Annotated in this window: 50 protein-coding genes and 1 tRNA gene (2 of these 51 only partly in view); 31 read left to right on the top strand and 20 right to left on the bottom strand. The window is 56.4% G+C overall.

The genetic code is table 11. The annotated features are described in order from the left end of the window. Together paaG and paaF are read right to left on the bottom strand one after the other, a co-directional pair. On the bottom strand, nucleotides 1–188 hold the beginning of the coding sequence (gene paaG / locus KFJ24_RS12240) for a 2-(1,2-epoxy-1,2-dihydrophenyl)acetyl-CoA isomerase PaaG (protein ID WP_250831380.1). The gene continues 604 nt to the left of window position 1, outside the view; 188 of the gene's 792 nt are visible here — the first part of the coding sequence; the start codon lies at nucleotides 186–188; its stop codon lies off the left edge, out of view. A 45-nt stretch (nucleotides 189–233) separates the two neighbouring features. Then, nucleotides 234–1007: a 2,3-dehydroadipyl-CoA hydratase PaaF gene (paaF, locus tag KFJ24_RS12235; RefSeq protein ID WP_250831379.1), complete on the bottom strand. Its 774-nt coding sequence runs from the start codon at nucleotides 1005–1007 to the stop codon at nucleotides 234–236. 379 nt (nucleotides 1008–1386) lie between these two features. On the opposite strand from paaF, the gene paaY reads away from it, so the two are divergent. Continuing rightward, nucleotides 1387–1983: a phenylacetic acid degradation protein PaaY gene (gene paaY / locus KFJ24_RS12230; RefSeq protein WP_250831378.1), complete on the top strand. Its 597-nt coding sequence runs from the start codon at nucleotides 1387–1389 to the stop codon at nucleotides 1981–1983. 52 nt (nucleotides 1984–2035) lie between these two features. Here the strand turns inward: paaY and KFJ24_RS12225 are convergent, their stop codons facing one another. Then, nucleotides 2036–3400 (bottom strand): KamA family radical SAM protein, encoded by a 1365-nt coding sequence (locus KFJ24_RS12225; RefSeq protein WP_250831377.1) that lies wholly within the window; start codon nucleotides 3398–3400, stop codon nucleotides 2036–2038. Between the two features lie 660 nt (nucleotides 3401–4060). Between KFJ24_RS12225 and aceE the strand changes: the two genes are divergently transcribed. Together aceE and aceF are read left to right on the top strand one after the other, a co-directional pair. Next, nucleotides 4061–6724, top strand: coding sequence for a pyruvate dehydrogenase (acetyl-transferring), homodimeric type (gene aceE, locus KFJ24_RS12220; protein WP_250831376.1), 2664 nt, complete (start codon nucleotides 4061–4063; stop codon nucleotides 6722–6724). Nucleotides 6725–6734: 10 nt separating this feature from the next. Further along, nucleotides 6735–8405 carry a dihydrolipoyllysine-residue acetyltransferase gene (gene aceF, locus KFJ24_RS12215; protein ID WP_250831375.1) on the top strand — a complete coding sequence of 557 codons (1671 nt, stop codon included), beginning with the start codon at nucleotides 6735–6737 and terminating at the stop codon, nucleotides 8403–8405. A gap of 741 nt (nucleotides 8406–9146) precedes the next feature. Here aceF and KFJ24_RS12210 read toward each other — a convergent pair. Next, nucleotides 9147–10277, bottom strand: a complete 1131-nt coding sequence (locus KFJ24_RS12210) for a DcaP family trimeric outer membrane transporter (RefSeq protein ID WP_250831374.1) — start codon at nucleotides 10275–10277, stop codon at nucleotides 9147–9149. Between the two features lie 162 nt (nucleotides 10278–10439). On the opposite strand from KFJ24_RS12210, the gene KFJ24_RS12205 reads away from it, so the two are divergent. The 6 genes from KFJ24_RS12205 (at nucleotide 10440) to astB (ending at nucleotide 18290) form a co-directional block, all read left to right on the top strand. Further along, the gene (locus KFJ24_RS12205; protein WP_250831373.1) at nucleotides 10440–11891 is read left to right on the top strand and encodes an exonuclease domain-containing protein; all 1452 of its coding nucleotides are present in this window, start codon (nucleotides 10440–10442) and stop codon (nucleotides 11889–11891) included. 101 nt (nucleotides 11892–11992) lie between these two features. After that, a complete protein-coding gene (locus KFJ24_RS12200) occupies nucleotides 11993–13207 on the top strand; it encodes an aspartate aminotransferase family protein (RefSeq protein WP_250831372.1) in 1215 nt (404 codons plus the stop codon). Between the two features lie 9 nt (nucleotides 13208–13216). Further along, nucleotides 13217–14233, top strand: a complete 1017-nt coding sequence (locus KFJ24_RS12195) for an arginine N-succinyltransferase (RefSeq protein WP_250831371.1) — start codon at nucleotides 13217–13219, stop codon at nucleotides 14231–14233. 28 nt (nucleotides 14234–14261) lie between these two features. Then, a complete protein-coding gene (astA, locus tag KFJ24_RS12190) occupies nucleotides 14262–15395 on the top strand; it encodes an arginine N-succinyltransferase (RefSeq protein ID WP_250831370.1) in 1134 nt (377 codons plus the stop codon). A gap of 60 nt (nucleotides 15396–15455) precedes the next feature. Then, on the top strand, nucleotides 15456–16931 hold the full coding sequence (gene astD, locus KFJ24_RS12185) for a succinylglutamate-semialdehyde dehydrogenase (RefSeq protein WP_250831369.1): 1476 nt from the start codon (nucleotides 15456–15458) through the stop codon (nucleotides 16929–16931). An 18-nt stretch (nucleotides 16932–16949) separates the two neighbouring features. Beyond that, the gene (astB, locus tag KFJ24_RS12180) at nucleotides 16950–18290 is read left to right on the top strand and encodes an N-succinylarginine dihydrolase (protein WP_250831368.1); all 1341 of its coding nucleotides are present in this window, start codon (nucleotides 16950–16952) and stop codon (nucleotides 18288–18290) included. Here the strand turns inward: astB and KFJ24_RS12175 are convergent. After that, nucleotides 18287–18934 (bottom strand): TetR/AcrR family transcriptional regulator, encoded by a 648-nt coding sequence (locus KFJ24_RS12175; protein ID WP_250831367.1) that lies wholly within the window; start codon nucleotides 18932–18934, stop codon nucleotides 18287–18289. The genes astB and KFJ24_RS12175 overlap by 4 nt on opposite strands. A 159-nt stretch (nucleotides 18935–19093) precedes the next feature. Here KFJ24_RS12175 and KFJ24_RS12170 point away from each other — a divergent pair, with 159 nt between their 5' ends. Both KFJ24_RS12170 and KFJ24_RS12165 read left to right on the top strand, forming a co-directional pair. After that, nucleotides 19094–20179, top strand: a complete 1086-nt coding sequence (locus tag KFJ24_RS12170; RefSeq protein ID WP_250831366.1) for an efflux RND transporter periplasmic adaptor subunit — start codon at nucleotides 19094–19096, stop codon at nucleotides 20177–20179. Continuing rightward, nucleotides 20179–23205: an efflux RND transporter permease subunit gene (locus tag KFJ24_RS12165; protein WP_250831365.1), complete on the top strand. Its 3027-nt coding sequence runs from the start codon at nucleotides 20179–20181 to the stop codon at nucleotides 23203–23205. Before KFJ24_RS12170 ends, KFJ24_RS12165 begins: the two co-directional genes overlap by 1 nt. Before the next feature lie 12 nt (nucleotides 23206–23217). On the opposite strand, the gene astE is transcribed toward KFJ24_RS12165, so the two are convergent. The 6 genes from astE to KFJ24_RS12135 all read right to left on the bottom strand — a co-directional run bounded on the left by astE (nucleotide 23218) and on the right by KFJ24_RS12135 (nucleotide 28420). Then, the gene (gene astE, locus KFJ24_RS12160) at nucleotides 23218–24264 is read right to left on the bottom strand and encodes a succinylglutamate desuccinylase (RefSeq protein WP_250831364.1); all 1047 of its coding nucleotides are present in this window, start codon (nucleotides 24262–24264) and stop codon (nucleotides 23218–23220) included. Between the two features lie 147 nt (nucleotides 24265–24411). Next, entirely contained in the window at nucleotides 24412–25134 is a 723-nt protein-coding gene (locus KFJ24_RS12155; protein ID WP_250831363.1) for an ABC transporter permease, read from the bottom strand. A gap of 3 nt (nucleotides 25135–25137) precedes the next feature. Further along, nucleotides 25138–25842 carry an ABC transporter permease gene (locus tag KFJ24_RS12150; RefSeq protein WP_250831362.1) on the bottom strand — a complete coding sequence of 235 codons (705 nt, stop codon included), beginning with the start codon at nucleotides 25840–25842 and terminating at the stop codon, nucleotides 25138–25140. 49 nt (nucleotides 25843–25891) lie between these two features. Continuing rightward, complete coding sequence (locus KFJ24_RS12145; protein WP_250831361.1) at nucleotides 25892–26653, bottom strand: transporter substrate-binding domain-containing protein; 762 nt, start codon at nucleotides 26651–26653, stop codon at nucleotides 25892–25894. An 85-nt stretch (nucleotides 26654–26738) separates the two neighbouring features. Next, complete coding sequence (locus tag KFJ24_RS12140; RefSeq protein ID WP_250831360.1) at nucleotides 26739–27509, bottom strand: ABC transporter ATP-binding protein; 771 nt, start codon at nucleotides 27507–27509, stop codon at nucleotides 26739–26741. 152 nt (nucleotides 27510–27661) lie between these two features. Further along, nucleotides 27662–28420 carry an FCD domain-containing protein gene (locus KFJ24_RS12135; protein ID WP_250831359.1) on the bottom strand — a complete coding sequence of 253 codons (759 nt, stop codon included), beginning with the start codon at nucleotides 28418–28420 and terminating at the stop codon, nucleotides 27662–27664. A gap of 273 nt (nucleotides 28421–28693) precedes the next feature. On the opposite strand from KFJ24_RS12135, the gene dctP reads away from it, so the two are divergent. The 11 genes from dctP (at nucleotide 28694) to KFJ24_RS12080 (ending at nucleotide 39034) form a co-directional block, all read left to right on the top strand. Beyond that, a complete protein-coding gene (gene dctP, locus KFJ24_RS12130) occupies nucleotides 28694–29830 on the top strand; it encodes a TRAP transporter substrate-binding protein DctP (protein WP_250831358.1) in 1137 nt (378 codons plus the stop codon). A gap of 100 nt (nucleotides 29831–29930) precedes the next feature. Next, nucleotides 29931–30635: a TRAP transporter small permease subunit gene (locus tag KFJ24_RS12125; RefSeq protein WP_250831357.1), complete on the top strand. Its 705-nt coding sequence runs from the start codon at nucleotides 29931–29933 to the stop codon at nucleotides 30633–30635. Beyond that, nucleotides 30632–32167 (top strand): TRAP transporter large permease, encoded by a 1536-nt coding sequence (locus tag KFJ24_RS12120; protein WP_250831355.1) that lies wholly within the window; start codon nucleotides 30632–30634, stop codon nucleotides 32165–32167. The genes KFJ24_RS12125 and KFJ24_RS12120 overlap by 4 nt, the downstream gene beginning before the upstream one ends. A gap of 22 nt (nucleotides 32168–32189) precedes the next feature. Next, nucleotides 32190–32615: a GlcG/HbpS family heme-binding protein gene (locus tag KFJ24_RS12115; protein WP_250831354.1), complete on the top strand. Its 426-nt coding sequence runs from the start codon at nucleotides 32190–32192 to the stop codon at nucleotides 32613–32615. Nucleotides 32616–32707: 92 nt separating this feature from the next. Further along, entirely contained in the window at nucleotides 32708–34180 is a 1473-nt protein-coding gene (locus tag KFJ24_RS12110) for an FAD-linked oxidase C-terminal domain-containing protein (RefSeq protein WP_250831352.1), read from the top strand. Next, the gene (glcE, locus tag KFJ24_RS12105; protein ID WP_250831351.1) at nucleotides 34173–35240 is read left to right on the top strand and encodes a glycolate oxidase subunit GlcE; all 1068 of its coding nucleotides are present in this window, start codon (nucleotides 34173–34175) and stop codon (nucleotides 35238–35240) included. The genes KFJ24_RS12110 and glcE overlap by 8 nt, the downstream gene beginning before the upstream one ends. Before the next feature lie 13 nt (nucleotides 35241–35253). Continuing rightward, a complete protein-coding gene (glcF, locus tag KFJ24_RS12100) occupies nucleotides 35254–36462 on the top strand; it encodes a glycolate oxidase subunit GlcF (RefSeq protein WP_250831350.1) in 1209 nt (402 codons plus the stop codon). An 81-nt stretch (nucleotides 36463–36543) separates the two neighbouring features. Continuing rightward, nucleotides 36544–36987, top strand: coding sequence for a DUF4124 domain-containing protein (locus KFJ24_RS12095; RefSeq protein WP_250831349.1), 444 nt, complete (start codon nucleotides 36544–36546; stop codon nucleotides 36985–36987). Between the two features lie 155 nt (nucleotides 36988–37142). Beyond that, complete coding sequence (locus tag KFJ24_RS12090; protein ID WP_250831348.1) at nucleotides 37143–37298, top strand: hypothetical protein; 156 nt, start codon at nucleotides 37143–37145, stop codon at nucleotides 37296–37298. A gap of 184 nt (nucleotides 37299–37482) precedes the next feature. Then, on the top strand, nucleotides 37483–37656 hold the full coding sequence (locus KFJ24_RS12085; protein WP_250831347.1) for a hypothetical protein: 174 nt from the start codon (nucleotides 37483–37485) through the stop codon (nucleotides 37654–37656). 127 nt (nucleotides 37657–37783) lie between these two features. Continuing rightward, a complete protein-coding gene (locus KFJ24_RS12080; protein WP_250831346.1) occupies nucleotides 37784–39034 on the top strand; it encodes an ABC transporter substrate-binding protein in 1251 nt (416 codons plus the stop codon). A 110-nt stretch (nucleotides 39035–39144) separates the two neighbouring features. On the opposite strand, the gene KFJ24_RS12075 is transcribed toward KFJ24_RS12080, so the two are convergent. The 4 genes from KFJ24_RS12075 to KFJ24_RS12060 form a co-directional block, all read right to left on the bottom strand. After that, nucleotides 39145–40446: a TRAP transporter large permease gene (locus tag KFJ24_RS12075; RefSeq protein WP_250831345.1), complete on the bottom strand. Its 1302-nt coding sequence runs from the start codon at nucleotides 40444–40446 to the stop codon at nucleotides 39145–39147. Beyond that, entirely contained in the window at nucleotides 40443–40928 is a 486-nt protein-coding gene (locus KFJ24_RS12070; RefSeq protein ID WP_250831344.1) for a TRAP transporter small permease, read from the bottom strand. Before KFJ24_RS12070 ends, KFJ24_RS12075 begins: the two co-directional genes overlap by 4 nt. Nucleotides 40929–40989: 61 nt before the next feature. Continuing rightward, a complete protein-coding gene (locus KFJ24_RS12065) occupies nucleotides 40990–42006 on the bottom strand; it encodes a TRAP transporter substrate-binding protein (protein WP_250831343.1) in 1017 nt (338 codons plus the stop codon). A gap of 110 nt (nucleotides 42007–42116) precedes the next feature. Then, entirely contained in the window at nucleotides 42117–44453 is a 2337-nt protein-coding gene (locus KFJ24_RS12060) for a cytochrome P450/oxidoreductase (protein ID WP_250831342.1), read from the bottom strand. A 461-nt stretch (nucleotides 44454–44914) separates the two neighbouring features. Here KFJ24_RS12060 and maiA point away from each other — a divergent pair, with 461 nt between their 5' ends. The 4 genes from maiA (at nucleotide 44915) to fahA (ending at nucleotide 49504) form a co-directional block, all read left to right on the top strand. Next, complete coding sequence (gene maiA / locus KFJ24_RS12055) at nucleotides 44915–45547, top strand: maleylacetoacetate isomerase (RefSeq protein ID WP_250831341.1); 633 nt, start codon at nucleotides 44915–44917, stop codon at nucleotides 45545–45547. Between the two features lie 154 nt (nucleotides 45548–45701). Then, a complete protein-coding gene (hppD, locus tag KFJ24_RS12050; RefSeq protein WP_250831340.1) occupies nucleotides 45702–46778 on the top strand; it encodes a 4-hydroxyphenylpyruvate dioxygenase in 1077 nt (358 codons plus the stop codon). Between the two features lie 116 nt (nucleotides 46779–46894). Further along, complete coding sequence (hmgA, locus tag KFJ24_RS12045) at nucleotides 46895–48199, top strand: homogentisate 1,2-dioxygenase (RefSeq protein WP_250831339.1); 1305 nt, start codon at nucleotides 46895–46897, stop codon at nucleotides 48197–48199. 3 nt (nucleotides 48200–48202) lie between these two features. Continuing rightward, nucleotides 48203–49504, top strand: a complete 1302-nt coding sequence (fahA, locus tag KFJ24_RS12040; protein WP_250831338.1) for a fumarylacetoacetase — start codon at nucleotides 48203–48205, stop codon at nucleotides 49502–49504. Nucleotides 49505–49620: 116 nt separating this feature from the next. On the opposite strand, the gene KFJ24_RS12035 is transcribed toward fahA, so the two are convergent. From KFJ24_RS12035 to KFJ24_RS12020, 4 genes are all read right to left on the bottom strand, one after another. Then, nucleotides 49621–49696 (bottom strand) — tRNA-Phe (locus KFJ24_RS12035). A 121-nt stretch (nucleotides 49697–49817) separates the two neighbouring features. Further along, nucleotides 49818–50090: an oxidative damage protection protein gene (locus tag KFJ24_RS12030; RefSeq protein WP_250831337.1), complete on the bottom strand. Its 273-nt coding sequence runs from the start codon at nucleotides 50088–50090 to the stop codon at nucleotides 49818–49820. Between the two features lie 72 nt (nucleotides 50091–50162). Next, on the bottom strand, nucleotides 50163–51227 hold the full coding sequence (gene mutY, locus KFJ24_RS12025) for an A/G-specific adenine glycosylase (protein ID WP_250831336.1): 1065 nt from the start codon (nucleotides 51225–51227) through the stop codon (nucleotides 50163–50165). Beyond that, entirely contained in the window at nucleotides 51227–53401 is a 2175-nt protein-coding gene (locus KFJ24_RS12020; RefSeq protein WP_250831335.1) for an AsmA family protein, read from the bottom strand. Before KFJ24_RS12020 ends, mutY begins: the two co-directional genes overlap by 1 nt. 187 nt (nucleotides 53402–53588) lie before the next feature. Here KFJ24_RS12020 and KFJ24_RS12015 point away from each other — a divergent pair, with 187 nt between their 5' ends. The 5 genes from KFJ24_RS12015 (at nucleotide 53589) to hisF (ending at nucleotide 56991) form a co-directional block, all read left to right on the top strand. Then, nucleotides 53589–54050, top strand: a complete 462-nt coding sequence (locus tag KFJ24_RS12015; protein ID WP_250831334.1) for an SRPBCC family protein — start codon at nucleotides 53589–53591, stop codon at nucleotides 54048–54050. 117 nt (nucleotides 54051–54167) lie between these two features. Continuing rightward, entirely contained in the window at nucleotides 54168–54761 is a 594-nt protein-coding gene (gene hisB / locus KFJ24_RS12010) for an imidazoleglycerol-phosphate dehydratase HisB (RefSeq protein WP_250831333.1), read from the top strand. A gap of 31 nt (nucleotides 54762–54792) precedes the next feature. Continuing rightward, the gene (hisH, locus tag KFJ24_RS12005) at nucleotides 54793–55431 is read left to right on the top strand and encodes an imidazole glycerol phosphate synthase subunit HisH (protein ID WP_250831331.1); all 639 of its coding nucleotides are present in this window, start codon (nucleotides 54793–54795) and stop codon (nucleotides 55429–55431) included. A 38-nt stretch (nucleotides 55432–55469) separates the two neighbouring features. Further along, nucleotides 55470–56207: a 1-(5-phosphoribosyl)-5-[(5-phosphoribosylamino)methylideneamino]imidazole-4-carboxamide isomerase gene (hisA, locus tag KFJ24_RS12000; protein WP_250831329.1), complete on the top strand. Its 738-nt coding sequence runs from the start codon at nucleotides 55470–55472 to the stop codon at nucleotides 56205–56207. Nucleotides 56208–56217: 10 nt separating this feature from the next. Then, a complete protein-coding gene (hisF, locus tag KFJ24_RS11995) occupies nucleotides 56218–56991 on the top strand; it encodes an imidazole glycerol phosphate synthase subunit HisF (RefSeq protein ID WP_250831328.1) in 774 nt (257 codons plus the stop codon). On the opposite strand, the gene KFJ24_RS11990 is transcribed toward hisF, so the two are convergent. Beyond that, a protein-coding gene (locus tag KFJ24_RS11990; RefSeq protein ID WP_250831327.1) for a divergent polysaccharide deacetylase family protein crosses the window boundary here: on the bottom strand, nucleotides 56988–57484 show its 3' portion. 331 nt of this gene lie beyond the right edge of the window; 497 of the gene's 828 nt are visible here — the last part of the coding sequence; its start codon lies off the right edge, out of view — the gene reads right to left on this strand; the stop codon is at nucleotides 56988–56990. The genes hisF and KFJ24_RS11990 overlap by 4 nt on opposite strands.

Raw genomic sequence — 57484 nt, 5'->3', positions numbered from 1 at the left:
GCGCAGAAGCCCCGACCGGCACCGGTAATCACCAGTACCCGAACAGAGCTGTCTTTGCGGACCTTGCTGACAGCATCCCGCATCTGCTCATGCATCTCGACATTGAAACTGTTGAGGTTGTCGGGGCGGTTGAGGGTAAGCATAGCCACACCCTGATCGATTTCGAGAAGAATGCTCGGCTGAGTCATGGCGTTGTCCTATAGGTAAAATTAAGGGTGGCTTCAGGGCGCGATTTATCGACCCGTGAAATTGGGTTTGCGCTTCTCCCGAAACGCATCGAGACCTTCCTGGCGGTCTGCCGTGCCGGCAAGCACCGTGAAGGCGTGTCGTTCAAAGCGAAGGCCCTCAGCAAGGTTCATGTCATTGGCCTTGCGCACGGATTCCTTGGTGAGCTTGACGGCAATAGGGGCTTTTCGGGCAATGGAGCGTGCAATCTGGATGGCCTTTTCAACCGTCAGTTCGGGCTGACAGATTTCGCTGATAAGCCCGGCCTGAAGGGCGCGGTTTGCGTCGATAGGCTCGCCGGTCAGTGCCATGTGCATGGCCAGTGCTTCACCCACTTTGCGTACCAGTCGCTGAGTGCCACCGGCCCCAGGCATGATGCCGAGATTTATTTCCGGCTGGCCGAAGCGGGCGTTTGCCCCGGCAATCATAATGTCTGCGTGCATGGCGAGTTCGCAGCCGCCGCCAAGCGCAAAGCCGTTGACCGCTGCAATGATAGGTTTCGGGAATCGATCAATGCGCTGCCAGTGCGCAACTCTGGGATCTTCGAGAATACCGACCAGGTCGCGTGAGGCCATTTCATTGATATCCGCGCCGGCCGCGAATGCCTTCTGGCTCCCGGTGATCACCACGGCGCGGGTTTCGGGGTCGGCCTCCGCATCATCCAGAGCTCTGGACAAGTTGCCCAGCAGCTCAGTATTCAGGGCGTTCAGTGCATCGGGACGATTCAGGGTAAAAATGCGAACCCCGTCCGCGGGCCCGTCGACGAGCAGGTTGTTTGGCATAAGCAATCCGATGTGACTTTGTTTTTGTTGGTAGTAGATCTGAACTACTCGGAATCAGAGTTACCACCAGGCGATGTTCGAAAAATGAACTTGCCGATTGGGAAAATAAGTATATCTTTTAATTGATACTCGTCAAGGAGTCTAAAGTCTGACTTTTGTATCACATTTGCCTGCCCGGCGCGGAAATTTCTTTAGTATCTGATAGTTAAGGGAAAAAAATGGTTGCCGGCTGTTTTTTAGCTCGAATTGACGTATCTAAAGAAGGTTTTATGCCCCTTGGTGCTGTGAAAAATACTCCGGAAAACTATAAAGTGATCCGTAAAGTGAATCAGGATTTGTGATTGTTTACCCGGCACAATCCAGAAGAAGGAGAGAGAAAATGCCCAGTTACAGTATCGAAGGGGTCAGGCCCGTTGTTCATCCGTCGGCTTACGTTCATCCGTCTGCGATTCTGATTGGCGATGTTTGGGTGGGGCCGAGTTGCTATGTGGGTCCGGCAGCCTCGCTGCGGGGTGACTTTGGTCGCATCGTATTAAAGGAAGGGGCAAACATTCAGGACACCTGCGTTACGCATGCGTTTCCGGGCAAGGATGTGGTGGTCGAAAAAAACGGTCATGTGGGGCATGGTGCGATCCTTCACGGATGCACGGTCGGTGAGGACGCCATGGTTGGAATGAATGCGGTGGTGATGGATGAGGCGGTGATCGCACCCCGGTCCATTGTAGGAGCCTGTGCTTTTGTGAAAGCAGGGTTTTCCTGCGAACCCGGCTCACTGATCGTCGGATCTCCCGCCAAGGTTCTGCGAGCGCTCAGTGACAAGGAAATAGCATGGAAGCGAAAAGGGACCGAGGAGTACCAGCGGCTTACCACACGCTGTCTTGAGACGGTCGAGGAGTGCGCGCCTCTTGCAGAGGCTGATTCGGACCGCCCGCGGCTGAACATCAGTGATTATCAGCCCAAGCATAAGCAATCCTGACGGAAAGCTGTGGCCCCGAAGCCGGTGAGTTGGCTCCGGGGCCAGACAGGGGTTAAGCCTCGCCCTTTTTCATTTTTTCAAACTCGTCCTCAAAGAAGAACTTCTCCTCTCCAAAGGCTGGTTCCAGCTCATGCAGCCAGGTGGCTGTCTCGCTGTACTTGGCAAAGAACGGGCGCTGCACCCAGTCAGGGTTGCGCCCTTGCAGGAAGCGAAGCACGAAGACTTTCTCACCCTGAATCTCCGCGATGCCCTGGATTTCTACTTTGCCGGGGCCGGCGCTCATGGAGGGGCCGCGGGCGGTGCGGGCAAGACCGCTGACTTTCTTCATGGCTTCCCGGTAGATCTGGAATGCCTCGGCAAGAGGCACTTCAAAGTAGTTCTTGGCGCCAGTATCCCGTTCTACAAACATGTAGTAGGGGATGATGCCCAGTTGCACTTCCTTCTTCCACAGCTTTGCCCAGGCATCAGCATCGTCATTTACATGTTTGATGAGCGGCCCCTGGGCGCGGATTTCGGCCCCGGTCGCACGGATTCGGCGGATGGCTTCTTCCGCGATGTCCGTGGTGATCTCCTGCCAGTGATTGTAGTGGGCCATGATGGCGACGTGTTTGCCCGCATCAGCCAGTTTGGCGAACAGTTCAATCAGTTCGTCGGAGTCCTTGTCTGTTACAAAGCGGTAGGGCCAGAAAGTCAGGGCTTTGGTGCCGATCCGGATGGTCTGGACATGATCAAATTCCGGCTGCAGCAACGGTTCCAGGTACTGAGCCAGGCTTTTGGTTTTCATTACCATAGGGTCACCGCCGGTGACGAGGAGGTCAGTCACTTCGGTGTGTTCCTGCAGATAGCCGTGAAGCTTCTCTGCTTCGGTGCTGGACATCTTAAGGTCTTTGTCACCGACAAACTGCGCCCAGCGGAAACAGAAAGTGCAGTAGGAGTGACAGGTCTGGCCCTGGGCCGGGAAGAACAACACGGTCTCGCGGTACTTATGCTGAACGCCGTCCAGGACTTCACCTTCCAGTTCCGGCATGTTCATTTCCATCTGTCCGGCCGGATGGGGGTTCAGTTCGTCACGGATTTCCTTGGCAACCGCCTGGATCTCTTTCTTGTCGGCCCCATCCTGGTGCAGCTTTGCCATGCGCTCGTAATGCTCGTCTTTCAGCATCCCCTTTTGGGGGAAGACGAGTTGATAAATCGGGTCGTTGGGCACCTTGTCCCAGTTGATAAGCTCATTGATTACGTATTCATTGACCCGGAAGGGTAATACGCTCGCAACAACCTTCATTTCGAACAGGGTTTCTGCCGGAAGGTTCTGGATCACCTCGATCTTGTCGAGCTGGCGGTCCGTATAGACCTTGAAGCGACGCTCCTCGAACTCGGTGGTGGGGATCCGGTTCGGAAAGGTGACTATGGAGTTCATAGATCGCCCTCTGTGTTTGTGGCCAAAAGACAGGAAATGGGTTGCCATCTCCGTTGGTTAAAAAACGGGCAAGCGAGTATACATAAAATGATGTTTGTTTTCAGGTCTAATTAATTATCCGGGGTTTGAGCCCGTGTCTGCTTTATTAAAGGAGGCTAAAAGCATTTAAAAGTGGCGAAATACACTGAAAATAGGGTGAAGATGAGTATTTTTTATTTTTAGTGTATGAATTAATTTTTTGCAGGTAAGAATACTACGACATTGGTCTGAATGTGGTTGTTTGGTGGTCTGAAAACGGTCATTCTTGCGTAAGTAATCGCAAGGATTCCTTCCAAATGGATTGATTTGTCTGTTTGATTGAATTTTCAGGACGAAATGTAGTAAAAACACTACGTGTCGAGCGCGAGATTTTCCGGGCAGTCCACCGCAGCGCCGACCGGTTCGGGGCCAGAAGCCTTTTTTCACAGGGCGATCGGGCAGGAAAAGTGTGAAAGCTGTTCTATGCTTGATGGAGGTTCTGCGCACTGTCCTGCGGAGCAGATATCAGGTTGATGCACCCATAACAATACTCTGCAATCCATCGCAGCTTAACAACACCGCAACGCGCCCGGCTGCTGATCGCGGCCCGCGCTGTATTTTTGATGCCAGGGGGAGGGTTTGATGTACCAGGATGATGATCCCATTGAAACCAGTGAATGGCTGGATGCGCTAGAGTCTCTGATCGAGCAGGAAGGCGTAGACCGGGCCAAGTACATACTTGAAAGGCTCTCCGAGCGAGCCAGTCGCGATGGCACCGAGCTGCCTTATTCCATAACCACGCCTTTCCGGAACAGTATTCCTGTTGCCCAGCAGGCACCCATGCCTGGTGACCTGTTTATGGAGCGCCGGATTCGCTCCCTGATCCGCTGGAATGCCATGGCCATGGTCATGCGCGCCAACCAAAGGCCCGGAGATCTGGGTGGGCATGTTTCATCGTTCTCGTCCGCAGCAACGCTGTATGACGTGGGCTTCAACTACTTTTTCCATGGCGGCGACGAAAAACGCGAATCCGATCTTATTTATTTTCAGGGGCATTCTTCTCCGGGCATTTATGCCCGTTCCTTCCTGGAAGGCCGTTTCGACGAAAAGGATCTGGACAAATACCGGGAGGAAGTGGATGGCACAGGCCTGTCTTCATACCCACACCCCTGGCTGATGCCTGATTACTGGCAGTTCCCGACCGTTTCCATGGGGCTTGGTCCAATCCAGGCGATATACCAGGCTCATGTCATGAAGTACCTGGACAGCCGGGAACTCATCGAAATGGGTGACCGTAAAGTCTGGTGTTTTGTTGGTGACGGCGAAACTGACGAGCCGGAAACTCTGGGCTCCATTTCCATGGCGGGCCGGGAAAATCTCAGCAACCTTATCTTTGTTGTTAACTGCAACCTGCAGCGCCTGGACGGCCCTGTGCGCGGCAACGGCAAGATCATTCAGGAGCTTGAGGGCGTCTTCCGTGGCGCCGGCTGGAACGTGCTGAAAGTCGTCTGGGGTCGCCACTGGGATCCCCTGTTCGAGAAGGACAAGGAAGGGAAAATGCAGCACGTTATGGACGAAGTCTGTGACGGAGAGCTGCAGAACTTCAAGAGCAATGGTCCTGCCTACACGCGTAAACACTTCTTTGGACGGTATCCGGAAGTTGCGAAGCTGGTTGAGAACCTTTCGGATGACGACATCAACATGCTCAACCGTGGCGGGCATGATCCGTACAAGATTTACGCGGCCTTCCATCACGCCGTCCACAATAACAGTGGCCGACCGACAGTTATCCTGGCTCATACCATCAAGGGCTACGGATTTGGTGAAGCTGGCGAGGCCCAGAACACAGCGCACTCCCTGAAGAAGCTGGATATCGAGCAGCTGAAGTCGTTCCGCGACCGTTTTGCAGTGCCGCTGAAGGACGATGAGCTCAAAGACGTTCCTTATTACCGGCCCGCGCCGGATAGTCCGGAAATTGTCTATATGAAGAAGCGTCGCCAGGAACTGGGTGGCTTCTATCCCAAGCGCCGCAAGGATTGCCAGCCGCTGCAGATTCCCGACCTCGATATCTTCAAGGCGGTGCTTGAGGGTTCCGGTGATCGGAAGATCTCTACCACCATGGCCTTTGTCCGTATCCTGACGGCCCTGACCAAAGACAAGCGCATTGGAAAGCGCGTTGTACCGATCGTGCCGGACGAAGCCCGCACCTTCGGCATGGAAGGTATGTTCCGTCAACTCGGCATCTATACGGCGGAGGGTCAGAAGTATGTACCGGAAGACCGTGACCAGATCATGTACTACCGGGAAGACAAGAAAGGCCAGATCCTTGAGGAAGGTATCAACGAAGACGGCTCCATGGCGGCCTGGATGGCAGCAGCAACGTCATACAGCACCAATAACTTCCCGCTGATCCCGTTCTATATCTTCTACTCCATGTTCGGCTTCCAGCGGGTTGGCGATCTGGCATGGGCCTCCGGTGACATTCAGGCTCGTGGCTTCCTGATCGGCGGAACCGCTGGCCGGACCACACTGAATGGTGAAGGTTTGCAGCACCAGGACGGCCATAGTCATGTTCTGGCCAACACCATTCCAAACTGTAAGGCCTATGATCCGGCTTACGGCTACGAAATGGCCGTTGTGCTTCGCAAGGGCATGAAAGAGATGTTCGAGGACAACAAGAACGTCTTCTATTACCTGACCATCGAGAATGAGAACTACGAACAGCCAGCGATGCCCAAGGATTGCGAAGACGGCATCATCAAGGGTATGTACCTGTTCGAATCTGCCGAAACCAAGGGCCGCAAGAAAACGCCGCGGGTTCAGCTGCTTGGTGCTGGCGCCATCCTGAATGAGGTGCGCGCAGCGGCACAGATGCTGAAGGACGACTGGGGTGTTGCCTCCGACGTGTGGAGCGTGACCAGCTTCAACGAGCTTGCCCGTGAAGGCCAGCATGTGGAGCGCTGGAATCGCCTGCATCCGGATGACAAGCCCAAGAAGGCCTATGTGACCCAGTGCCTGGAGTCGCATGCCGGACCGGTGGTGTCTTCCACGGATTACATTAAGCTGCACTCCGAACAGCTCCGGGCGTTCATCCCCAAAACCTACCTGACTCTGGGTACCGATGGCTTCGGCCGCAGTGACACCCGGGAAAAGCTGCGCAGCTTCTTTGAAGTGGACCGTTACTACGTAACAGTTTCGGCGCTGTCAGCCCTGGCCCAGGACGGTGAGGTGAAGAACGATGTGGTTCTCGAAGCCATGCGCAAGTACGGAATCGATCGCAACAAAACGAACCCGGTGCTGAGCTAAGGAGACCGCCATGAGTGAGCAGGAAATCAAGGTTCCGGATCTCGGCGGTGCGGATGAGGTCGAGGTTATCGAACTCATTGTCAGCGCAGGAGATTCGGTTGAGGAAGAAGATCCGATTCTGACGGTTGAGTCAGACAAGGCTTCGGTTGAGCTGCCGTCACCCGGTGCCGGCAAGATCACCAAGATCACCGTGAAGGTGGGTGACAAGGTCAGGGAAGGCGATGTTGTCGGGATGATGGAGATCGGCGCCGGTGGTGGTTCTGCCGGCAGCGACGAGCCCGAGGGCAAGCCCGAAGGAAAAGCCGAGGAAAAGAGCGAAGCCAAACCGGAAGAAAAGTCAGAAGAGAGCAAGCCGGCGCCGAAGAAGGCTTCCGGCGGCTCCCGCAAGGAAACCGTTAAGGTTCCGGCACTGGATGGCTTTGACAATGTCCCGGTGATCGAGATCAATGTCTCTGAGGGCGATACCATTGAGGCCGACGATCCGCTGGTAACAGTGGAATCCGACAAGGCAACTATGGAGATTCCCTCGCCCTATGCGGGCAAGGTGGGCAAGATCCTGGTATCCGAGGGTGACAAGCTCTCGGAAGGCAGTGAATTGCTGGAAATGACCGTTCAGGAAGGCGGCGGTGAAGAGGAGGCGGCCACTGAAGAGGTCTCTGAAACGTCCGCCGGGGAAGAAAAGCCCGAGCAGAAAGCTGAAGATAAGCCCAGGCAGGCTGCTGAGTCTGCGCCTGAGCCACAGGGTGCAACCTATGAGCCGCCCGCGCCGGGCGCCAAGGTTCATGCTGGCCCTGCCGTTCGCAAGCTTGCCCGCGAGCTGGGTGCCGACCTGGCCCGCATCAAGGGTTCTGGTCCCAAGGGCCGGATTATCAAGGACGATGTCCATGCCTATGTGAAGAGCCAGCTCAAGCAGGCCCAGCAGGGCACTGGCGTGGCCACGGGCTCCGGTATCCCCGGGGTCAAACTGCCGGACTTCAGCCAGTTTGGTGAGGTGAAGCGTGAGGCGATGTCGCGGATGATGTTCGCCACGGCGAACAACATGCAGCGTAGCTGGCTGAATGTGCCCCATGTGACCCAGTTCGAGGATGCGGACATCACCGACATGGAGGACTTCCGTAAGGCGCAGAAGGCCGCTGGCGAGAAGAAAGGTGTGAAGATGACGCCACTGCCCTTCCTGCTGAAGGCCTGTGCGACCGCGCTGGCGGAGTTGCCCCAGTTCAATGTCTCCCTGGACATGGACAAGAAGGAAGTGGTGCGCAAGGGTTACATCCATATCGGTATTGCCGTGGATACGCCTAACGGGCTTATGGTTCCGGTAATTCGTGATGTGGACAAGAAGGGTTTATGGGAGCTGGCAGCGGAAAGTGCCGAGCTGGCCCAGAAGGCCCGGGACAAGCAGTTGAAGCCGGCTGAGATGCAGGGTGCGTGTTTTACCATCACCAGTTTGGGTGGTATTGGCGGCACCGCATTTACGCCAATCGTGAATACGCCGGAGGTGGCGATTCTTGGTGTTTCCAAGGCGGCAATGAAGCCGGTTTGGGATGGCAAGGCATTCCAGCCCCGGTTAATGCTGCCGCTGTCGCTGTCTTACGATCACCGTGCGGTGAACGGAGCAGATGCGGCGCGCTTCACGACGATGCTTAGTCAGCTCCTTGGGGATATTCGGTCCCTGTTGCTTTAAGTGCTGATGAATCCGCCTCCAGCCTTCAGGGTTTGGGGGCGGCGAGAGGCGGGTAATACAATTCAGGACACGCTACGAGCACATCCCTATGCGCTTGTTTCGGGCCGTCCCTGGCCCTCAACAGTCCTGAATTGTATTACCCGCCTCTCTTGTTCCAACTCCGTGAATTTCGCCTTCTTTCACTAAATGTTCCCAATGGCGTCGCCGCGGCCAATGGCCTTATGCTTTCCGCTGTTCACTATCTCTCTGATGCGAAAACAATCAGAGAGGCCTGTCATGAATCCCGCTGACATTCTTTCCAAGCCGTTAGAGCTCCGGAACGGATCGGCAATCCCAAACCGTTTTGCCAAGTCCGCCCCGGCCTACACCTGGTTCCTGTCAGTTAGCGAAGAACATCCAGTCAAAGTAGTTGTGAAGGTCCTGAATCAGTTCAGCCTCGTGAGGCTGGGTCAGTTCAAACAGCAGGTTCTGGTCTTTGGCCTTTTTCATCGTGTCACCTCGTTGGTTTAGAAGCTGAACAAGGCGGAGTGTCTCCGTCGCGTTCCATGCAACAGATACAAAGCATCAGGCATGCCAGAAAGAGCTGGAATGCTAACTTATTGAATTGTCGGGTATGTAGCTGAACTGAGGTGAGGGTTGAGGTCTGGGGATGGCAGGCGATGGTGCCGGGTGCACCGGAATGGAACGAAAAAGCCCCGGCAAATGCCGGGGCCTTTCCGAGTTAACTTCTAAAAGGAAGGATTAGAAGTTGTACTGTGCTGCGAACATCAGACGGTTAGCGTCAACGGAGTCGCCGGCAACGGTTTCCTGGTCAAAGTAAGCGTATTCAACGCCCATCATGACGCTTTCAACCGGTGTCCACATGTAGTTGACGAACATGTTCTGGTTGGTTTCCGGATCCGCATTGGTCGTTGCGCCTGCAGCGATTGCGTCGTCCAGGTCCAGAGTGGTCATGCCATAGGCCACGTTGATGCTGCGACCGCCGCCCATCGCCATGCTGACGCCGATATTACCGCCATAGCCTGCGATGGTTTCAAGGCTGTTGCCCTCTACATAGGCGCTTGGGCCATAGTAGTTGCTGCCGGAGCGCCACAGATAGCCGTTAGCACCGTCAGTGTAAGTCACTGAGCCTTGTACCGAGAACATATCGGTCAGCTTAAGCTTGGCGCCACCGGACACTGCGTAGCCGATTGCACTGTCATCCTGGGTGCCGTCATCGGCTGTGATCTGGCTAGCCACAGCAGAGGCCGCGTAGGACACTGCATCAGTTGAGTCTTCCAGACGAGCTGTCAGGGCCGGGGCAGAAGTCCGGGTGGGTACTCCGTCCAGTACGGCTTGTGAGCTCGGATCCTCAATGGAGAAGGACATCGGGCCTGTGGTGTAACGAACCTGCTCGGTACGATCCCAGCTGCCGAAGCTACCTGCGATGCCGTCGAAATCCAGGGTCGGGGTAAAGGCTGAGAAGCTGATAGTGTTGGACCAGGTGCGACCTGCCAGAATGCCTGCATATGTACCGTAGGCATGACGCATACGGAGGCTGCCCGCGCCGTTACCAGTACCACGGAAGTCACCCTCGACATTGACCATGACGCCGGACGCGTGGGTTACCTTTACACCCAGACGGCTCTGCTGAACGTCAGCGCCGAAATGTCCTGTAACATCTTCATTGTTTGGTGCGAATGTACCTGCACGAGTCGACACTGCGCGGTCAGCGTCAATGTCATAAGACATGTTCAGGCGGGCGTAACCATAGAGGCTTGCGTCTACGTCATCACCCACATTCAGGCTCACGGCTCCCGCTTGGGAGGCAACGCCCATAACTGCTGTTGCCGCGGTTGCACGAATGGCCATTCTTAATTTGTTGCTTTGCATCGTTGTTGTCTCCACACATTTTTTTTGTTGGACCCGAAAACAAGGTAGTTACGAACCTGTCACAATTCAAATGAATTTATGCGTAAATTAGACGAATGTCTACAGCCGGTTTTCGTTTTTATACAGACATCTGGGCTTGCACAAGAGGCGTACGATCGTTCCATGACACTCCAAAGTACATACCTTCAGGGCAGCACGTTTGCGTTTCTTGATATAGAAACCACCGGTGGGAATTCTTCCAGGGACCGTATCACTGAGATCGGCATTCGGTTCTGGCGAGCCGGGGAGCAGGTCGGGGAATGGCAGACCCTGTTGAATCCTGAGACCCGGATTTCCCCGTTTATTGAAGGCCTTACCGGCATTACCAATGAAATGGTAGCCGGTGCGCCATTGTTTGAGGAGGTCGCGGATACGCTTGAGGAGAAGTTGAAGGGAACGATCTTTGTGGCTCACAACGCGCGCTTTGATTACGGTTTTATCAAGTCGGAGTTTCGACGGTTGGGAAGGCTGTTTTCGGCGAAGGTGCTGTGCACCGTGAAATTGTCCCGTCGGCTTTATCCGGAGTTCCGGCGGCACAATATGGATGCGCTGATTGATCGTCATGGTCTGGAGGCGGTTCAGCGGCATCGGGCTATGGGTGACGTCGCCGCAATGTTGTCGTTCTTTCAATATGCCCGTTCCGAGAAAGGAGACGAGGTCCTGGAGAGGGCGATCGGGGACCTGTTGCAGCGCCCCAGCATTCCCTCCCACCTGCCTCTTGATACCCTCGATGAATTACCGTCAGGGCCCGGCGTGTACCGGTTTTATGGCGAGAACGACGTGCTGCTCTATGTGGGTAAGAGCACGAATATTGCTCAGCGGGTGGCGTCGCATTTTTCCGGTGACCACAGCTCCACCCGCGGTGTCCGGATATCTGAAAGTCTGCGCCGCGTTGAGTGCACGGAAACGGCGGGAGAGCTGGGAGCGCTCCTGCTTGAGCTGAAGCAGATCAAAGCGCTCAAACCGATGTTCAACCGGCGGTCCCGAGCTGCCAAGAATCTTGTCAGTATTGAACTGCGTGAGACAGCCTCTGGCTACATTCAGGCGCAACTGGTCCGCGAGATAGAACCGCACCGGCTCGGGGACTATTACGGACTGTTCCGCAGTAAGCGGGATGCAGAACGGGCGCTGAGTGGTATCGCCGCCAGGAATGACTTATGCAACCGCCTCCTGGGGCTGGAGCCGGGTGAAGGCGGGCCCTGCTTCCAGCGCGCACTGGGCCGATGTCAGGGGGCCTGCGAGGACCTTGAGGACGTGCGCCGCTTTAACCTCCGGATGCAGATCGCCTTTCACGGTTTGCGTCTGCAAACCTGGCCCTGGAAGGGGCCGGTCGGGGTTGTGGAATACGATGAATCTGCCGGTCGCACGGATATTCTTGTGGTCTACAACTGGGTCCACGTTGCCACCACACATGATGAGAGCGAACTGTATGATCTGTCGTTTCGTGGCCAGGCGGTGTCGTTTGATCTGGATTCCTGCAAGCTGCTGATGAAGGCCCTGTCAGGACGGGACGGGAAGGGGCGCACGATTATTGAGTTGCCGGCCATCGGCGCACCAGATGTTCTTATGCCCTGAGTGGCGTATCATTATGAAAGAATCCGTATAGCGACTTAACTTGCCCCATGTGGTGACTCTACTATTTTTATACGGTCAGCCGCTTTTCCCGAGAGAGATATATGAATAAAGAACCCGTAAGCCGCGAACTTTTTGATGAAGTCATGGTTCCCAACTACGCCCCCGGTTCAATCATTCCGGTGCGAGGCGAAGGGTCCCGAATCTGGGATCAGGAGGGGCGGGAGTTTGTCGATCTGCAGGGCGGTATTGCGGTGACCTGCCTTGGGCATTCCCATCCGGGGCTGGTGGGTGCGTTGGAGGACCAGGCCGAAAAGATCTGGCATCTATCGAATGTAATGACCAATGAACCGGCGCTTCGGTTAGCCAAAACGCTCTGTGGTCATACGTTTGCCGAGCGGGTGCTCTTCGCTAACTCGGGCGGTGAGGCCAATGAGGCCGCGTTCAAGCTGGCCCGTCGTTACGCATGGGAGCACTTTGGCCCGGAAAAGAACGAGATCATCTCTTTCAAGAACGCTTTCCACGGCCGGACCCTGTTTACGGTCAGCGTCGGTGGTCAGCCAAAATATCTGGAAGGTTTCGAACCGGCTCCCGGTGGCATCCACCATGCTGACTTTAACGATCTGGCGTCGGTCAAGAAACTGATCTCGAAAGAGAAAACCTGTGCCATCGTCGTCGAACCCATTCAGGGCGAGGGCGGCGTTATGCCGGGTGACCCCGAATTTCTGAAGGGACTGCGACAGCTTTGCGATGAGAATGATGCACTGCTGGTCTTTGATGAGGTCCAGTCCGGCGTGGGTCGTACAGGGCATCTTTATGCGTATCAGATGTATGGCGTGGTGCCAGACATTCTCTCCAGCGCCAAAGGCCTGGGTGGTGGCTTCCCGGTGGCGGCCATGCTGACCACGGCCAAGGTGGCTGCGAGCCTGGGTGTGGGTACCCATGGCAGCACCTATGGTGGCAATGCGCTGGCCTGCGCCGTTGCCCAGAAAGTCGTGGATACCGTCAGCCAGCCCGAGATCCTTAAGGGGGTAAAGGCCCGTTCCGATCGCCTGCGCAAGGGCATGATGGATATCGGCGAACGCTATGGCGTGTTCAGTGAGGTCCGTGGTGCCGGCCTGCTGCTTGGCTGTGTGCTCACGGAAAAGTGGCAGGGCAAGGCCAAGGACTTTCTCAATGCCGGTCTCGATGAAGGTGTGATGGTGCTGGTGGCAGGGGCCGATGTAGTGCGCCTGGCGCCTTCGCTGATCATTCCGGAATCAGACATCGACGACGCGCTGGAGCGTTTTGAGGCCGCAGTGAAAAAACTCACGTCCTAAGGAGTCCTTATGTGGCAGGTACGTCCGGCGCAACCGGATGATCTGGATCAGATTCTCGAGATTGCGGGCACTCAGGGTGCCCGTCTGTCTTCGACACTTCCCAAACAGGCGGAAGCCCTTGCGCAGAAGATAGATCACTCGCTGGCGAGCTTTTCCGGCACGGCGTCAAGCGATGAACCGCCCAGATTCCTGTTTGTTCTTGAAAACACCGAGACCGGTTCGGTAGATGGCACGGCCGGTATTGACGCCCGTGCGGGGAATGGCCAGCCTTTTTACAATTATCGCCGTGACGCACTGATTCATGCCTCCCATGAACTGGGTGTTTCGCGCCGCGTTGAAGTGCTTTACCCCTCTCACTCGCTGACGGATCAGACCCTGCTCTGTTCTTTCTCCATCAAACCGGAACTGCAAAAGACCGACGCTTTTGAATTGCTGTCCCGGGCCAGAAGTCTGTTTATTGCGGAACATCGGGAGTGGTTTACCTCCCGGGTGGTGGTGGAGATACAGGGGGTGCAAAAGGATAATGGTGAGGTTCCGTTCTGGGACAGTCTCGGCCGCCACTTTTTCGATATGGATTTTGAAACAGCGGACCGGTACTCGGGCACGCTCAGCAGGACCTTTATCGCCGAGCTCATGCCTCCCAACCCGATATACGTCACGCTGCTCACGCCCGCAGCTCAAGAGGCCCTGGGGCAGGCCCATTCCCTGACAGTGCCAAACCTCGAGCTACTTCAGCGGGAGGGCTTTCAAGCTGGTTGTTATCTGGATATTTTTGATGCCGGCCCAGTGCTTGAGGCACGAACGGACAGCCTTCACACGCTGGTAACAAGTCGCCGGAAAATACTTCATGGATCCCATCAGGAGACCGGGGATACTTGCCTGATCGCCGCTGGCGAGGGGGCTGATTTCCGGTGCACCCTGACGCCGGTGGAAGAATCCCTGCAAGACGAATTGAAAGTGCCCGTCAAGACCTGGAGGGCGCTCGGCAAGAGCGCCGGCGATGCTGTAAGGATTGCGCCATTATGAGAGAGACAAACCGGAAGGAGGGCGCACGATGCTGGTGATTCGTCCACTTCAGGAAAACGATCTTGAAGACCTCTATGCCATGGCACAGAGTGCCGGAAAAGGGCTGACCACTCTGCCTGCGGACCGGGAGCTGCTCCAGAACAAGATTGAGCATTCCCGGCAGACCTTCGATCAGCGGTGTGCTCCGGAAGCTGGCCTGTACCTGTTTGCTCTGGAGGATCTAGAGAAGAAAAAAACAGTCGGCATCAGCGGCATACAGGCCCGCGTGGGCCTGGACGAAGTGTTTTATAACTACCGGCTCAGTGTCGCGGTGAATGCTTCAAAGGAACTTGGTGTTCATGTCCGGACTCCGACGCTGCATCTGTCGAACGATATGACGGATACCAGTGAGGTCTGCTCGCTGTTGCTGTCCGATGATTACAAGGGCGGTGGCAACGGGTTGTTGTTGTCACGATGCCGGTTTATGTATCTGGATGAGTTCCGTAAACAGTTCTCCGAGAAGGTGTTTGCGGAAATGCGCGGTGTGTCGGACCGACAGGGGCGCAGTCCCCTGTGGGATGCCCTTGGCAGCAAGTTTTTTGATATGGAGTTCAGTCAGGCCGACCTGTTGTCTGGCTTGGGCAACAAGTCTTTTATCGCTGAATTGATGCCGAAGTACCCCATCTATCTGCCGATGCTGCCCGCCTCGGCCAGGTCCGTCATCGGCCGTGTGCATGAGAATACCGCCCCGGCGCTCAAGATGCTGCAGTCTGAGGGGTTCAACTTTAACGGGCTCGTGGATATTTTTGATGGAGGGCCAGTCGTTGATGCGTTCGTCCACAATATCCGTACCGTTCGTGAAGCGGTGAACAGGTACGCCATGGTGACCCGACAGCCGGTGAATCTGGATGTTCCTGCTGGCGAGCGGGTAATGGTATCCAACCGGTCATTTCGTGATTTTCGCGTAACTACTCTTCCGATCAGCTGCATTGGCCCGGACACCGTCAAGTTGCCATCTGCGGTCGCAGAGGCGTTGCAGGTTGAGTCCGGAGATTCTGTGCGCCTGGTGACCTTGAAAGATTCTGGCTCCTCGCCCATTCATACACTAAGGGGATATGAGAATCCGGACGAACGAGCTAATGAGCGGATACGGGATTACCGCAGCCGCTCGTGGCGGGATTGAGCAAATGGCTGGCTCCGCTGTCCAAAAATACAGAATTTCAGTACCGGGAGGTGCATGAACATGGCAAACCTGTCAGGCGAACTCTATATAGACGGCTTGTGGCTCCAGGGGCATGGAGCAATGTTTGAGTCTGTCCAGCCCGTTACTGGTGACACCGTATGGGATGGTAATGGTGCGAATCTGGAGGATGTGGACGCCGCAGTTCGAGAAGCCCGCAATGCCTTTCTCAAGTGGCGGCGGAAAAGCTTTGCGGAGCGACAGGCGGTGGTTGAGGCCTTTGGGCAACAACTGGAATCGCATAAAGAGGAGCTGGCGCATCAGATAGGCCTGGAAACCGGCAAGCCTCTCTGGGAGTCCCGTACCGAAGTGGCGGCCATGATCGGCAAGATTGCCATCTCGGTGAAGGCCTACAATGACCGTACCGGCCATTCCGAGTCGGACGTGGCTGGTGGCCATGCCGTGTTGAGACACCGGCCTCATGGTGTGGTGGCGGTATTCGGCCCCTATAACTTCCCTGGTCACCTGCCCAATGGCCACATCGTGCCAGCCCTTCTGGCTGGCAACACGGTGGTGTTCAAACCCAGTGAGTTGACTCCGGGGGTGGCCGAGATGACCGTTAAATTCTGGGAAAAAGCGGGTCTGCCCGACGGTGTACTCAATCTGGTGCAGGGTGCGTCCGATACTGGTAAATCCCTCGCGGGCCACCCAATGATTGATGGCCTCTTCTTCACCGGAAGCTCGACGGTTGGTCACCTCCTTCACGAGCAGTTTGCGGGACAGCCGGAAAAAATTCTGGCACTGGAAATGGGTGGTAATAACCCGCTTATCGTTCAGGATGTGGCGGATATGGATGGTGCGGTACACCATGCCCTGCAATCGGCGTTTCTGTCTGCAGGCCAGCGCTGCACCTGTGCCCGTCGCCTGCTCGTTCCTAAAGGTAAGAAGGGGGATGAATTCCTGCATCGCCTGGCCGAATTGTCCGACCGGATCCAGGTGGGAGAGTTCGATGCAGATCCCCAGCCGTTCATGGGCTCGGTTATTTCTGCAGAAGCGGCAGATAAGCTGCTGGCCGCCCAGGCCAGAATGCTGGAGAAAGGCGCCAAATCCCTGCTGGAAATGAAACAGGTCAAGCCGGGTACCGGCTTGTTATCGCCCGGTATCCTCGATGCCACCGGGCTGGACCTCACTGACGAGGAATTCTTTGGCCCGTTGCTTACGGTGTATCGGTACAAGAGTTTCGATGAGGCTCTGGAGTTGGCCAACGATACCCGTTACGGCTTGTCGGCCGGCATACTTACTGATGACCGAAAGCTCTACGAACGACTCGTGGAAGAGGTGCGGGCAGGTATAGTCAACTGGAACCGTCCGCTCACAGGTGCCAGCAGCGCCGCGCCCTTTGGTGGTGTCGGTGCCAGTGGTAACCATCGTCCCAGTGCCTATTACGCGGCCGATTATTGCGCCTGGCCAATGGCGTCGCTGGAAGCGCGGAAGAGTGAAATGCCGGCGAGCCTGGCACCTGGCCTGAACTTCGACTGATTGATACGGAATAACGTCATGGTAAAGCACGCGGTAGAGGCGAATTTTGATGGCCTGGTGGGTCCGACCCATAACTACGCTGGTCTGTCCTGGGGCAATGTGGCATCAAAATCCAATGTGCACGCCGTTTCCAATCCAAAGGAAGCGGCGCTCCAGGGTCTTGCCAAAATGAAGCGACTGGCAGACCGGGGCTATGTTCAAGGCATCTTGCCGCCCCATGAGCGCCCGCACATTCCGACCCTCCGGTCACTCGGATTCGGGGGCACCGACGCTCAGGTTCTGGAAAAGGCGGCGAAAAGCAGTCCTTCCATTCTGGCGGCGGTGTCGTCTGCTTCATCCATGTGGACGGCCAATGCGGCTACCGTCTCGCCAAGTGCCGATACCGGCGATCATCGGGTGCATTTTACCCCGGCCAATCTGAGTGCGAAGTTCCACCGTTCGATCGAACATGCGGTGACCGGCCGTTCGCTCAAGGCCATCTTTGCGGATGAAAGCTATTTCGCCCACCATCCGGCCCTGCCTTCGGTCAGCCACTTTGGTGATGAAGGCGCGGCGAACCATACCAGGCTGTGTGGCCGGTATGGAGATCCGGGGGTTGAGCTGTTTGCCTATGGTCAGGCGGCGTTCAACGAGCAGGCGCCAGCACCGAAAAAATATCCCGCCCGCCAGACTCTGGAGGCATCAGAGGCAATTGCCCGGCTGCATGGCCTTAAGACCGAGAATGCGGTTTTTGCACAACAGAATCCTGCCGCCATCGATGCCGGTGTTTTTCACAATGACGTCATCGCGGTCGGTAATGGAAATACCCTGTTCTATCACGAGATGGCCTTCCTTGATGAAGAGCAGGTGCTGTCGGACATCCGTTCCAGGCTTACTGCAACGGAGCTTGAGCCGGTGCGTGTCAGCAGTGCTGAAGTTCCGCTTGAGGATGCGGTGGCGTCTTACCTTTTCAACAGTCAGCTACTGAATACACCGGATGGCATGATGCTGGCGGTGCCCGGAGAATGCCGGGAAGTGGCTTCGGTCAGCCGGTATCTGGATGAGCTTTTGAAGGACGGCGGACCGATTACCTCGGTCGAAGTGTTTGACGTCAAACAGTCTATGCGCAACGGCGGTGGCCCCGCGTGTCTGCGCTTGAGGGTCGTCCTGAGTGATGATGAGCTCCAGGCCATGCACAGAGGGGTATTGCTCACCGATGAGCTTTATCAAAGGCTGACCGCCTGGGTGGAAGCCCATTACCGCAATGAGCTTTCCCAGAAGGATCTGGGAGACCCCATGCTGCTGGAAGAAGTGCGCAAGGCACTGGACGAGCTTAGCGGCATTCTGGGGCTGGGCTCGATTTACGACTTCCAGCTTTAGGACGCGATGGAAAACGTCAGCATGTCCATGGTATGGCGGATCAGGTTATCCGCCTGGAAGCGCTGGCCGTCTTCCCCGATGCCGGTTCCCATTTCCGACTGGCACAAAAGAACCACCCCATGGAGCGCGCCACGGAGATAGAGTGCCGTTTGCACTGGATCAGTAATACGTTCCCGGCTCATGGTGCCGTCTTCAAGACCCTTTCTGATAGCCCCGACCATCAGCTCCATCAATTCCGTTTTAGAGCACAGCATTTCCTCGGCCTGGCTCTGGTCTGCCTCGGCCATGGCGGTCGAGGCCTTGGTCAGTGCTGAAAAATAGTCTGGTTCATCCAGATAGAACCGGTAGTAAGCTTCACCCATGGCCGCAATCTGTGTCAGGCCCGTATCGGCGGTCTGTTTTGCTTCCTCGAAACGAGCAGCCAGGCTCTGGCCTGCACGCAGCATGATCCCCCGCTGGATAGCAGCTTTATCCTTGAAGTATACATACAGCAACGCCCGGCTCAGGGCGGCTGTGCGTGCGATGTCGTCCATCGAGGTGCGCTCGTAGCCTTTCTCCGAAAACACGAGTTCGGCGGCGTCCAGAATGGCATCGTAGCGGGCCTGTTTTTCCCGTTCGCGGCGTGTTTTCAGCGGTTCGCTCATGAAATCTTCCGTTTGTATGCAGCTGCAGAGTACCTGAAACAGGATGGAACCCGATTATTGACATAATGTCAAATAATGACATTATGTCGACATACTCAATTGGATTTCCGATGGAGTGGATGTCCATAACCAACACGAGCACGGATGAAAGGACGAATCATGAAGCTATTTCCCCGCCCCCTTGCCATAGCCTTCCTGGCCGTTTTCCCGATTCTGTTTGTCGGCTGCAAAGCCGGTGACGTGTCTTCCGAGGCCAAGTCCCAGTCCCAGGCAGTATCCGTGCGTGTTTCCGAAGTGACTGGTGGACAGACAGAGGGCATTCCCCTTCGCTTCTCGGGAATTGTTCGCGCAACCCAGCGGGCAACTCTGACATTTCAGGTCAGCGGTACGTTGAAAGAGCGCTCCGTGGAGCTGGGGCAACGGGTGGAATCAGGCGACGTGCTCGCGAGGGTATACAATCCGGCTCTTGCCCCGGCCCGTGATTCGGCCAGGGCAAAGCTTGATGAGCTGACAACCCAGCACAGGCAGGCCAAGCGGGAATGGGAGCGTGCAAGCCGGTTGCATGAACGTGGTGTTGTGTCCGAGCAGAGCCTTGAACAGATCGCCGCTCGACGGGATGGCCTCAAGGCCAGCGTCGCCACGGCGGAGGCCGCATTGGCTGAGGCCACCCAATTACTGGAAGAGAGCACACTGCGTGCGCCGTTTTCCGGGCGCGTTGAAGCTCTGCTGGTGGAGCCGGATGAATTCGTGGCGGCGGGGCAGCCGGTGATGCGACTTTCCTCACCAAACGGTCGGGAAGTGGAAGTCCGGGTGCCGGCCTATCTGCTCGACCATGTGGCGCTGGATCAGGAACTCCCCGTTTGGCCAGTACAGGACAGGGCGCAGCCACCACAGACCGGCTCTGTGGTGGAAATCGCCCAGGCGGGCGCTATTCGTGGTGAGTTGCACCCGGTACTGGTCAGTGTGCCTGTCAACACCCTGGAGCCGGGTGAACCGGTGGAGGTGGGGATCACACCAATGCGCTTGTCGGCGACCACCGTCCCGATGTTGTCGGTCATTCGCACAGCCGAGGGCACAGGGGTCTTCCGAATCCGGCAGGGTATAGCGCAGCGGGTTCCCGTCACTGTCGAGCGGGTCGTGGGCGAGCGGGTGGTGGTTCAGGCAAATGAACTCATCCCCGGGGATCAGGTGGTTTATGCCGGCATGACCCGACTCACTGATGGCGATACCGTGGAGGTGCGCTGATGACGCGTCGGTTGCTCAATTGTCAGCGCCTGCTGGGCATGGTTGTAACCATGCTTTGTCTGCTGGGCGTGGCAGCATATAGCACCATGCCCCGTCAGGAAGATCCTTCTTTCCCGTATCGGGCGGGCATGATTACGGTCAATTATCCCGGCGCCAACGCCGATGCGGTTGAGCGGCTTGTCTTGCAGCCCCTTTCCGATGAGTTGCGCCAGGTCGAAGAGGTGGACTTCACTCAGGGCACGGCGCGAACGGGGGTTGCTCTTGTGAAGCTGCGCCTCAACGACGACATCTACGACACCGACCCGGCGTGGGATCGTGTCCGGCTGGCGATGGACCGGGCCAAAAGCGATTTTCCTGATGATGTCGGCCAGATGGCATTGGATGATCGGCTGATCGACATTCCTGCGATCGTGTTGGCAGTGGGCGGATCACCCTCTGTTACTGAGCTCACCGGGGTGGCTGAGCGCCTGAAGCAAAACCTTTCCGACATCAAAGGTGTATCGCGTATCGGGCTGGAGGGCGATGCCGATGAACAGATCACTCTGGCCCTCGATGACGCTGCACTCTACCGGCTGGGAATTTCACCGGCCCGTGTGATGGATACCCTGGCTCGGCGAAACCAGACTATCCCCGGTGGTTTCGTGGTGGTGAATGGCCGGCGCTTGTCGGTATTGCCGAACAGCGAATTTGCCGACATCGATGCCATTCGGGCCACGCCGATAGAACTGCCGGACGGCTCCCAGGTGCCCCTTGCTGCTGCCGCTGACGTCTGGCGCGGGCCGGCCGAGCCCCGGCAGCCTGAGACCTGGTACGACAGCGAAAGAGTGGTTCTGCTGTCTATTATCATGGAGGAGGGCACCACGGATGCCATTCGTTTTGGCGAGCGGGTGCGTGAGCGGGTCGAACAGGTCCGTTCCGGGTTCGAGCCCTACGAAATTCGGGAAATGTTCTTCCAGCCCGATAAAGTGGAGGAACGCCTGGACAATCTTGCCTGGAGCCTGGTTCTGTCAGTACTTATCATCGTGGCGGTGGTGTTTACCGGCATGGGAATCCGTATGGGCCTGCTGGTCGCGTCTATTCTCCCCTTGGTGGCGCTGATAAGTATCGGCCTTTACGATCTCGGGGGTGGCGTGCTGCACCAGATTGCTGTCATCGGGATGGTAATTTCCCTGGGGATTCTGATCGATAACGCCATCGTGATTGTTGAGAGCATCCAGGGCCACCTCGACCATGGTATGCGTCGCCTGGATGCCTTGCGCCAGGCCGTCAGTGAACTTGCCGGACCTCTGGGTGCCTCCACCGGAACAACGCTGGCGGCATTCGCACCTTTGCTGTTGTCCAAGGGCGGGGCCGCTGACTTTACCAGGGGCGTTCCGGTGATGATTATGCTGACCCTTTCCGTCAGCTACCTGCTGGCGATTTCGGCCGTGCCGTTGCTGGCGGCCCGCTTTCTTAAGCCCCGCAAAAAAACCGGAAGCAACAGGTTGGCGGGGCTGGCTGTTTTCCTCGGGGGGCTTGTTTCCCGTTACCCCGGTCGGCTGATTACCGGCGGTGCTGTACTGGTGATCGCCAGTGTTGCACTAACGCCCTTTATGGCTCAGCAGTTTTTTCCGGACGCCGACCGCCCGAGGGTGATTGTTGAACTCTACATGCCCGAGGGCACAGATCAGGGTGAAACGGCGGAAGCCGCGGCAACGCTCGAGGAGATGATCAGAACCCGTCCTGATGCCCTGGAGGTTCACCGGTTTGTTGGTTTTACCGGCCCTGCTTTTTACTACAACCTCCAGCGTGCACCTCAGGCGCCCAATCGTGCCCGTCTGGTCATTCGTACCCCGACACTGGCGGATACCACGGAGATGATCCGGTGGGTTCGCACCCATGTGAACGAAACGATGCCAGAGCTTGATGTAACCGCCGGCATTCTCGGCCAGGGTCCACCCCGGGCAGCTCCGGTTGCAGTTCGAGTCTACAACGCCAGTGACGAGGCGCGTACCGAGGCTGTCGAACAGGTCTTCGCCACCCTTCGGGGGCTGGAGGGGACGGTGGATGTTCGTCATGACCTGGATATCGGCGTGCCCAGTATTGCCATCAATGTGGATGATGCAACGGCTGCCCGGTTCGGTCTGACCCGTGCTGATGTTGCCCAGAGTCTTTACGGCCAGAGCTTCGGTGTCGTCGCCGAGCGCTACCGCCAGGAAGATGATCCTATCCCGCTGGTACTGCGCTCCCGGGAAGGCACCGCCCTGTCTCTTTCAAGGTTGTTATCGATCAACATCTATAACGATCGCGGTGATGCGATTCCTTTGTCTGCAGTGGCCAGCGTCGAAACCAGTTGGGAGCCGGCTGTTCGCTACCTGCGTGATGGTGTGCGAGTGAATACGGTGACTGCGAACCTGCTAAACGGCTACGGATTCGGTCGGGCTCTGGAGGGGCTGTATGGGGCGCTGGAAGAGAACCCCCTGCCGGCGGGAACCCGTATTGAAATAGGAGGCGATGCGGAAGGTTCAGGCGAAGCCAATAGCGCCCTGTTGACCGCCGCGCCTATTGGTATACTTCTGCTGCTGTTTTTCCTGTTGTTGCAGTTCAACTCCTTTCGCCGGGTCGGGATTATCCTGTTGTCTGTGCCATTGGCAACGGTGGGTATTTTCCCCGGCCTGGTGCTGTCCGGATCGCCCTTCGGGTTTCAGTCCCTGTTAGGGGTCATTGCGCTGGTGGGTATCGTGGTGAACAATGCCATCGTCCTTCTGGACGTCATGGATCGGGAGCTGGGCAACGGGGAAGATATACGGAATGCTGTTCGTAAAGCCGTGGAGCAACGCACCCGGCCGATACTGCTCACCACGGCGACCACCGTAGCTGGCCTGCTGCCGCTGGCATTCTCCAGTTCCACGCTCTGGCCACCCATGGCCTGGGCTATCATCTCCGGGTTGCTTGCCTCGACAGTACTGACCCTGCTGGTTATCCCTGCCGTATGTACGCAGCTGATCAGGACCTGTGTGGCTGAGCCTGAAAACGCACCGGCCTGACCGGACTGATGGTCAGGCTCCGGAGGCTTTCCGGGGTCTGAGCATCAGGCCTACCCGCTGGCCGACCGGTACATCCCGGTTGGGAAAGACTATGGACTCCGGAATTTCGCCAACCCGGTAACAGGTCTCAGCATCCTCCCAGATCACCGTGGCTGGTTGGTATTCGGTAAAGTTTGCTACATCGTCCGGAATATGGAACTGAAAGCTTGGCCCGGTATTCAGAATCTCATGTACCACCTCAAACACCGTCAGTTCATCAGATGGCGCTTTTTGCTCCGGTGCTGGTTTGCCACTGAACCGCCGACGCAGAGCATCGCGAATGCCCTCGAATCGGGCCAGATCGTTCTGTCCAAACGGCTGAACCTTTCCCAGCTCCACCGTAAAGCTCTCGGCGCCCAGCCGGGAGGATGAAAACGACGAAAATGTGGTTCCTGCCTTGTGTTGAAGCAACAGCGTTTCTACATGGGCTTCCAGCAGAAAATCACATTGTCCCTCGGGCACCTGCCTGCCTTCCACAAACGGATACAAGGCGAACTTCTCCCGGTGCGACGGTCGGATTGCCGTATGCAGGTCATAATGGGACAGGGCGCCAGGGTGGGCCTCTGCAAAGCTCTGGCAGAGGGCTTCAAGCTGGCGTGCGCGGGCCGCCTCTGGAAAGTCCCGGTACCCGGGCTTGTTATGGGCGCCATGGAACAGCCGGTTCATATTTACATCCAGAAAGCGTTCCCCGGCCGCCATCGCTGGGGGGTTGCCAAGAATCAGTAGCAGCGGGCAGGCCAGTTGCCAGTCGCCGTTCAACAGTTCGTTAACCAGACCATTCAGAACCTCAATGGGGGCCGTTTCATTGCCGTGTACGCCGGCAGAGATGATGAGCGCTTCATTGTTTGGGTTCGGCCGACTCGGAGAAGGGTGCAGCTCCAGGACGCCGACGGTCTTCCGGATAATGCGTGCCCCGTCAGGTAGCTCTGTTTCGACTTCGGAGGGATTAGACGAGACGTTAGAAAGAGTGTGATCGAGCCAGTCTGAAGAGACATCAAAGATGTTCTGGTTGCCGAGCATTGAATTCCCCGAATACAGTTGCTGGTTGGGCGGCTGACTGCTTTCCGGGAGTGCGTGAGGCCAGGTGGCTGCACTAAAGCACCGATAGAGGAGCCTGTAGCGTCGAAAGCGCCCAGGCACCGAAAGCCGAAATGCCGCCTGACAGAGTCAGGATCCGATAGGCCGCTGATGTCGCAAAAGATGATTCTCAAGTTTGCGGAAAGCGAAGACCAGAATAAAGGTCAGCATCAGATAGATCAGTGCCACAAAGATAAAGGCATCGAACGGCGCATAAAAACGAGAGTATATGTTCCGGGCCGCGCCTGTCAGGTCCACGATGGTCACCACGCTGGCAATGGCACTGGAATGCAGCATGAAAATAACCTCATTGGAGTACGCCTGAACCGCCCGCCGGGAAGCGCTTGGCAGGATAATGCGGCGCATCCGCATAAACCAGTTCATCCCATAGGCCTTGGCAGCCTCAATTTCACCATGGGGAGTAGAGATAATTGCACCCCGGATAATCTCCGTCGTGTAAGCACAGGTGTTCAGGGCAAATGCCAGAAGGGCCGGGTAGAAGGGTTCCCGGAAAATCTCCCACCAGAAGGTTTCCTGGATGCCCGGAACCTGAGCAATACCATAGTAAATGATGTAGAGCTGAATCAGGAGTGGGGTACCACGGAAGAGGTAGGTGTAAAGCCAGACCGGTCCGGACACGAACGGGTTTTTCACCGTCCGGAGAATGGCCAGCGGCACTGCAAAGAGCAACCCGATGACCAGCGATAAAAACACCAGTTGAACGGTATTAACCATGCCATCCCAGTATTCCATGATGGTCATGGCGGTAAAGATTTCGTTCTGGTTCAGCCACTGGGCGATAAAATCAGGCATGTCTTATCCCCCCTGAACCACGCCAACATTGGCGCGTTTGTCGAGCCACTTGATAAAGAGCTCCGAACCGGCTGTCAGCGACAGATACACAAACGCCACCGGAATGAAAAAGTGAAATGGCATGCGTTCGGCTTTGGCAGCTTCTTCGGCCACACGAACCATATCAGTCAGGCCAATAATGGAGACCAGCGCTGTGGTTTTAAGCAGCACCTGCCAGTTATTCCCGATACCTGGAAGCGCGTGACGCAGCATCTGTGGAAAAATAATCCGCCGGAACGTATGCCAGCGAGTAAAGCCATAGGCCCTGGCTGCCTCAATCTGGCCAGTTTCCACAGCAAGAAACGCGCCCCGGAAGGTTTCCGTCATGTAGGCGCCGAAAATCAGCCCTATGGTGATTACGCCGGAAATAAAAGGGTCAAACTGGAAGAAAAAGTCGACTTCATAAGCCTCCCAGATCCAGTCCGAGATGGCATTCACGGCGACCTGTCCTCCGTAATAGAACAGCAGCATCATCACCAGGTCCGGAACACCCCGGATCAGGGTGGTGTAACCCGTTGCAATGCCTTTTGCCAGGCGGTTGCCGGATAGTTTGGAGGATGCACCTATCAGCCCGAGTGTGAGGGACAGAACAAGGGAGAAGAAGGCCAATTCAATGGTGACCACTGCTCCGTCCAGTAATTCCGGGCCATAGCCTTTCAGATCGAGCATGGAAAAGTCCGATAATCAGGGGTGGCCATTATGGCCACCCCTATAGGTTTTACATCTTGATATCGTAGTTGAAGTACTTGTCCATGATGGTGTCGTAGGTGCCATCTTTCTTCAGCTTTTTCAGCGCGGCATTAACCTTCGCAGCCAGGTCCTTGTCACGCTTGCGCATTGCAACGCCAACGCCCTGGCCCAGCTTGACCGGCTCACCCACTTCAATGAAGCCTTCTTTGGTCAGGATGGTCTGCTCGCCTACGGGATAATCAAGAAACACAACGTCCAGGCGCTGGCCTTCGAGATCAAGGACCATGTCATCAGCCGTGGTGTAACGCTTGATGCTGACAATGCCGCCCATCTCTTCAGTTACGAAGGTGTCCATGGTGGTGCCACGCTGAACGCCAACAGTTTTACCTTCCATAGCGGCCATATCAGTCACGTCGGTGTCGAAACCTTCGCGAGCAAACCAACCACCTGGCGTGTTGTAGTAAGGCTCAGAGAACAGGACACGCTCGGCACGTTCCTCAGTGATGGACATGGACGACATGATGGCGTCGAACTTGCGGGCTACCAGGCCAGGAATCATTCCGTCCCAGGCCTGGATTACGAATTCGCAGTCAGCCTTCATTTCTTCGCACATTGCTTCTGCCAGCTCGATTTCAAAGCCAGTCAGTTCGCCATTCTCATCCTTGTACTCAAACGGCTCGTAAGGCACGTCGAAGGCGAGTCGAATCTCTTTCCAGTCCTTGGCCTGTACGGAACCGGCCGCCATGGTCATGGCCAGGGCACAGCTCGCGGCAACAATCAGTTTCTTCATGAGTCACTTCTCCAGTGGTTTGCCTTATGGGCTTATTTTTTATGGACGTTTTGCATCCAATACGCAATCAAGATAGCACCGTGTGTCAGAAGTTGGGAGCCAGGAAATGTTTCATGCGTTCCGAGTCCGGATGATCAAACACTTTCTCCGGTGTACCTTGTTCTTCGATCACGCCCTGATGCAAAAACAGGACCTGTGTTGACACATCCCTTGCAAAAGCCATCTCGTGGGTCACCACGATCATGGTCCGGCCCTCCTCAGCCAGGCCCTGCATGACCTTCAGGACTTCACCAACCAGTTCCGGGTCCAGGGCCGATGTCGGTTCGTCAAACAACATGACTTCCGGCTCCATGGCGAGAGCCCGGGCAATCGCCGCCCGCTGCTGCTGACCGCCTGACATCTGGGCGGGGTAGTAGTCCTTGCGCTCATAGATGCCGACTTTCTGCAGGTACGCTTCAGCCCTCTCGATGGCTTCTTTTTTCGGGACCTTCAGGACGTTGATGGGAGCTTCGATGATGTTTTCCAGCACGGTCATGTGGGACCAAAGGTTGAAACTCTGGAACACCATGGAAAGCTTTGCTCTGATAAGTTCGACCTGCTTGTTATCGGCCGGAATGCGCTCGCCCTTGCGGTTGGTTGTGAACCGTATTGGGTCGCCGTGCACAATAATATCGCCCGAGGTAGGAGTTTCGAGCAGGTTGATGCAGCGCAGGAAGGTACTTTTGCCTGAACCGGAGCTACCGATCAGCGAAACGACGTCGCCTTTACGGGTTTCCAGTGAAATACCCTTAAGCACCTGGTGCTTGTCGAAGGTCTTGTGGATATCCCTGCAGATCAACGGCGCTTGGTCCGCCATGGGTCACTCCTGAGGCTATTGTTCGAAGGCAATGTTTTACGGGCTGTGGCGGAGGAAATCAATACCTCAGATACCGGCTTTTGCCGCTTTTCGCTACAGATCGCCTCATGCATTGTGGAACAGTGTGTGCGTAATGCAAGCGCCTGTCCGGGTTAAAGCTCCGGGTGCAAATCCCGTGCCGCTGCCTCTGATGGTATGGGCAGTCGGATCACTGTGCTGCCTTCCTTTTCCATCTCACGCATCGAGTCACTGACGAATTTCACGTGGGCCATGGCAGCTTTCTGCGCAGGACCGGGTTTCCCGGAAACCACAGCCGTGTATAGCTGTCTGTGCTGGCGAATGATTTTCTTCCGCATTTCTTCACGGGGGTTCAGGTTGGCCACGGACGCCTGGACTGTCATAAGCATCATATTTTTCAGGCTATTCAGCACATGCACCAGTACCGGATTGTGAGACGCTTCGACTATCGCGAGGTGGAAATTCTGGTCTGAACGTGCATTGCTGAGTGGGTCGGTCTCTTCCAGGTCACGCAAGGCCTTTGTGATCCGGTGCCTGTCCACGTTCGTTGCGCGTTGTGCGGCGAGGAACGCAGCCTGGCCCTCCAGTTGTTCGCGGACTTCCAGCAAGTCATAGAGGGTGCGGGGATGCCCCTCGAAAAGATGCATTAAAGGGCTTTGGTCTCCGATGTCTCTGGGCCCCGGAACCATACTGGCAACGAATGAGCCCTTGCCGTGACGTGTTTCTATTACGCCACGCCCCTGCAGCTCGTGGAGAGCTTCCCGGATCACGGCACGGGACACGCCCAGGCGGGTCGCCAATTGTCGTTCCGATGGTATTTTCTGCTCCGGTGCCAGCCCGCCGTCGAGGATGAGCCGTTCAAGCCGGTATGAGATTTCCTGGGAAATAGCCATTCAGTTGCCTTTGCGAGCTAGCTGGTCTGACCAGTAACCCTTGTGACTGTATGTGGTTGATCCTTCTGCCGGTATGCGCCCAAGCCTTGTAAATATGGCTGATTCCGTTCAATTCGTCCATTTGTAATGCAGGAAAAACTGGTATGACCAGTAGGTTAAATACTGGACTAAATCGGTATTGCCTACGAAGATTCAGCTAATGTCGGTAGGTGTAAGTCACCCGACCGGCGTTGATCTGACGCTGATAACAACAACGCAAACGGAGATGTGTCGATGAATTCGAACAAAAACATCCGAAACAATTATGAAACTGGAGAGGCACCACCTCGCCGGAGCTTTCTCAAGACCGCAGCCGTAGGTGCCGCTTTTGCCGGCGCCATGCTGATGGGCGCCGGGCAGGCTCAGGCCGCTACAACCTGGAAGATCCAGTCTGTCTGGGACGCCGGTACGGTGGGCTATGATCTGTTCGAAGACTGGTGTAATGGCATGGAAGAGAAATCCGGCGGTGAGCTGGTCTTCAAGTGCTTTCCTGCCAAGGCTGTCGCCGCCGATAGCAACTCACTGTTCGATTCGGTTCGCAGTGGCGTTCTTCAGGGCATGAACCCTTTCACTCTGTACTGGTCCGGCAAGATTCCCGCTTCGGTTTTCCTGTCATCCTATCCAGGCGGCCCCGATCAGCCTCACCAGTGGGACACCATGTTCTACTCACTGGGCATGCTGGAGAAGACCCGGGAGATCTACAAGAAGTTCGGGTTGTTCTACGTGGGCCCGATCCAGCACGACGCAAATATCATTCACTCCAAGACTCCGGTAAACAGCCTCGAAGACCTTAAGGGCATGAAGCTCCGGGTTCCTGGTGGCATGGTCGCTGAGGTGTTTCAGGCGTTCGGTGCTTCTACCGTGAGCCTGCCGGGTTCTGACATCTTCCCGGCCCTGGAAAAGGGCACCATCGACGCAGCCGATTACGTGGGCCCGGCGGTGAACTGGGAACTGGGCTTTTCCCAGGTGACTGATTACATCGTGTTCGGACCTCCGGGCGTAATGTCGATCTACCAACCGGTGGACCTGATGGATCTGACCGTCAACCTGCGTGCCTGGAACGCTCTCGATCCGAAACTCCAGCAATTGGTTGAGGATGAAGTGCGCATCTATTCCCAGAAGCACTATCTGACCATTCAGAAGCGCAACGTTGAGGCCATGAAGAAGTTCAAGGATGCGGGTGACACCGTGAGCCGTCTGAGCCAGGAAGATTTGAATGAATGGCGTCGCACTGCGATCCCGATCTGGTACAAGTGGGCGAACAAAGATGAGAATGCCCGTGCCATCTTCGACATGCAGGTCGAGTACATGATGAACGATACCGTCGGCTATCTCACTGAGTCTGATCTTGAAGGTGTGCCGGGCCGGTAACACCTTCCTGAACTAATAAATAAGAAATAAGGGGAAGGTCCGGGACGACTCCGAACGAGGAGTCCCGCCTTCCCCGTTTTGTGGCTGAGGAAGTAACAACATGTCTGATCTTGAAGGTTTCGGATTCGTAATGCCGCACTGGTTCTACTGGGGCTGGCTTGCGGTTATGCCGCTGATCATGATGGCCTGGGACAAGTGGAGTGGTGGTCATGGAGGCGATAGTGCCGAGCCGGAATTGACACCGGGGGAATTACAGGCGGAAGAGGATGATCCACTTATCTATCTCCAGTTCGAAGGGAACTGGTTTACCAAGGTGGTGGACTGGATGTGCGATAAATCCGGTCTGTTCGTGTCGTTCTGGACAATCAATGCCGTTGTGTTCTATTTCTTTGGCGTGGTCATGCGCTACATCTTTAACATGCCCACCATCTGGGTCCATGAAGCCAGCTTCCTGCTGCTAGGTATGCAGTATATGCTGGCGGGCGCATTTGCCATGCTTCATGGCGCCCATGTGCGTGTGGATGTGATGTACAACATGCTGCCGGCGCGGGGAAGAATTGGCCTGGACATCTTTACTTCCATGTTCTTCTTCATTTTTGCCCTGATTCTGCTGGTTACCTCCTGGACCTTCTTCCAGGATTCCTACGCCATGAATGAAACCACGGTTGAGACCTGGGGCATCCAGCATTGGCCGGCCAAAGGCATGATGGTGCTGGGCTCATTACTTCTTTTACTCGCAGGCACATCCAAGCTGATCAAGGATATTGTCCTGTTTGTCCGTCTTGGCCGGGAGCGCACCGCATGACTACAAATACAACAACTGCGCCGGGTAGTAACCTCGTCGGGAAGCTGAGTACCTGGCTGATGATCATCGGCACAGTGGCACTGGCGTTTGTCATCTGTGTCGAAATGATCAACATTCTTTTCTACGATCCGTGGAGCGATGAGCAATTCCTGTTCAAGCTCTCCGGTAGCCTTTCGGACGTCAAGATCGGGCCTTTGACCTATCTGATGTTCGGTTCCCTCGCCTTGGCCCTGATGATGGGGCTGCCGCTGGCTTTCGTGACCGGTGGCCTGGGGGTGATGTTCATCTACCTGGTCGGCGACGCACTGATGCTGAATCTCGTGCCGGGCCGCATCTTCCCGATGATGACCAACTCTGATCTGGCTGCGATACCGCTGTTTATCTTCATGGCTTCCATGCTTGAGCGCGCCGGCCTGATTGAGGAAATGTTCAGTGTGGTCTACAAGTGGATGGGTGGCCTGAGCGGCGGTCTGGCGACAGCAACCATCCTGGCCTCCACCCTCCTTGCAGCCATGGTGGGTGTCATTGGAGCCGCCGTTGTCACGATGGGTATCATCGCTCTGCCTGCGATGCTCAAGCGCGGTTACGATCAGAAGATCGCCCTGGGCTCAATTATGGCTGGCGGTACTCTGGGCATACTGATTCCTCCCTCAATTTTGGCGATTCTCTACGCGGTTGTTGCGCAGCAATCGGTCGGTGAGTTGTATCTCGGCTCCGTGGTACCGGGCCTGATGCTGTCTTCCCTGTACATTGCCTATGTGCTGATCCGCAGCTGGATTAATCCGAAGCTGGGGCCGCCTGTACCGATGGAAGAGCGGATTTCCCTGAAGGAAAAGCTCCTTCTCACGAAAAACCTGATCGCTCCACTGATTCTGGTGTTCCTGGTGCTGGGCCTGCTGTTCGGCGGCATCGCAACGCCCGTGGAAGCGGCCGGTATCGGCTCCTTTGGCGCCATCGTGGTGGCCATGATGCACGGCAGGTTCTCCATTGCCGGACTGCGGGAAGCATCCGTAACCACTACCAAGGCATCCGCCATGGTGCTGTGGATCATGTTCGGTGCCTCGGTCTTTGTTGGCTTCTACATCCTTCAGGGCGGTCAGGAATTTGTGACGGATGCCATCCTGGGCACTGGCATGTCGCCTTACGGCATTCTGTTTCTGCTGATGTTCCTGCTGGTGGTTCTGGGTATGTTCCTGGACTGGGTGGGCATTTTGCTGCTGGCGGTTCCCATCTTCATCCCCATCGTAAAAGCGCTGGAATTCCCGGGGCTGTTAGGCTTCCCTCCGGTCGCTGGCGATGATGTGGTGCTCTGGTTCGGTGTACTTTATCTGGTCAATATGCAGATGTCGTTCCTCAGTCCGCCATTCGGTTACGCATTGTTCTACCTCCGCGGCGTATGCCCGCCGGAAATCTCCATGGCGACGATATTCAAGTCGTCTCTGGTGTTCCTGGCCATTCAGGCATTCGGACTGTTTATGTGTATCCTGATCCCTGGCATCGTGACCTGGCTGCCAGGACTCGTTTACGGTTAATGAATTCAAGGAGTACGTTTTTATGTTGACAGTTAAAAGACTGGATGTGGCTGAAGCCCGGATTCTTATAGAGGGGGCTGCCGAAAAAGCCCGCGAGATCGGTGTACCCATGTGCATCGCGATCGTTGATGAGTCCGGTAACCTGATCGCCTTCGAGCGCATGGACGGAGGCAAGATCACCAGTATCACCATCGCGCAGGACAAGGCATTCACCGCCGCAGCCGCCAAGAAAGCGACCCATGACTACAACAAAGCCAACGTGCCGGGAAATCTGGCCTTTGGTATTCACACGGAAGTTGGTGGTCGGGTCAGTTCTGTAGGTGGTGGCCTGCCGGTTGTCGTCGACGGCGACGTGGTTGGCGGTATTGGCCTCAGTTCCGGTACTCCGCAGCAGGACATGGATTGTGCCCAGGCGGGTCTCGACCACTTTGAAACCAAACGCAGTTGATTGCTGTCACACCGGTGCGGGTGGGTCTTCGGAACCGCCCGCAACATCCGCTTTCCAGCGGTTATTGACGGGATATGAACCCAGAGAACGCTATGACTACCAAGCCGAAAGTCAGCAAAGCCGAGCTCGCGGAGCAGTTCCGGGCCTTTATTGACCCGAACTACGTCATTACTGATGACGAAACCATGAAGCCCTATGAATGCGACGGCATGTCGATGTATTGCGAGATGCCCTTGCTGGTGGTGCTGCCGGAGACCGTTGAGCAGGTACAGCGTGTGATGCGTATCTGCAACGAAAATCAGGTTCCGGTCGTTGCCCGTGGTGCAGGGACCGGCCTCAGCGCCGGTGCCATGCCCAACAAGGAGGGCGTGGTGCTTTCGCTTGCCAAGTTCAACCGTATCCTGGAGATTGATCCGCTGGCGCGAACGGCACGGCTGCAGCCGGGTGTTCGCAACCTTGCTATCAGCGAGGAGGCGGCTCAGTACGGGCTGTATTACGGTCCGGACCCGTCATCCCAGATTGCCTGCACCATTGGCGGTAATGTGGCGGAAAACTCCGGTGGCGTACACTGCCTGAAATACGGTTTGACGGTGCACAACCTTCACAGTGTTGAAATGGTAACGGCTGAAGGCGACGTCGTGACCGTTGGCAGCGATGCTCTGGACAGTTGCGGTATGGACCTGCTGGCTTTGATGACAGGGTCAGAGGGCCTGCTCGGTGTGGTCACCGAAGTAAAGGTGAAACTGTTGCCGAAGCCGGAAGTGGCGCAGGTGGTCATGGCGGGTTTTGACAGTGTCCAGAAAGGCGGTGATGCGGTGGGTGGCATTATTTCCCATGGCATCATTCCCGGTGGTCTGGAAATGATGGATGGCCATGCCATTGTGGCGGCCGATGACTTCGCCCAGGCAGGCTATCCCCGTGACGCCAAGGCGTTGTTGCTGTGTGAAGTAGACGGTACCGAGGAAGAGGTGCACGAACACATCGCCGAGGCTGAAGAGGTCTTCCGTAAGCTTGGCGCCACCTCTGTACGTACCTCGCAGAGCGAGGAAGAGCGGGCGCTGCTCTGGAAAGGGCGCAAGTCCGCATTCCCGGCAGTGGGGCGCATCTCTCCGGACTATTACTGCATGGATGGAACCATTCCTCGCCGGCATCTTGCGCGTGTGTTGACCGAGATGGAAACGATGTCCGAGGAATTCGGTCTGCGTGTGGCCAACGTTTTCCATGCCGGTGACGGCAACCTGCACCCACTGATCCTGTTTGATGCGAACGTGCCGGGTGAGTTCGAGCGCACCGAGGCGTTTGGCAGTAGCATTCTCAGTCTTTGTGTTGAAGTGGGCGGGTGCATCACCGGTGAGCATGGTGTTGGCGTGGAGAAGATTCGTCAGATGGCCGTTCAGTTCAACGACGAAGAACTGCAGCAGTTCCACGACGTTAAGGCCGCGTTTGATCCCGCGGGTATTCTGAATCCGGGCAAGGGTGTGCCAGCCCTCAAGTTCTGCCAGGAATACCGCTCCCTCGAACACAAACAACACAAGCACGAACAAACGGAAGCCGCTCATGGCTGATATCTACCAGCAACTCAGGGAGCAGGTGCTCCAGGCTCGCGATGGCGGGCAAAAACTCAACATCGCCGGCGGTGAAACCAAGGCCTTTATGGGGCGTGAAGCTGACGCTGGCGCAGGTACTCTGAATATCGGCGAGCATTCCGGCATTGTGGAATACCATCCGGTCGAGCTGGTACTTACCGTTCGTGCCGGAACCCCGCTGAGCGAAATCGAAGCAACCCTGGCTGAGCAGGGGCAGGCGCTGCATTTTGAGCCTCCCCGTCTCGGTGCGGCGTCTACGATTGGTGGCACTTTGGCCTGCAACCTCTCGGGGCCGGCGCGGCCCTGGAGCGGCTCGGTGCGGGATCAGGTGCTGGGTGTCCGCCTGCTGAACGGCAAGGGCGAGCATCTGCGCTTTGGTGGCCAGGTCATGAAAAATGTTGCCGGTTACGATGTCTCCCGGCTTCAGGCTGGCGCCATGGGGACCCTGGGCGTTATGACCGAAATCAGCCTGAAAGTGATGCCGAAGCCGGCCGCATCCATGACCCTGGTACAGGAAATGGGCATGGACGAGGTTATTCATTACATGAACAGCCGCGCGGCTGAATCCAAGCCAATCACAGGTGCCTGCTGGGTAGATGGCAAGGTCTATCTGCGATTGTCCGGCGCCCGTTCCGCGGTGGAAGCCACGGCTGAGAAGTGGTCCGGCGAGGTGATGGAAAAGGGTGGTGAGTTCTGGCAGCAGGTTCAGGATATGCAACACGGATTCTTCGCCGGCAATGACGTGCCACTGTGGAGATTCTCGGTTGGGTCCACCGCAGCTAACCCGAAACTGGAAGGTGACTGGTTCATTGACTGGGCCGGTTCCCAACGCTGGTTCCGTGGTGCGGGTGAGCTGAAAGATATGGAGCCGCTGGCTCGGGCTGCGGGCGGACAGGTCAGCCTGTTCCGGGGTGGTGACCGCTCTGAGGAGGTGATGCATCACCAGCCTGAAGCTCTCAAGACCATTCAGCGACGGATAAAAAACGCCTTCGATCCGGATAACATTTTTAATCCCGGACGTTTATACAGCTGGTTGTAAGAGCAGGTACACGATGCAAACTAATCTGGTTCAACAATTTGCCAATACGGCGGAAGGTCAGGAGGCGGAATCCATTCTGCGGGCCTGTGTCCACTGCGGGTTCTGCACGGCTACCTGCCCTACTTATCAGGAACTGAACGATGAGCGTGATGGTCCCCGTGGCCGAATTTACCTCATGAAGATGTTTCTGGAAGGGGAGGAAGTGACCGAGAAAACCCGTGAGCATCTGGACCGCTGTCTCACCTGTCGAAGCTGCGAGACCACGTGTCCGTCAGGTGTGCAATATGGCCGCCTGGTCGACATCAGCCGGGGGTTGATGGAAAAAGAGCTGCCCCGGGACCCTAAAGACAAATGGATGCGCTGGGGACTCGCTCGCGTACTCCCCAACCGTCAGCTGTTTGGCTTACTGCTCAGGCTTGGGCAGGTATTCCGGCCTGTGCTGCCGCAAAAACTTCGCACCAAGGTACCACCGAGAAAACAGGCGAGTCCCTGGCCGGCAGCCAGCCACAGCCGGATCGTGCTGGCGCTGGCGGGTTGTGTGCAGCCTTCCGCGACGCCGAACACCAACGCGGCAGCGGCCCGGGTGTTGGATAAGCTGGGTATTACCATGGTGGAGGCTCCTGAGGCCGGGTGTTGTGGCGCGGTGAACTACCACCTCTCCGAGCACGAGAAAGGGCTGGAGCGCATGCGTCAGAATATTGATGCGTGGTGGCCGGCGATTGAGTCCGGGGCAGAGGCAATCATCATGACCGCCTCTGGCTGTGGTGCCATGGTGCAGGACTATGGCCATTTGCTGAAAGATGATCCGGTGTACGCCGCCAAAGCCCAGAAAGTGAGCGAGCTGTGCACGGACATTGGCGCCTTCCTGCTCAAGCAGGATCTTGAAAAGCTTAAGGTTAGCCAGAACCCGGGCAAAGTGGCGTTCCACTGCCCATGTACCCTGCAGCATGCCATGAAACAGAACGGTGTGGTGGAGCAGGTGCTGACCAAAGCTGGCGTTAATCTGGCCGCTACCCGGGACAAGCACCTTTGTTGTGGTTCTGCAGGCACCTACTCGGTGCTGCAACCAGAATTGAGCCAGAAGCTGCTCGGCAACAAACTCAAGGCGCTGACCGTGGATAACCCCGACCGTATCGTAACGGCCAATATTGGTTGCCAGATGCATCTGGAGACCAAATCAACCGTGCCTGTCCAGCACTGGATCGAACTGCTGGATCAGTAAAACGGGAGCGGTTTCAACTCATTCCCTGTTGGCTTCGTTATACTGCTGCAACAGATAACGGAACCACAGGGAGTGGACCTTATGCCATGGATACTGGCAGCCTTCGCTTTTTCCTTTTTGAGTAACATGGAAGCCCGAGCAGACGTCTATAGCTGGATAGACAGCAACGGTGTTTCGCATTTCTCGGATTACCCGCCCGGAAAAATTCCCCACGAACGAGTCGAGTTAAAGCCTCTTGCCACGGTGCCTATGTCGGAAAACCTCCGTCGCGGTAAACGGGTTTCCGGGATTCATGCTGATGTTCAGGGTCTGCTTTCAGGCTCTGAACAGTCAGGGCGGACGTCAGGCAGTGCCAAAGCTGATGCTCGTGCCAGGCATGAGAGAACCTGTGACAAGTACCGACGCAGGCTCGACAGGATCCAGTCGCAGCTGCGGGCGGGTTATGGCAATAACAAAGGCAATACATTAAGGCGCCAGCGGCGCGAGTTCAGCCAGATGCTGAGCCGGGAGTGTATCCTGCGGTAGGCCTGGATATAGAGACTGGCGCCCGGGGGAACTGACGAATAGGGTGGCGGTCAAAAAAGGTCAGTAAAACAGTGAGTGTCATTCCTTACGGTCTTGAATCAGCAAGGAGTGGTATACTGTTAGTGTGTGAAACAGATTGCCAATGGAGAACAGTCATGGCTAAAAAGCGGGCAAAGCCCACAATGCACAGCGCAGTTCAGCGGGACCTCAAGTCTCCGAAATATCAGATGCGTGTTGTTGAAGACAAAAGCAAATACCGTCGCAGCCGGGACAAGACCGTGCGGATGGAGGATTTTCGCAAGGCTGCCTGAAAGGTGGTTTTACGAAAATCCTCGATCCCACGTAAACCCGGAATACAGACAGAGTCATTTGATTCTGTGTCCAAATCTTAATGAAACTCCCCTGTCGATTAAGCTTCAATCAAGATCCCGCCGAGGTCTGCTTCGATCCGAAAACCTTCGCCGTCGTGAAACCCCAGGAATAAGGGGACCTTTCATGCCCGCCACCGAAACAGCAACCTCTAAAGTTAAAGTATGGGATCCGCTGGTCCGCACCTTTCACTGGTCACAGGTAATCAGCTTTTCGGTGGCCTGGCTCAGCGCAGAGGAATGGCCGGATCTCCATGAAATATGCGGCCATGTCGCTGCCGGGCATGATGATGTCATTTAATGCACAAACTACACTTTGTAACGATAATCGCGGCCTTACTAAGCTTAAAATCCTGATTTTTGTCATGAAATAAAGATATAGTCTGTGGCCCAAGAAAAGAAACAAAGACTTACGAGGGCCTTCATCAATGAATAAGATCGCAACCCTGTTTGCAGGGTTTCTACTTTTGCTGTGCAGTTTTCCGATATTGGCAGACACCATCAAGCTTGGATTTAATTATCCGAAATCCGGGCGTTACCAAGACCTCGGCCTACAGCAAAGACTGGCAGCATTCCTGGCCGTCGACGAAATAAACAAGGCCGGTGGGATTCTCGGTAAAGACGTCGAGCTGGTCATTCGTAATACAACCGGGTCTCCTGAACGCGGCGCCGCGAATACCGAGGAACTCATCAGTCAGGAAAAGGTAGACATGGTGTTTGGCGGTGCGTCCAGCGCAGTGACTATTGCCTCCGGCAAGGTCGCAAAAGACCTGGGTCGTCTCTATTTTGGAACAACAACCTCCGCGAACGCCACGACAGGTAGTGAAGGGCACGATCACATGTTTCGTGAATACCCTAATGCCTGGATGACGGCGAACGCGCTTGGAAGTTATCTGACCACGACGTTTGGTGATGCAAAGTATTTTTACGTAACGGCCGACTATACCTGGGGCTGGTCTTCGGAAGAGTCTATCCGCCAATTTACAAAGACCGTCGACAAGCAAGCCCATCCCCATGCTCTGACCCCCTTTCCAAGAGCATTCATCAAAGATTTCAAGAAAGCACTTGGGGCGGCCGAAGCAAGTGGAGCCGATGTACTGGTTATGGTGTTATACGGTGACGATCTGGTGAGAGCGCTCAAGGTCGCCTATGAAATGGACCTGAAAACAAAAATGAAAATCGTGTTGCCTAATATCTCGCTTGGGATTGCCCAGAAAGTTGGAGCAACCATCATGGAAGATGTTATTTCAACGACCCCCTGGGAATGGATGATTCCCTACCAGCTGGGCTTTGATCGTGGCCAGCAGTTTGTCGAGGCATTTACCGAAAAGTACGGCGTAAGGCCCACCTCCACTGCCGCTACGGCTTATGGCATTGTTTATGAGTACAAGGATGCGGTGGAGCGCGCCGGAACTACCAATACTCAGGATCTTATCGAAGTGCTGGAAGGGCACGAATACACCCTGCTTAAAGACCTTCAGCAATGGCGTGCCTTTGACCACCAGAATCTGCAGACGGTATATGTAGTTCGCAGCAAAAAGAGAGAGAAGGTTGTCAGTGACCCGCTGCGCAGTGATTTTTTTGAAGTAGTCGGGTCGCTTGAGGGCGGAAAAGCTGCGCAGACCCTCAAGGAGTGGCAGGCCGAACGCGCGGCGGCCAATAAGCCACCACACTTGTAATATCGCTCTCCCCGGCCTCGGGCCAACCGTTTGGTTGGCCTCCGGTTTGGTAAAGGCAGCCGACCTGCGCCGCTGGAGGTTTTGGCCAGGGCGCAGCCAACAGGCCATTGTCAGAACATCATCGCTGGCAACCAGAGGGAAAGAGCCGGTACGGCGACCAGAATCGCGAGCCGGACGATATCCGCGATGATGAAAGGCAGGATGCCTCGCACGACCATGCGCTGAGTCAGGCCAGGTTGTGTGGCCTGCACGACGAACAGATTCATACCAATGGGCGGCGTGATCAGTCCGATTTCGGCGACGGTAACCACAAGAATGCCAAACCAGACCATGTCGAAACCCAGCGATGTGGCGACCGGCGCCAGGAACGGCACAGTCAGAAGAATCATGGACATGGCATCCATGAAACAGCCCAGCACGATATAGAAGAGCAGAATCAGTATGAGAGCCGTTGTCGGCCCCATACCGCTGCTCTCAATTCCGGCGATCAGCGCACTGGGCAGGCCTGTTGTTTCCAGGAAATAGTTGAACAGCGACGCGCCAATCAGGATGAAAAAAATCATGCCGGTCAGCCCTGCCGCCTCTCGTACGGATTCCCAAAGCGCGCTCCAGTTCAGCTCCCCGGAAATCAGCGCCAGAATGAAAGCGCCCACGGCACCAACCGCAGCGGCCTCCGTCGGTGAAAACCAGCCCAGGTAAATGCCACCGATGACCAGTGAGAACAGCAGCAGTACCCCCCAAACCCGCCGGAGACTTGCCAGCCGCTTGTGCCATCCTGTTTTGGCGGCTGGTGGCGCCAGTTCCGGTTTCATGCGTACCCGGACGACAATGGCCACGCCGTACAGGACAGCACCGATGATGCCGGGCAAAATAGCTCCGATGAAAAGCTGCCCAATGGATGTCTGGGTCAGAATGCCGAAGATCACGAGCAGGATAGAGGGCGGTATCAGCACACCGAGGGTGCCGCCAGCAGCGATGGATGCTGAAGACAGCGACCCGTCATATCCGTGCTTGTCCATCTCGGGTATTGCGACGCGACCCATGGTGGCAACGGTCGCAAGCGACGAACCACAGATGGCACCAAAGAGGGCGCAGGCACCCACGGCGGTAACCGCCAGGCCGCCTCGGACATGGCCGAGGAAACTGTTGACCATCTCGAACAATGAACGCGACAAACCAGCTCGCGCCGCGAAGACTCCCATCATGACGAACAACGGCACGACACTGAGCGAATAGGGAAAAATGGACTCGAAGGGGGATGAGCCCAGAATGAATCCGGCACCGGCCAGACCGTTCAGGAGCATGAAGCCAACGACGCCTACGAGAGCCATGGCAACCGCAACCGGAAATCCGAAAGCAATCAGAAACAGCGTAGCTCCGAAACCGATAAAGCCCATGATGGCTGGCGTCATTCCGGTGCCTCCTGCCGGGGTGTCGGAATGATGGCCAGCGCAGCGGCAACGGCGGACAGTGCAACGCCGTACAGCAGCGGAATCCAGAAGTAGAAGATAGGAATGCCCAACTGCTGGGAGCGGTCACCGAACATCAGTTTTAGTTGGAAGGTGTCGTAGCAATAATTAAACATCATTGCCAGCACCGCGATCGCGGCAAGTCCTGCCACAGTCCGGAGCAGCGTTTTGAACGCTCGCGGGAAGGAGTCGACCAAAAGGTCAACGCCAACGTGAGCGCCCGTTAAAAAGGCGTAGGGGATAACAAGCCAGGCACCCCCCAGAACGCATAACTGGACGAGATCAATCACGCCGGGAATTGGCATGCCAATTTGGCGCCCGATGACGTCTCCCACAGTGAACAGGGCAGCGGCGGCATAAGCCGCCACGCCAGTTGCCGCCGATACGGTGATCAGCGCGCGCAGTGCCTGGAGTACATGTTTCATAGGGCTATCGCCAACGTCCGGGTTGTGCACTCCAGCGAATGTGTCAACCGTCAGGGTGGTCTTATTGTCGTTTCTCGGCGAGCAATTCAACTATGCGCTCATAGATTTCACGAGCATTGTCGACGCCCTGCTCAGCGGTCTGTTCGATGTAGGCATCAGTGGTTGGTTGCAACGTCTCGCGCCAACGCTTGCGCTCAGCGTCGGTCAGTTCAGTGATGACGTGATTCGCTTCCACGGCTTCCTTGCGGCCAGCAGCATCCCACTTGTCCCACCAGTCACCAAACTTCGCAACCAACGAAGCGCCCGAGGCATCGTCGATGCAGGTCTGAACATTTTCGGGCAACGAATCGAATTTACGCTGGTTCATGACAAAGAAGAACGGCACCGTATAGAAGCCGGCATCCAGGTGGTAATTCAGCACTTCGTTCAGGCCGAAGGATTTCACCGGGTCCCAGGGAAAGACCGTGCCATCAATAACATGCTTTTGAATATTCTCGTAGACCGCACCGGGAGGCAGCCCCTGGGGCGTTGCACCCAAGGCCGTCAGCGCGGCGGAAATGGCCGGACTGGGGGTTCGCAGACGAAGCCCTGCCACATCTTCCATCGTTTCCACTTGCTTTTCAGAGGTGTGAATAAGGCCGCCATTGTGCGCGTGGAGCGCGAGTACCTTGAGGCCCTGATATTCCGGAGCCAGGTACTCCGGATAAAGCTCCCATAACGTTTCGCTGGCATCACCGGCATCGCGGGTCAGAAAGGGCAGTTCTATTAAGGATGTGCGCGGGAATCGACCGCGTGGAATGCCATGCAGCCCGTGGGTAATATCAACAACGCCCGCGAGCACCTGTTCCTGCTGTTTGGCGACGTTGCCGAGCTGGGTGCCGCCCGGGTAGATCTCAAACTGTACTTCTCCACCGGTACACTGGGTAACCTGCTTCGTCCAGGGCACGATAAAATCCGTATGGATACCGTGTACGGACGGCAGAAAGTGGCTAAGTTTAAGGGTGGTCTCCGCCGATGACGGGGCCGCCAACAGCAATGAGATACTGGCAAGGGCTGAGAGTTTGAGTACATTTTTCACGAGTTATTCTCCTTATTGTTCTGCTCGACAATGTTGTTTTTGGTTTGTTTACCTGTTTTCCGAATGTCCCGACAGGAGCAGCGCCCTGGACACTTGAGTGTTTCTGCTTGTCAGATAGCCAGGAAAATCTTCCCTTCGCGGGCTCGGGAACAACACGTCATCATTCGACGGTTCTGTGCCCGTTCCGAACCGGTCAATACCTTGTCCCGATGATCAATGTCGCCTTCGACCACCGCCACCTCACAGGTGCCACAGAGTCCTTCTTCGCAGTCACTGGGAATATCGGCACCTACCGCCCGCAGGGCCTGAAGTACCGTTTGATCCGGAGCGACGTGAACCGTCAGTTCGGAATCTGTCAGCACCACGTCGAAACCGATTTCCCGGGCAGGGTCCAGAACCGCGCCGGTGGCGGTAAAGTGTTCGATGTGAAGTGTCTCCGGGTGGTCGGATGTAACGTCTTCGAGTGCGTCCAGTAACCGCTCCGGCCCACAAGCGTAGATCTGCGCTGCGCTACCTTCAGCAACAACGGTGGATAGTGATAGCCGTCGATTCTCGTCGGCAGGGTAGAGGTGTAACCGGTCACCGTGGTCACGTTCCAGGCGGCTCAGAAATGCCATGGTTTCCCGGCCCCGGCCGCAGTAATGGATAACGTAGTCTTTGCCTAAGTGCTTGAGGCGGTCGGCCATCGCAATGATCGGCGTGATGCCGATGCCACCGGCAATCAGTAGATAGGAGTCTGCCGTTTCATCCAGGCGAAAGTGATTCTTCAGGCCTCGAATTTTAATCAGCGAGCCTGCTTTCACAGTTTCGTGGATGAAGGCGGAACCCCCGCGTCCGGCGTCCTCCTTCAGAACTGCAATCTGCAAACGGTAAGGGTCTTCAGGATCACCACACAAAGAATATTTACGCGCAAAATCACCGACAACGACATCGATATGAGCGCCCGGACTCCATTGCGGCAGCATGCGGCCGCGCGGATCTTCCAGCACTATCCGGACCACGCCCTCGGCCTCGACTGCCACATCGGCTACCCGGACCGGACGTGCCGCATCGTGTGGTGTCGGTGCACCAATGGTGAATGTGCGGACGCGCTCGAGTATCTCCGGATCGCGCCGCTCGGGGTTCTGGCGTGGATCCCAGCGAACCCATAGATGTTCCGGGCCACGGAACGAGGTATTGGGCACGAATGTGAAGGTCTGATCCGGGACCAGTTCGAGTTGCGGCAGGCGACGGGTGAATGCCTCGAGGAAAATTCGCATTTCCATCCGCGCCAGATTCTTGCCCATGCATTGGTGGGCGCCATAGCCAAACGTCAGGTGGTCTGTGGTGTTGTCCCGATAGATGTCCAGGTCGTCGGGATTCTCGAAGTGGCGTTCGTCGTGGTTAGCTGATGCGCTGATGATCAGCAACTTGGAGCCTTTCGGGATCTCTGTATCGCCAATGCGGGTATCGGCAGTGGCGATTCGCCGCCAGGCTGCAACCGAGCCCGAATGGCGCAGGCATTCTTCCACCGCATTGGGGATCAGGGCAGGGTTGTCACAAATGTCGTCCCATACTTCGCGGTTTTCCAGAAGCAGCCGGAACATGTTGGCCGAGGCGTGGGCTGTCGTTTCATGGGCAGCAACAATGCCAGCCATCATCATGGAATGAAGATAGGAGTCAGTAACGACGTCAGGCAGTTCCTTCTGCCTCCGGATGGCGTATTTCATCCATCCATGCCCTGACGGGTCCTGGCGCATTTTCTCCAGTACCTCACCGGCATACTGCCAAAATTTTCCGACCGCTTCCGCGACTGCGACCTGCTCTTCTTTTGACGGACGGCCCCACGTGTTTACGGTATGGGCGATGGAGTACTCGCGCAAGGTGTCCATGTCTTCTTCGGGAATGCCCAAAAAATGCAGAGCAACCGTCAAAGGGATTTCCCACAGCATCTCGTCGACGAGATCGGCTTCCCCTTTATCGATAATCCGGTCCAGATATTCCCGTGTCAGGCGTTGGAGCATCGGCTCGTGGTGCTTTAGTTCATCGAGTGTGAACGATTCCATAAGCGCACGCCGACGCTCCATGTGGGCCGGTTCATCCTCATTGACCAGCGTCCGGTTCATTGCGTAATCGTAGCCCTTGAGCGTGTCCTGAGCCTCTTGTGATACCGGTGTGATTTTTTCCAGCGCGATGGACGGCGAGAACACCTGGTTGTCGCGGAATATCTCTTTTACATCCGCATAGCGACTCACCACCCAATACCCCAGTTTCGGGCTGTAGAACACAGGTTCCTGGTCCCGTGACCAGCGAAGGGCTTCCGGAGGATCGAGCTGGTAGGCGCTCTCGAAGGGGTCGAAATCTGCCGCTTCAGGCGAGACCGGACACCCATTTGGCGCCGTCATGAAGCCCCCCATCGGGCACTGCCCGGTCGGGTGAGAGGAGCTTGAGGAGGGGTGGTCCGCCATAACAACTCCGTTAAGGGTCTGCGAGACTTCGGACTTCGTTTTAGTGAGAACGCAAGCGCTTTAATTTTAAAAGCTAAGTTAAACTCGAATTATGGTCAAGAAATGACTATTTTTTGCACGCAGTAAACTTTTTGAAAAATCATGTGCTTGATCGAACGTTATACTTTCAGTGTAGTCTTTTGAGCGCACCCCGTACTCGAAATCAGAGAAGTCTTGCGAATTAGTCTTCGACCATTTGAGATCCGCCCGGGGAGACAAGGCCGAATTAGCAACCGGAGCCGAAACGTAAGTAGTATGAAAACGGTTCTTTATTTGTGTTGGCCCTGCCGCTTTCCACGAGACCGCAGCCACTTGACACACACCTAATGCGGATCCAAATTACATTTATCGTAAAAACACCAAAAATAAATTCTCTGCATCCAGTCGGTGCAAAGACGCTATCCTGAAACCTGGTAGGCACGATGGATCTCTACACATACTATCGTTCCACTTCTTCTTATCGCGTACGCATTGCGCTGGAGTTGAAAGGGCTTGATTACAGCTCCATACCTGTCAATCTGACTGGTGATGGCGGCGAGCACCTCAAGCCTGCATACCAGGCCCTCAATCCACAAGGACGGGTACCGGCACTGCGAGTGGAAGACGATCAGGTGTTGATTCAGTCGCTGGCTATCATTGAGTATCTGGAGGAGTGCTATCCGCAGATACCTCTGTTACCGGAGGGCCCTCTGGAACGTGCCAGGCAGCGTGGCGTGGCGGCGCTGATCGGGTGTGACATTCACCCGTTGCACAATGTGTCGGTGCTGAACCGGTTGCGCCAGTTGCAACTCTCCGAGGCAGAGGTCAATAATTGGATTGGGCACTGGATCGGTCTCGGCTTCGATGCTGTCGAGGCGCTCATTGATGACCAGGACTTTTGTTTTGGCACGCCCGGGCTGGCGGATGTGTATCTGTTGCCACAGGTCTATGCGGCGCGGCGCTTCGCAATTGACCTCAACCGCTACCCGAGAATAGCGAGGGTTGAACGCCTGGCTCTTGAGCATCCGGCATTCCGGCGTGCGCACCCCGATGCTCAAGCGGACAAACCCGCTTGAACGAATGAAGAAATTCGATATGAGAACCCTAGGTTTTAAACTGATCATCGGCTACTTCCTGGCTCGGAGTGTACGCGGCGTCTCCTGCGCGCCACCATGGAAATCGTTCACTCGTTTATGCGCTTTCCATCCTTCCTGTTAAAGGAGCCAAGCAATGGCTGATCTGTTCGATAACCCTATGGGCCTGATGGGCTTTGAATTCATCGAGTTCGCGTCACCGACCCCGAATACCCTGGAGCCTCTCTTTGAGATGATGGGGTTCACCAAGGTGGCCAATCATCGTTCCAAGAACGTCTCGCTTTATCGTCAGGGTGAGATCAACCTGGTCCTCAACAGCGAACCCAAGAGCGTGGCGTCCTTCTATGCCGCGGAGCACGGGCCCTCGGCATGCGGCATGGCCTTCCGGGTCAAAAACGCCCAAGCCGCTTATGCCCGCGCACTGGAACTGGGAGCCCAGCCGATGGACATCCCCACCGGGCCGATGGAGTTGCGGCTGCCGGCGATCAAGGGCATCGGTGGGGCGCCACTGTACCTGGTTGACCGCTTCGGTGAGGGCTCCTCAATCTACGATATCGACTTCACGTTCATTGAAGGCGTCGATCGCAATCCCAGGGGCACCGGCCTGAAAGTGATCGATCACCTGACCCACAACGTGTACCGGGGACGTATGGCCCACTGGGCGAAATTTTACGAGAAGCTGTTCAATTTCCGTGAGTTCCGGTATTTCGATATTAAAGGTGAATACACCGGCCTGACCTCCAAGGCCATGGCCGCGCCCGACGGCATGATCCGCATTCCGCTGAATGAGGAATCCTCACAGGGCGCCGGACAAATTGAAGAGTTCCTCATGCAATTCAATGGTGAAGGCATTCAGCATGTGGCCTTCCTTACTGATGATCTTTTGAGCACCTGGGATGAATTGAAAGCCCGGGGCATGCGGTTTATGACCCCACCTCCGCGCACCTACTACGAAATGCTTGATGAGCGTCTGCCCGAACACAATGAGCCGGTCGACGAGCTGCAGGCCCGTGGCATATTGCTGGACGGCAGCTCCATAGACGGCGATTGCCGCCTGCTGCTGCAGATTTTCTCGGAAGCCTTGATGGGGCCGGTATTTTTTGAGTTCATCCAGCGCAAAGGCGACGAAGGTTTCGGGGAGGGGAACTTCAAGGCATTGTTCGAATCGATCGAGCGTGATCAGGTCCGCCGTGGCGTCCTGAAAACGACCTAGGGTCGACGCCGGCAAGCTTATGAGAAGGCCTGTTATACAACTTGACCCGTTTCATAACACAAATTAGTTTAACTTAAATTGCTATCTGCGTAGTCGCTCTGCGCATAGAGGTGAACATGGGATCACAATCTTCGTCCGATGCCCTTATCTACCAATCCGGTTTCGGCAATGAGTTCAGTACGGAAGCCTTGCCTGACGCGTTGCCGGTCGGGCAGAACTCACCGCAGAAAGTCCCTTATGGCCTGTACACGGAATTGCTCTCGGGCACGGCGTTTACGGTACCCCGGGCCGAAGGCCGCCGAACGTGGATGTACCGCATCAAGCCTTCCTCTACCCACCCCGAATACCATCGGCTGACCCAACAGATCATCGGCCAGGAACTGGGGCCGATCAACCCCAACCGCCTGCGTTGGAATCCCTTTGAGGTCCCATCCGAACCCACCGACTTCCTGGCTGGACTGACCACGCTCGCGGCGACATCGCCCGCCGAGCAGGCCGACGGTGTCAGCGTGCACCTGTATCACGCCAATGCATCCATGACACGGTCGTTTTTCAATGCCGACGGCGAATGGCTGATCGTGCCGCAACAGGGCCGTTTGAAAATCATTACCGAGCTCGGCGTGCTGGCCATCGAACCGGAGGAAATCGCGGTGCTGCCCCGTGGTCTCAAGTTCCGCATCGAGTTGCTTGACGCCAGTGCCAGCGGCTACATCTGTGAGAACCACGGCTGCGCCTTGCGGTTGCCCGATTTAGGCCCGATTGGCAGCAACGGGCTGGCCAACCCGCGGGATTTCCTGACGCCGGTCGCCTACTACGAAAACAGTGACCAACCCGAGGTTCTGGTGCAGAAGTTTCTCGGCGAACTGTGGGCCACGGATCTCGATCACTCACCCTTTGATGTCGTTGCGTGGCACGGCAATAACGTACCGTACAAGTACGATCTGCGCCGATTCAACACCCTCGGCACGGTCAGCTTTGACCACCCGGACCCCTCCATCTTCACGGTGCTGACATCGCCCGGTGCGGTTCTTGGTCAGGCCAATGTCGATTTCGTGATCTTTCCGCCGCGCTGGATGGTGGCGGAGAACACCTTCCGGCCACCCTGGTTTCACCGCAACCGGATGAGCGAGTTGATGGGCTTGATCAAGGGCGCGTACGACGCCAAAGCCGAGGGCTTTGTTCCCGGTGGCGTGTCCCTGCACAACTGCATGAGCGCCCACGGCCCGGACAACGCCACCACCGAACAGGCTATCGCCGCCGACCTGGCGCCACAGAAGATTGATCACACCATGGCGTTTATGTTCGAAACTGGCAGCGTCTTGCGCGCCAGCCGTCATGCGCTCGACTGCCCGCAACGACAGCGGGACTACGACGACTGCTGGTCGGGAATGAGCAAAACGTTCGACCAGGGGAGTCCCTGAACAATGACAGCGCAGCCGCACAAGAGCTGGGTTGGTTCTGCCAACGACCATCCCGACTTCCCGATCCAGAACCTGCCGCTGGGCATTTTCAGTCGTCCCGGTCAAAAGCCACGGGGCGGCGTCGCCATCGGTGACCAGATTCTCGATCTGCAAGCCGCACTGGACGCGGGGTTGTTCGTCGGTGACGCCGCCGTCGCGGCGAAAGCCGCCAGCCGGGAGCAGTTAAACGAGTTTTTCGCGCTTGGCGCCTCTGGCCGCAAAGCCTTGCGAACAGCGCTGGTGCAATTGCTGGATGAACACAGCGAGCAGCAAGCGACCATGCAGGCACTCGGCGAGGAGTTGCTGGTGCCGATGAGTCGCTGTGAATTGCACCTGCCGGCACGCGTCGGTGACTACACCGACTTCTACGTTGGCATTCATCACGCCCAGAACGTCGGCAAATTGTTCCGTCCTGACAATCCATTGCTACCCAACTACAAGCACGTGCCCATTGGTTACCACGGCCGCTCCTCGACCATCTGCATCTCCGGTACATCCGTGCGCAGACCCCACGGCCAGACCCTGCCAGCAGGTCAGGAGACGCCCAGCTTCGGCCCCAGTAAACGGCTGGATTACGAGCTGGAGCTGGGCATCTGGCTTGGGCCGGGCAATAACATGGGCGAGCCTATCGCTATTGGTGAGGCCAGCAACCATGTAGCTGGTTTCTGCCTGCTGAACGACTGGTCGGCCCGTGACGTCCAGGCCTGGGAATACCAGCCTCTCGGCCCCTTCCTGGCAAAGAACTTTGCCAGCAGCGTATCCCCTTGGGTGATCACGCCAGAAGCGCTGGAGCCGTTCCGCAAACCGCAGCCGGCGCGACCGGACGGTGATCCACAGCCACTGCCTTACCTGCTTGATGATGCCGACCAGGCAAGTGGTGCCTTCGATGTTGAACTCGAGGTGTTGCTGCTCAGTGAAGCCATGCGCGAACAGGGCCTGGCACCTCAGCGGCTGGCGTTGAGCAATACGCTGAATATGTACTGGACCGTGGCCCAGATGGTCGCGCATCACAGCGTCGGTGGCTGCAAGCTGCAACCCGGCGACCTGTTCGGTTCCGGGACCCTGTCCGGTCAGGACCCTGATGCAGTCGGTAGCCTGCTGGAAAGCACGAACGGGGGCAAACAGCCGCTCACGCTGACCAGCGGCGAGCAGCGCACTTTTCTGGAGGATGGCGATGAAGTCATCTTGCGGGCGCGCTGTCGGCGTGACGGTTATCCGACTATTGGGTTTGGGGAATGCCGGGGCAGGGTGCAGCCCGCGAATTAGGCAGTGTCAGTGAATATTAAGGATTGATCAAAAAAGATGGGCGCGACGGTGACGTCGCAAAGGCATCGGCCAGAAACAACAAAGCCCGCACAAGGCGGGCTTTGTTGTTGAATACTTGGTGCCCGGAGGCGGAATCGAACCACCGACACACGGATTTTCAATCCGTTGCTCTACCAACTGAGCTATCCGGGCGTGTTGCGCTACTGCTGTGCAACGGGGCGCTATTAAACCGGTTTCGATGTTTTGAGTCAAGGCTGAGGGGTAAAAAATTCTGAATCTTTTCAGGGTTGCTCAGCGTTTGATCAATCCGGTGTTATTGCTCCGGAGGCACATAGCCTTCGGCCTTGTCGAAGGGCTCGTTGCTGAAGAAACGTTCCATCTGCGCCTGCAGGTATTTGCGGGTATTCGGGTCCATCAGGCTCAGATGCTTTTCGTTGATCAGCATGGTCTGCTGCGACTGCCATTCTTCCCACGCCTGTTTGGAAATCGTCTCTAACAGCTCCTGACCTTTCTTGCCGGGCATGGGAGGGAAGTCGAGTGCGTCGAGTTCCTTCTGGTATTTGCGGCAGAATACGGTTCGGCTCATGGTTGCTCCTGTCGGAATATTGCGTCTGTCGGCATGATAACAGATAGGGCGTAGCGAGCACGCCTGGCCGTATCAGAGAAGGGTCGTCTGTTCGGGTTCTGTCAGCAGGGTACGAATCGGGGCTGGCAGGCCCAGGGCCAGGGCTTCGTCCCGGTGCAGCCAGCGAAGCCGGTCATCCTCAGCGATGCCATCCCGGCGGGTGACACTGAGTCTCGCGGGTTGTATGTGCAGATGATAGTGGCTGAAGGTATGGCGAAAGCCGCTGATCAGTTCGGGTTCGCCACAGCTCAGGCGCAGTTGCTGTTCACATGCATCCTGTAGCTCATCCGAACCATAGGCGGGGTCGAGCTCCGGCAGGCTCCACAAGCCTCCCCAGATGCCGCTGGGAGGGCGACGTTCCAGAAGGATGCGTCCTTCGTTATCTTCCAGGATTATCATCCAGGTGGTTTTCTCAGGCTTGGCCTTTCTAGGCCTGGAGCCGGGATACTGGCTTGCTTCACCTCTGGCATACGCGATGCAGCCTTGCTGCAGAGGGCAGTCATTGCAGGCCGGGCGGCTGCGGGTACAGACCATGGCTCCCAGGTCCATGATGGCCTGGGTGTAGTCTCTTACCCGCGAATCCGGGGTGTACTCTTCTGCATGTTGCCAGAGCGTGTTCAGAACCGCGGTTTGTCCGGGCCAGCCGGGAACGGCATGGTAGCGCGCGAGCACCCGTTTGACGTTGCCGTCGAGGATGGCGGCCCGTTTGCCGAATGCCTGAGCGATGATGGCGGCAGCCGTGGAGCGGCCAATCCCTGTCAGTGTTTCCAGCTCTTCCTGTGTTTCAGGGAAGTTGCCGCCAAAGTCTTCAACAACGGTTTTAGCGGCTTTTTGCAGGTTTCGCGCACGGGCGTAGTACCCCAGGCCGGACCAGTGACTAAGCACATCATCTACCGGTGCCTCGGCCAGGGCGTCTACGTCCGGAAAACGTTCCATGAAGGCATTGAAGTAAGGGATCACCGTGGTGACCTGGGTCTGCTGAAGCATGATTTCAGAGACCCAGACCCGATAGGCATTCTGGTTGTGATGCCACGGCAGGTCATGCCTGCCGTGTTTGTCATACCAGTTCAGCAGTTTGTTGGCGAAGCTGTCTGCCATTAGTTGAACAGGCCTTTGAGTTTGTCGCCAAGCTCTTCGCCGATTTTCTCTTTTACTTTTTCTTCTGCCTCGGTTTTGGCTTTATCTACCTCTTTCCTGGCCTTGGCCTTTGCTGCGTTAGCGGCAATCGTTTTCAGTGTGTCGCGGAAGCGTGAACCGTCAAACGAGCACAGCCCCGCCGGATCTTCGGAGAAGTTGCCTTTGCACTCCACCGGGATGACCACATCCTGGACATACTCGGTAACCCGGCAGGCCTCATCACGGTGGATCTCACCAACAATGCGCAGGCCCACCTCATAGTCGAGCAAGGACTGCTCCAGGTCGACACTGCCGTCGCCTTCGAGTTTCATGCCGGCGAGTGAGGCTACAAGGTCTTTATTGTTCAGCATGTTTCCGTTGATATTGAGCGTGCCGCGCATGTCGTTGAACGGTGTGGACGTGCCCCAGTCGTTGGTGGACAGGCTTTCCTGGTTAACCATCGCAATACCCTGGCAGGCCATACGGGTCAGGTTCATTTTGCGGAACTGACCTTCGGCCAGGTTAAAGCTGATCTGGCCATCGGCACTTTTGCGCAGCGCAGACATGCGGTTGCCCGTGGTGGTGGCGTTCACTTTCAGGTTGGCGCCACCGGAGAGCATATCGACTTCTGCCAGGTCGGTCAGCAGTGGCAGAGTCTGAACGTTAGTGACGTTTGATCCGACGGTCCACTTCGGGTTATCCGTGCGCGCATCGATCGTTACGTTGGCGCCAAAGCTGCCCTCGTAGAGATTTCCGCTGAACTCATCCACTTTGAGCAGACCGTTCTTGGCGGTGGTGCTGGCCTTGATTTCGTTGATGGTCAGGTTGCTGACGATCAGCTCGCCGAGGCCGAATTTAACATCAAGCAACAGGGTGCGCAGGGTTTCCAGTGGCAGCAGGTCGCTTTCCGGAGTTGCCTGCGCCGTGCTCGCTTCTCCCGCCGGAGCGCTCTCGGCCTCTGCGCCTTCTGCCTCGGGCGGCAGGTAATGGTCGGCGTTGAGCTTGTCACCCTGCAGGTTAAATACGATGCCGCTGTTGGCGAGGGTGTAGCTTCCTGAGCCGTTGAACGTGGTGTCATCCAGCTTGAGTGTCAGGTCGCCAAGCTCAAGTTTGCCTGCCGGGCCACCGATGTTGGTAGAGAAGGCGAGGGCGCTCAGGGCGTCGGGGTCACTGGTTTCAATCGCAGGTTGCCCGAGGTTGCTGAGCAGTTTCTTCAGTGAGAATTCGTTGATGTTGACCTTGCCGCTGATTGCCGGCTTTTCGCCGAAGCCTTTGACACTCAGGTCGGTGGCGAGTGAAAGGTTCGCCAGGCTGGCGGTAAAGCCGCTGAGAGTGGCCGTTTCGGTTTCCAGGTTCGCCTTGGCGGAACCGCCCAGTTCTGCGGTTACGGATTTGCCGCCGAACGGCTCGCCGCTCATGTCGAAGACGGCCTTCAGACCGGATACGGCAAAGTCATTAAGGGCCTCATTGGCAGCCAGGCGGGCACTGATACTACCGTCCACTTCAAAGGCCGGTTTGGTGGTTTCTACCCGAAAGCTGATATCGAGCGGGAACTCGGAGCCGAGCGTGATATCGCTGGCGTTGACACCAAAGTTTTCAAGGGTGACGGCCTGGCCGGTGCTCTTGTCGGTATAGTGCACCTGTGCATTAGTAATCTGAACATTCTGCACATTGAAGTTCAGTGGCTCCCCGCCAGTCCCCGTATCAGCGGTTTCGGCAGCTGGCTTTTCCCCTGTTTCCGTCGCTGGTTGTTCAGCTTTTCCGGTGGGCTCGGGCATGATTCGTGTCCAGTTGCCTTCGCCCTGTTCGTTCACTTCCAGGCGTGCATCCAGTCCGCTCAGAACAAAGGTGTCCACCTTTGGTGACATGGCTATCAGCGACCAGAAATCGACCTGCGCCACGAGCTGTTCCAGAGCAACGAAGCGGCTTCCCTCAAGGTTGGCTTCCACGTTGTTGAGCTCAAGGCCAAGAGGAATGAAGGACCAGCCAATATCCCCTTCCAGAACAAGATCGAGGTTGGTCTGTTTTTCAACCGCCTGTTCAATCTGCGGCTTGTAGTCGTTGGGGTTGATCACCGCCATGGCGATGGCGACGGCCACCACTGCCAGTATGATCAGAGCAACAATGGCGATCAGCACGTAACGAACAGCTTTCATGGTTCAGTCTTCCTTTTCTGGCGAGCTTTCAGGATTCGGGGCGAATTCGGGCGCTAGTAGTGAAAGGATAACGCAGGGTTAACAAATTAACAGCGCAGGACTATGACAATGCCGTAGTGTTGGGCAGAATGCAGGCACATATTTTTCCGACTACATTAACGCATATAAACATAATAAGGAGTTGGCTGTGGCTATTACCGTTTCGATTGAACTCAACCGCGACCTTGAGATTCCGGGTGGCTACGATGAAGTTTTCGAGTTGTTGGCGGATGTGCCGCGTTCTGCCAGTCATTTCCCGAAGGTGCATAAACTGACTGATCTGGGAGACAACGTCTTCCGCTGGGAGATGGAGAAAGTGGGTGTGGATAAGCATGCCATCCAGTCCATCTACGCCTGCAAGTATTATTCGGATAAAGACGCGGGCAAGATCACCTGGGAGCCGGTAAAGGGTGAAGGCAACGGCGTTGTCAGTGGTTCCTGGGTCATTACTTCCAAAGGTGAGAACACCACGGCTGTTAAGTTCCGGACAAGCGCAGAGCTGACTGTGCCGCTGCCAAGTCTGCTGAAGCTGGCCATTAGCCCGGTTATCAAACACGAGTTCAACAGCCTCGTTGATACCTACATGAACAACCTGAAGAAAGCGTTCTGAGGTCCTGCTCACTATCGGGACGATTAAACCGGTTGTGGGACTCCGGCGGACAGAAAAGGTATAATCCGCAAATAGAATTTTTCCGGCATTTTGCCGCCTAATTGCTACGGAGTCCCCATGGCCGAACGTAAGGCTCGGGTAGAAAGAAATACCCTTGAAACCCAGATCACCGTTGAGATCAATCTCGATGGCACCGGTCAGTCCAGTTTTGATACCGGCGTACACTTCCTTGATCACATGATGGATCAGATTGCCCGCCACGGGCTGGTGGATCTGACTGTTGTTGCCAAGGGCGATCTGCATATCGATGACCACCACACCGTGGAAGACATCGGTATTACACTGGGGCAGGCATTCGCGCAGGCTGTAGGGGACAAGAAAGGCATCCGTCGTTATGGCCATGCCTATGTTCCGCTGGACGAAGCGCTTTCCCGCGTAGTTATGGACCTGTCTGGCCGCCCTGGCCTGATGATGGATGTGCCCTATACCCGAGGCTCTGTCGGCGGATTCGACGTGGATCTGTTCGAGGAGTTCTTCCACGGGTTCGTAAACCACGCGTTGGTGACCCTGCACATCGACAACCTGAAGGGCAAAAATACCCACCATCAGATCGAGACCGTCTTCAAGGCGTTTGGTCGCGCGTTGCGCATGGCTATCGAGATGGATGAGCGTATGGCAGGCATCATGCCTTCCACCAAAGGCTCTCTGTAATCCGTCACCGAACAGGACACCGCATTTCACTATGAAGACCGTTGCCATTATCGACTACGGTATGGGCAACCTGCATTCCGCCCGCAAGGCCGTTGAGCATGTTGCGCCGGATGTCAGGGTGCTGGTTACCGATAACGCCGATCAGATACGCGAGGCGGATCATGTGATCCTGCCCGGCGTCGGTGCCATCCGGGACTGCATGCACGAGATCCATCGCCTCGGGGTAGACTCCCTGGTTCGTGAAGTCTCCCGGGATCGTCCGTTTCTGGGCATTTGCGTGGGGATGCAGGCATTGATGTCCCGCAGCGAGGAAAACGGTGGCGTCGACTGTATCAACCTGTTCCCGTCCCAGGTTCGCTTCTTCGGCGATAGCCTGGTGGAGAACGGTGAGCGCCTTAAAGTGCCGCATATGGGCTGGAACGAGGTGTATCAGACCGTTGATCATCCGATGTGGCACAACATCCCCGATGGCGACCGCTTTTACTTCGTGCACAGCTACTACGCAGAAGCCGAGGGCAATGCGGAGATTGCCGGGCGCAGCCACTATGGCGTAGATCTGGCCGCTGCCGTTGCCCGTGACAACATCTTTGCGGTGCAGTTCCACCCGGAGAAAAGTGCCCGGGCCGGCCTGCAGCTTCTGAAAAACTTTGTTGACTGGTCCGGCAAGTAACGCCGGGGCATCTGAACGAACAACACGGACATTGCTTTATGCTGATTATTCCTGCCATTGATCTTAAAGACGGCAAATGTGTACGTCTGCGCCAGGGCCGGATGGACGACTCCACTGTGTTCGGAGACGATCCCGTCGACATGGCCACCCGCTGGGTTGAAGCCGGTGCCCGCCGGCTTCACCTGGTGGATCTGAACGGTGCCTTTGCCGGTGAGCCGGTCAATGGCGAGATTGTTCAGGCGATTGCCCGCAAGTATCCGGATCTACCGATTCAGATTGGTGGTGGTATTCGTTCGGCTGAAACCATCGAGGCCTATCTGAAGGCAGGGGTCCAGTGGGTCATTATTGGAACCAAGGCCGTTAAAGAGCCCGAATTTGTCACAGACATGTGTAAGCGATTCCCCGGTCACATTATTGTTGGTCTGGACGCAAAAGACGGCCGCGTTGCGACTGACGGCTGGGCGGAAGTCTCCGAAGTCATGGCGACGGATCTGGCCAAGCGGTTCGCCGATGATGGCGTTGACGCGATTGTTTACACCGACATCAGCCGCGACGGCATGATGCAGGGCGTGAACGTTGAAGCGACCGCTGCGCTGGCGCAAGAAGGTGGTATCCCGGTGATCGCCTCTGGCGGTGTCACCAACATGGATGACCTTAAGCGTCTCGCAACCGTGGCGGATAAAGGTATTCTTGGGGCTATTACCGGCCGTGCGATCTACGAAGGCACGCTGGATGTGGCCGAGGCTCAGGCCTTCTGCGACAGCCTGAAGGCGTAAGGGAGCAATCATGGGTCTGGCCAAACGTATCATCCCCTGCCTGGACGTGGACAAAGGCCGCGTGGTGAAAGGGGTTAATTTCGTCGATATCCGCGATGCCGGAGATCCGGTGGAGGTTGCCCGTCGCTATAACGAGCAGGGCGCTGATGAGATCACCTTTCTGGATATCACTGCGAGCCACGAGAGCCGGGATACCACCTATGAAACGGTGGAGCGGATGGCCGCGGAAGTGTTTATCCCGCTCACCGTAGGTGGCGGTGTGCGCACCGTGGATGATATCCGCAAACTTTTGAATGCAGGCGCGGACAAGGTCTCGATCAATACCGCGGCTGTATTCAATCCGGAGTTTGTGCGGGAAGCCGCCGAGCGCTTCGGCAGTCAGTGTATTGTGGTTGCCATTGATGCCAAGCAGGTGAGCTCCCCGGATGATGAGCCTCGCTGGGAAATCTTTACCCATGGTGGTCGCAAACCGACCGGTCTGGATGCCGTCGAGTGGGCCCGCAAGATGGTGGAAATGGGTGCTGGCGAGCTGCTGCTTACCAGTATGGATCGGGATGGCACCAAGGTCGGGTTCGATCTGGGGCTGACCCGGGCCATCAGCGATGCGGTCATCGTGCCGGTGATTGCGTCAGGCGGTGTGGGCGAGCTTCAGCACCTGGCCGATGGTGTTACCGAGGGTGGTGCCGATGCCGTGCTAGCCGCTTCGATCTTTCACTTTGGGCAGCACTCGATTCCGGAAGCCAAGGCTTTCATGAAAGCCCAGGGTATCGAAGTCCGGGATTAAGGTTTCTGTGCAATGGCAGGTCGTATGGCCTGCTTTTCCCCTTCTGCAAACATTTCATGATTGCTGTTACGCATTGCCCATAGCCCGCTGACAGTAGCTATCGCTATACCTTGTTCGTCCAGCAGGGGCAGGTGCTTTTCCAGGTAGTCCACAGTTACCTTGTGCGGATGTCCGATAGCCACAGCACTGCCATTTTCTTTCGCGCGCTGAATCAGTAATTTGAACTGCTTATCGACATACTCTTGGGTCTGTTGGTGGTCCAGGAACACATCGCGGGACAGGTTGGGAATCTGATAGGCGGTAGCAACGTCGCTGGCGATGGAGGAAGCGATAGTCCGGCTGTCCACGAAGTAAACCGGGTAACGGTTAAGCTCCTTCATTACCCAGTCCATTGGCTGGAGCTGCTGGGTCAGCAGGCTGCCCATGTGATTGTTGACCCCCCGCACGTGAGGGATGGCCTGAAGTGCCCGGCGCAGGGTGGTGGCCATGCTCT

This window comes from Marinobacter sediminum, from assembly GCF_023657445.1.
Classification (GTDB): domain Bacteria; phylum Pseudomonadota; class Gammaproteobacteria; order Pseudomonadales; family Oleiphilaceae; genus Marinobacter; species Marinobacter sediminum_A.
Note: the sequence above shows the minus strand (reverse complement) of the source record. Positions and strands in the feature narration are given on the sequence as shown.

Excerpts from the sequence above, each read along its gene's own strand:
- paaF (WP_250831379.1), bottom strand. The coding sequence starts at position 1,007 with ATGCCAAACAACCTGCTCGTCGACGGGCCCGCGGACGGGGTTCGCATT.
- paaY (WP_250831378.1), top strand. The coding sequence starts at position 1,387 with ATGCCCAGTTACAGTATCGAAGGGGTCAGGCCCGTTGTTCATCCGTCG.
- KFJ24_RS12225 (WP_250831377.1), bottom strand. The coding sequence starts at position 3,400 with ATGAACTCCATAGTCACCTTTCCGAACCGGATCCCCACCACCGAGTTC.
- aceE (WP_250831376.1), top strand. The coding sequence starts at position 4,061 with ATGTACCAGGATGATGATCCCATTGAAACCAGTGAATGGCTGGATGCG.
- aceF (WP_250831375.1), top strand. The coding sequence starts at position 6,735 with ATGAGTGAGCAGGAAATCAAGGTTCCGGATCTCGGCGGTGCGGATGAG.
- KFJ24_RS12210 (WP_250831374.1), bottom strand. The coding sequence starts at position 10,277 with ATGCAAAGCAACAAATTAAGAATGGCCATTCGTGCAACCGCGGCAACA.
- KFJ24_RS12205 (WP_250831373.1), top strand. The coding sequence starts at position 10,440 with ATGACACTCCAAAGTACATACCTTCAGGGCAGCACGTTTGCGTTTCTT.
- KFJ24_RS12200 (WP_250831372.1), top strand. The coding sequence starts at position 11,993 with ATGAATAAAGAACCCGTAAGCCGCGAACTTTTTGATGAAGTCATGGTT.
- KFJ24_RS12195 (WP_250831371.1), top strand. The coding sequence starts at position 13,217 with ATGTGGCAGGTACGTCCGGCGCAACCGGATGATCTGGATCAGATTCTC.
- astA (WP_250831370.1), top strand. The coding sequence starts at position 14,262 with ATGCTGGTGATTCGTCCACTTCAGGAAAACGATCTTGAAGACCTCTAT.
- astD (WP_250831369.1), top strand. The coding sequence starts at position 15,456 with ATGGCAAACCTGTCAGGCGAACTCTATATAGACGGCTTGTGGCTCCAG.
- astB (WP_250831368.1), top strand. The coding sequence starts at position 16,950 with ATGGTAAAGCACGCGGTAGAGGCGAATTTTGATGGCCTGGTGGGTCCG.
- KFJ24_RS12175 (WP_250831367.1), bottom strand. The coding sequence starts at position 18,934 with ATGAGCGAACCGCTGAAAACACGCCGCGAACGGGAAAAACAGGCCCGC.
- KFJ24_RS12170 (WP_250831366.1), top strand. The coding sequence starts at position 19,094 with ATGAAGCTATTTCCCCGCCCCCTTGCCATAGCCTTCCTGGCCGTTTTC.
- KFJ24_RS12165 (WP_250831365.1), top strand. The coding sequence starts at position 20,179 with ATGACGCGTCGGTTGCTCAATTGTCAGCGCCTGCTGGGCATGGTTGTA.
- astE (WP_250831364.1), bottom strand. The coding sequence starts at position 24,264 with ATGCTCGGCAACCAGAACATCTTTGATGTCTCTTCAGACTGGCTCGAT.
- KFJ24_RS12155 (WP_250831363.1), bottom strand. The coding sequence starts at position 25,134 with ATGCCTGATTTTATCGCCCAGTGGCTGAACCAGAACGAAATCTTTACC.
- KFJ24_RS12150 (WP_250831362.1), bottom strand. The coding sequence starts at position 25,842 with ATGCTCGATCTGAAAGGCTATGGCCCGGAATTACTGGACGGAGCAGTG.
- KFJ24_RS12145 (WP_250831361.1), bottom strand. The coding sequence starts at position 26,653 with ATGAAGAAACTGATTGTTGCCGCGAGCTGTGCCCTGGCCATGACCATG.
- KFJ24_RS12140 (WP_250831360.1), bottom strand. The coding sequence starts at position 27,509 with ATGGCGGACCAAGCGCCGTTGATCTGCAGGGATATCCACAAGACCTTC.
- KFJ24_RS12135 (WP_250831359.1), bottom strand. The coding sequence starts at position 28,420 with ATGGCTATTTCCCAGGAAATCTCATACCGGCTTGAACGGCTCATCCTC.
- dctP (WP_250831358.1), top strand. The coding sequence starts at position 28,694 with ATGAATTCGAACAAAAACATCCGAAACAATTATGAAACTGGAGAGGCA.
- KFJ24_RS12125 (WP_250831357.1), top strand. The coding sequence starts at position 29,931 with ATGTCTGATCTTGAAGGTTTCGGATTCGTAATGCCGCACTGGTTCTAC.
- KFJ24_RS12120 (WP_250831355.1), top strand. The coding sequence starts at position 30,632 with ATGACTACAAATACAACAACTGCGCCGGGTAGTAACCTCGTCGGGAAG.
- KFJ24_RS12115 (WP_250831354.1), top strand. The coding sequence starts at position 32,190 with ATGTTGACAGTTAAAAGACTGGATGTGGCTGAAGCCCGGATTCTTATA.
- KFJ24_RS12110 (WP_250831352.1), top strand. The coding sequence starts at position 32,708 with ATGACTACCAAGCCGAAAGTCAGCAAAGCCGAGCTCGCGGAGCAGTTC.
- glcE (WP_250831351.1), top strand. The coding sequence starts at position 34,173 with ATGGCTGATATCTACCAGCAACTCAGGGAGCAGGTGCTCCAGGCTCGC.
- glcF (WP_250831350.1), top strand. The coding sequence starts at position 35,254 with ATGCAAACTAATCTGGTTCAACAATTTGCCAATACGGCGGAAGGTCAG.
- KFJ24_RS12095 (WP_250831349.1), top strand. The coding sequence starts at position 36,544 with ATGCCATGGATACTGGCAGCCTTCGCTTTTTCCTTTTTGAGTAACATG.
- KFJ24_RS12090 (WP_250831348.1), top strand. The coding sequence starts at position 37,143 with ATGGCTAAAAAGCGGGCAAAGCCCACAATGCACAGCGCAGTTCAGCGG.
- KFJ24_RS12085 (WP_250831347.1), top strand. The coding sequence starts at position 37,483 with ATGCCCGCCACCGAAACAGCAACCTCTAAAGTTAAAGTATGGGATCCG.
- KFJ24_RS12080 (WP_250831346.1), top strand. The coding sequence starts at position 37,784 with ATGAATAAGATCGCAACCCTGTTTGCAGGGTTTCTACTTTTGCTGTGC.
- KFJ24_RS12075 (WP_250831345.1), bottom strand. The coding sequence starts at position 40,446 with ATGACGCCAGCCATCATGGGCTTTATCGGTTTCGGAGCTACGCTGTTT.
- KFJ24_RS12070 (WP_250831344.1), bottom strand. The coding sequence starts at position 40,928 with ATGAAACATGTACTCCAGGCACTGCGCGCGCTGATCACCGTATCGGCG.
- KFJ24_RS12060 (WP_250831342.1), bottom strand. The coding sequence starts at position 44,453 with ATGGCGGACCACCCCTCCTCAAGCTCCTCTCACCCGACCGGGCAGTGC.
- maiA (WP_250831341.1), top strand. The coding sequence starts at position 44,915 with ATGGATCTCTACACATACTATCGTTCCACTTCTTCTTATCGCGTACGC.
- hppD (WP_250831340.1), top strand. The coding sequence starts at position 45,702 with ATGGCTGATCTGTTCGATAACCCTATGGGCCTGATGGGCTTTGAATTC.
- hmgA (WP_250831339.1), top strand. The coding sequence starts at position 46,895 with ATGGGATCACAATCTTCGTCCGATGCCCTTATCTACCAATCCGGTTTC.
- fahA (WP_250831338.1), top strand. The coding sequence starts at position 48,203 with ATGACAGCGCAGCCGCACAAGAGCTGGGTTGGTTCTGCCAACGACCAT.
- KFJ24_RS12030 (WP_250831337.1), bottom strand. The coding sequence starts at position 50,090 with ATGAGCCGAACCGTATTCTGCCGCAAATACCAGAAGGAACTCGACGCA.
- mutY (WP_250831336.1), bottom strand. The coding sequence starts at position 51,227 with ATGGCAGACAGCTTCGCCAACAAACTGCTGAACTGGTATGACAAACAC.
- KFJ24_RS12020 (WP_250831335.1), bottom strand. The coding sequence starts at position 53,401 with ATGAAAGCTGTTCGTTACGTGCTGATCGCCATTGTTGCTCTGATCATA.
- hisB (WP_250831333.1), top strand. The coding sequence starts at position 54,168 with ATGGCCGAACGTAAGGCTCGGGTAGAAAGAAATACCCTTGAAACCCAG.
- hisH (WP_250831331.1), top strand. The coding sequence starts at position 54,793 with ATGAAGACCGTTGCCATTATCGACTACGGTATGGGCAACCTGCATTCC.
- hisA (WP_250831329.1), top strand. The coding sequence starts at position 55,470 with ATGCTGATTATTCCTGCCATTGATCTTAAAGACGGCAAATGTGTACGT.
- hisF (WP_250831328.1), top strand. The coding sequence starts at position 56,218 with ATGGGTCTGGCCAAACGTATCATCCCCTGCCTGGACGTGGACAAAGGC.